At 65.0% G+C, this 55,339-nt stretch carries 58 protein-coding genes (1 of these 58 cut by a window edge); 32 read left to right on the forward strand and 26 right to left on the reverse strand.

Features of this window, described 5'->3' with window-relative positions:
• The coding region (locus BGP02_RS07970; RefSeq protein ID WP_502688470.1) for a Rossmann-fold NAD(P)-binding domain-containing protein at positions 1-494 on the reverse strand (494 nt) is incomplete at its 3' end.
• A gap of 454 nt (positions 495-948) precedes the next feature.
• Here BGP02_RS07970 and BGP02_RS07975 point away from each other — a divergent pair.
• The 11 genes from BGP02_RS07975 to BGP02_RS08025 all read left to right on the forward strand — a co-directional run bounded on the left by BGP02_RS07975 (position 949) and on the right by BGP02_RS08025 (position 9,506).
• The gene (locus tag BGP02_RS07975; RefSeq protein WP_017233978.1) at positions 949-1,425 is read left to right on the forward strand and encodes an NUDIX hydrolase; all 477 of its coding nucleotides are present in this window, start codon (positions 949-951) and stop codon (positions 1,423-1,425) included.
• A complete protein-coding gene (mnmA, locus tag BGP02_RS07980; protein ID WP_261939192.1) occupies positions 1,422-2,576 on the forward strand; it encodes a tRNA 2-thiouridine(34) synthase MnmA in 1,155 nt (384 codons plus the stop codon). Before BGP02_RS07975 ends, mnmA begins: the two co-directional genes overlap by 4 nt.
• 69 nt (positions 2,577-2,645) lie before the next feature.
• Positions 2,646-4,247, forward strand: a complete 1,602-nt coding sequence (locus tag BGP02_RS07985; protein WP_017233976.1) for an FMN-binding glutamate synthase family protein — start codon at positions 2,646-2,648, stop codon at positions 4,245-4,247.
• 224 nt (positions 4,248-4,471) lie between these two features.
• Entirely contained in the window at positions 4,472-5,272 is an 801-nt protein-coding gene (locus tag BGP02_RS07990; RefSeq protein ID WP_017233975.1) for a helix-turn-helix transcriptional regulator, read from the forward strand.
• Positions 5,269-5,487 (forward strand): type III secretion system needle filament subunit SctF, encoded by a 219-nt coding sequence (gene sctF, locus BGP02_RS07995; RefSeq protein ID WP_017233974.1) that lies wholly within the window; start codon positions 5,269-5,271, stop codon positions 5,485-5,487. Before BGP02_RS07990 ends, sctF begins: the two co-directional genes overlap by 4 nt.
• Positions 5,484-5,876 carry a DUF1039 domain-containing protein gene (locus tag BGP02_RS08000; protein ID WP_261939191.1) on the forward strand — a complete coding sequence of 131 codons (393 nt, stop codon included), beginning with the start codon at positions 5,484-5,486 and terminating at the stop codon, positions 5,874-5,876. Before sctF ends, BGP02_RS08000 begins: the two co-directional genes overlap by 4 nt.
• Positions 5,873-6,229, forward strand: a complete 357-nt coding sequence (sctI, locus tag BGP02_RS08005; protein ID WP_286798330.1) for a type III secretion system inner rod subunit SctI — start codon at positions 5,873-5,875, stop codon at positions 6,227-6,229. Before BGP02_RS08000 ends, sctI begins: the two co-directional genes overlap by 4 nt.
• A 56-nt stretch (positions 6,230-6,285) precedes the next feature.
• On the forward strand, positions 6,286-7,068 hold the full coding sequence (gene sctJ / locus BGP02_RS08010; RefSeq protein ID WP_232424618.1) for a type III secretion system inner membrane ring lipoprotein SctJ: 783 nt from the start codon (positions 6,286-6,288) through the stop codon (positions 7,066-7,068).
• Complete coding sequence (locus BGP02_RS08015; protein ID WP_017233970.1) at positions 7,026-7,712, forward strand: type III secretion system domain-containing protein; 687 nt, start codon at positions 7,026-7,028, stop codon at positions 7,710-7,712. The genes sctJ and BGP02_RS08015 overlap by 43 nt, the downstream gene beginning before the upstream one ends.
• Positions 7,688-8,377, forward strand: a complete 690-nt coding sequence (locus tag BGP02_RS08020; RefSeq protein WP_017233969.1) for a hypothetical protein — start codon at positions 7,688-7,690, stop codon at positions 8,375-8,377. Before BGP02_RS08015 ends, BGP02_RS08020 begins: the two co-directional genes overlap by 25 nt.
• Positions 8,370-9,506 carry a TyeA family type III secretion system gatekeeper subunit gene (locus tag BGP02_RS08025; RefSeq protein ID WP_286798331.1) on the forward strand — a complete coding sequence of 379 codons (1,137 nt, stop codon included), beginning with the start codon at positions 8,370-8,372 and terminating at the stop codon, positions 9,504-9,506. Before BGP02_RS08020 ends, BGP02_RS08025 begins: the two co-directional genes overlap by 8 nt.
• Positions 9,507-9,582: 76 nt before the next feature.
• Here BGP02_RS08025 and BGP02_RS08030 read toward each other — a convergent pair whose 3' ends face one another.
• From BGP02_RS08030 to BGP02_RS08050, 5 genes are all read right to left on the reverse strand, one after another.
• On the reverse strand, positions 9,583-9,996 hold the full coding sequence (locus BGP02_RS08030) for an InvB/SpaK family type III secretion system chaperone (RefSeq protein WP_286798332.1): 414 nt from the start codon (positions 9,994-9,996) through the stop codon (positions 9,583-9,585).
• Positions 9,997-10,197: 201 nt separating this feature from the next.
• On the reverse strand, positions 10,198-10,437 hold the full coding sequence (locus BGP02_RS08035) for an EscE/YscE/SsaE family type III secretion system needle protein co-chaperone (protein ID WP_261939188.1): 240 nt from the start codon (positions 10,435-10,437) through the stop codon (positions 10,198-10,200).
• Positions 10,412-11,743 (reverse strand): type III secretion system inner membrane ring subunit SctD, encoded by a 1,332-nt coding sequence (gene sctD, locus BGP02_RS08040; protein WP_261939187.1) that lies wholly within the window; start codon positions 11,741-11,743, stop codon positions 10,412-10,414. The genes BGP02_RS08035 and sctD overlap by 26 nt, the downstream gene beginning before the upstream one ends.
• Positions 11,740-13,356, reverse strand: coding sequence for an EscC/YscC/HrcC family type III secretion system outer membrane ring protein (locus tag BGP02_RS08045; RefSeq protein WP_286798333.1), 1,617 nt, complete (start codon positions 13,354-13,356; stop codon positions 11,740-11,742). The genes sctD and BGP02_RS08045 overlap by 4 nt, the downstream gene beginning before the upstream one ends.
• A gap of 2 nt (positions 13,357-13,358) precedes the next feature.
• Positions 13,359-13,886, reverse strand: a complete 528-nt coding sequence (locus tag BGP02_RS08050; protein WP_261939185.1) for a hypothetical protein — start codon at positions 13,884-13,886, stop codon at positions 13,359-13,361.
• Positions 13,887-14,200: 314 nt separating this feature from the next.
• Between BGP02_RS08050 and BGP02_RS08055 the strand changes: the two genes are divergently transcribed.
• The 12 genes from BGP02_RS08055 to BGP02_RS08110 all read left to right on the forward strand — a co-directional run bounded on the left by BGP02_RS08055 (position 14,201) and on the right by BGP02_RS08110 (position 25,018).
• Positions 14,201-14,860, forward strand: a complete 660-nt coding sequence (locus tag BGP02_RS08055) for a two component system response regulator (RefSeq protein ID WP_017233962.1) — start codon at positions 14,201-14,203, stop codon at positions 14,858-14,860.
• Between the two features lie 156 nt (positions 14,861-15,016).
• Entirely contained in the window at positions 15,017-15,406 is a 390-nt protein-coding gene (locus tag BGP02_RS08060; protein WP_017233961.1) for a hypothetical protein, read from the forward strand.
• Positions 15,403-17,478, forward strand: a complete 2,076-nt coding sequence (sctV, locus tag BGP02_RS08065; RefSeq protein WP_286798334.1) for a type III secretion system export apparatus subunit SctV — start codon at positions 15,403-15,405, stop codon at positions 17,476-17,478. The genes BGP02_RS08060 and sctV overlap by 4 nt, the downstream gene beginning before the upstream one ends.
• A gap of 88 nt (positions 17,479-17,566) precedes the next feature.
• Positions 17,567-18,844: a FliI/YscN family ATPase gene (locus BGP02_RS08070; RefSeq protein ID WP_286798335.1), complete on the forward strand. Its 1,278-nt coding sequence runs from the start codon at positions 17,567-17,569 to the stop codon at positions 18,842-18,844.
• On the forward strand, positions 18,820-19,230 hold the full coding sequence (locus BGP02_RS08075; RefSeq protein WP_150562474.1) for a hypothetical protein: 411 nt from the start codon (positions 18,820-18,822) through the stop codon (positions 19,228-19,230). Before BGP02_RS08070 ends, BGP02_RS08075 begins: the two co-directional genes overlap by 25 nt.
• 118 nt (positions 19,231-19,348) lie before the next feature.
• Entirely contained in the window at positions 19,349-19,795 is a 447-nt protein-coding gene (locus BGP02_RS08080) for a hypothetical protein (protein WP_017233088.1), read from the forward strand.
• Positions 19,785-20,954 (forward strand): type III secretion system protein SepQ, encoded by a 1,170-nt coding sequence (locus tag BGP02_RS08085; protein ID WP_286798336.1) that lies wholly within the window; start codon positions 19,785-19,787, stop codon positions 20,952-20,954. The genes BGP02_RS08080 and BGP02_RS08085 overlap by 11 nt, the downstream gene beginning before the upstream one ends.
• A gap of 47 nt (positions 20,955-21,001) precedes the next feature.
• Positions 21,002-21,652: a type III secretion system export apparatus subunit SctR gene (sctR, locus tag BGP02_RS08090; RefSeq protein ID WP_150562476.1), complete on the forward strand. Its 651-nt coding sequence runs from the start codon at positions 21,002-21,004 to the stop codon at positions 21,650-21,652.
• Positions 21,653-21,671: 19 nt separating this feature from the next.
• The gene (gene sctS, locus BGP02_RS08095) at positions 21,672-21,938 is read left to right on the forward strand and encodes a type III secretion system export apparatus subunit SctS (RefSeq protein WP_017233091.1); all 267 of its coding nucleotides are present in this window, start codon (positions 21,672-21,674) and stop codon (positions 21,936-21,938) included.
• Positions 21,939-21,943: 5 nt separating this feature from the next.
• On the forward strand, positions 21,944-22,786 hold the full coding sequence (sctT, locus tag BGP02_RS08100; protein ID WP_017233092.1) for a type III secretion system export apparatus subunit SctT: 843 nt from the start codon (positions 21,944-21,946) through the stop codon (positions 22,784-22,786).
• 7 nt (positions 22,787-22,793) lie between these two features.
• Entirely contained in the window at positions 22,794-23,945 is a 1,152-nt protein-coding gene (locus BGP02_RS08105; RefSeq protein ID WP_261939178.1) for an EscU/YscU/HrcU family type III secretion system export apparatus switch protein, read from the forward strand.
• Positions 23,946-23,998: 53 nt separating this feature from the next.
• A complete protein-coding gene (locus BGP02_RS08110) occupies positions 23,999-25,018 on the forward strand; it encodes a lytic transglycosylase domain-containing protein (RefSeq protein ID WP_286798337.1) in 1,020 nt (339 codons plus the stop codon).
• Between the two features lie 9 nt (positions 25,019-25,027).
• On the opposite strand, the gene BGP02_RS08115 is transcribed toward BGP02_RS08110, so the two are convergent.
• Entirely contained in the window at positions 25,028-25,639 is a 612-nt protein-coding gene (locus tag BGP02_RS08115; RefSeq protein ID WP_017233095.1) for a glutathione S-transferase family protein, read from the reverse strand.
• Positions 25,640-25,862: 223 nt separating this feature from the next.
• On the opposite strand from BGP02_RS08115, the gene purB reads away from it, so the two are divergent.
• Complete coding sequence (purB, locus tag BGP02_RS08120; protein WP_017233096.1) at positions 25,863-27,236, forward strand: adenylosuccinate lyase; 1,374 nt, start codon at positions 25,863-25,865, stop codon at positions 27,234-27,236.
• A gap of 192 nt (positions 27,237-27,428) precedes the next feature.
• Here purB and secF read toward each other — a convergent pair whose 3' ends face one another.
• The 5 genes from secF to queA form a co-directional block, all read right to left on the reverse strand.
• Entirely contained in the window at positions 27,429-28,406 is a 978-nt protein-coding gene (gene secF / locus BGP02_RS08125) for a protein translocase subunit SecF (RefSeq protein ID WP_286798338.1), read from the reverse strand.
• A gap of 24 nt (positions 28,407-28,430) precedes the next feature.
• Entirely contained in the window at positions 28,431-30,323 is a 1,893-nt protein-coding gene (gene secD, locus BGP02_RS08130; RefSeq protein WP_017233098.1) for a protein translocase subunit SecD, read from the reverse strand.
• A gap of 135 nt (positions 30,324-30,458) precedes the next feature.
• Positions 30,459-30,725 carry a preprotein translocase subunit YajC gene (yajC, locus tag BGP02_RS08135; RefSeq protein ID WP_232424572.1) on the reverse strand — a complete coding sequence of 89 codons (267 nt, stop codon included), beginning with the start codon at positions 30,723-30,725 and terminating at the stop codon, positions 30,459-30,461.
• A gap of 224 nt (positions 30,726-30,949) precedes the next feature.
• A complete protein-coding gene (gene tgt / locus BGP02_RS08140; protein WP_286798339.1) occupies positions 30,950-32,080 on the reverse strand; it encodes a tRNA guanosine(34) transglycosylase Tgt in 1,131 nt (376 codons plus the stop codon).
• Positions 32,081-32,217: 137 nt separating this feature from the next.
• Positions 32,218-33,300, reverse strand: coding sequence for a tRNA preQ1(34) S-adenosylmethionine ribosyltransferase-isomerase QueA (gene queA, locus BGP02_RS08145; RefSeq protein WP_017233101.1), 1,083 nt, complete (start codon positions 33,298-33,300; stop codon positions 32,218-32,220).
• Positions 33,301-33,402: 102 nt separating this feature from the next.
• Between queA and recG the strand changes: the two genes are divergently transcribed.
• Together recG and BGP02_RS08155 are read left to right on the forward strand one after the other, a co-directional pair.
• On the forward strand, positions 33,403-35,685 hold the full coding sequence (gene recG, locus BGP02_RS08150; RefSeq protein WP_017233102.1) for an ATP-dependent DNA helicase RecG: 2,283 nt from the start codon (positions 33,403-33,405) through the stop codon (positions 35,683-35,685).
• A 166-nt stretch (positions 35,686-35,851) separates the two neighbouring features.
• Complete coding sequence (locus tag BGP02_RS08155) at positions 35,852-36,796, forward strand: LysR substrate-binding domain-containing protein (protein WP_017233103.1); 945 nt, start codon at positions 35,852-35,854, stop codon at positions 36,794-36,796.
• Positions 36,797-36,972: 176 nt separating this feature from the next.
• Here the strand turns inward: BGP02_RS08155 and BGP02_RS08160 are convergent, their stop codons facing one another.
• Complete coding sequence (locus BGP02_RS08160; protein ID WP_268567299.1) at positions 36,973-37,674, reverse strand: thiamine phosphate synthase; 702 nt, start codon at positions 37,672-37,674, stop codon at positions 36,973-36,975.
• A gap of 241 nt (positions 37,675-37,915) precedes the next feature.
• Here BGP02_RS08160 and BGP02_RS08165 point away from each other — a divergent pair, with 241 nt between their 5' ends.
• The 3 genes from BGP02_RS08165 to BGP02_RS08175 all read left to right on the forward strand — a co-directional run bounded on the left by BGP02_RS08165 (position 37,916) and on the right by BGP02_RS08175 (position 39,804).
• Positions 37,916-38,404 carry a Dps family protein gene (locus BGP02_RS08165; RefSeq protein WP_017233106.1) on the forward strand — a complete coding sequence of 163 codons (489 nt, stop codon included), beginning with the start codon at positions 37,916-37,918 and terminating at the stop codon, positions 38,402-38,404.
• A gap of 85 nt (positions 38,405-38,489) precedes the next feature.
• Positions 38,490-39,278 (forward strand): YdcF family protein, encoded by a 789-nt coding sequence (locus BGP02_RS08170; RefSeq protein WP_286798340.1) that lies wholly within the window; start codon positions 38,490-38,492, stop codon positions 39,276-39,278.
• A gap of 118 nt (positions 39,279-39,396) precedes the next feature.
• Positions 39,397-39,804 carry a GlcG/HbpS family heme-binding protein gene (locus tag BGP02_RS08175; RefSeq protein ID WP_286798341.1) on the forward strand — a complete coding sequence of 136 codons (408 nt, stop codon included), beginning with the start codon at positions 39,397-39,399 and terminating at the stop codon, positions 39,802-39,804.
• Between the two features lie 400 nt (positions 39,805-40,204).
• Here the strand turns inward: BGP02_RS08175 and hemP are convergent, their stop codons facing one another.
• The 13 genes from hemP to BGP02_RS08240 form a co-directional block, all read right to left on the reverse strand.
• Positions 40,205-40,441, reverse strand: a complete 237-nt coding sequence (gene hemP / locus BGP02_RS08180; protein WP_502688471.1) for a hemin uptake protein HemP — start codon at positions 40,439-40,441, stop codon at positions 40,205-40,207.
• 155 nt (positions 40,442-40,596) lie between these two features.
• Positions 40,597-41,067: an SRPBCC family protein gene (locus BGP02_RS08185; protein WP_017233110.1), complete on the reverse strand. Its 471-nt coding sequence runs from the start codon at positions 41,065-41,067 to the stop codon at positions 40,597-40,599.
• A gap of 66 nt (positions 41,068-41,133) precedes the next feature.
• Positions 41,134-41,544, reverse strand: a complete 411-nt coding sequence (locus BGP02_RS08190; RefSeq protein WP_017233111.1) for an OsmC family protein — start codon at positions 41,542-41,544, stop codon at positions 41,134-41,136.
• A 171-nt stretch (positions 41,545-41,715) separates the two neighbouring features.
• Positions 41,716-42,612, reverse strand: a complete 897-nt coding sequence (locus tag BGP02_RS08195) for a pirin family protein (protein WP_286798342.1) — start codon at positions 42,610-42,612, stop codon at positions 41,716-41,718.
• Between the two features lie 233 nt (positions 42,613-42,845).
• Positions 42,846-43,271 carry an ExbD/TolR family protein gene (locus BGP02_RS08200; RefSeq protein ID WP_026131790.1) on the reverse strand — a complete coding sequence of 142 codons (426 nt, stop codon included), beginning with the start codon at positions 43,269-43,271 and terminating at the stop codon, positions 42,846-42,848.
• Between the two features lie 27 nt (positions 43,272-43,298).
• Entirely contained in the window at positions 43,299-44,036 is a 738-nt protein-coding gene (locus BGP02_RS08205; protein ID WP_017233114.1) for a MotA/TolQ/ExbB proton channel family protein, read from the reverse strand.
• 39 nt (positions 44,037-44,075) lie between these two features.
• The gene (locus BGP02_RS08210) at positions 44,076-44,780 is read right to left on the reverse strand and encodes an energy transducer TonB (RefSeq protein WP_017233115.1); all 705 of its coding nucleotides are present in this window, start codon (positions 44,778-44,780) and stop codon (positions 44,076-44,078) included.
• Between the two features lie 434 nt (positions 44,781-45,214).
• On the reverse strand, positions 45,215-45,472 hold the full coding sequence (locus BGP02_RS08215; RefSeq protein ID WP_017233116.1) for a (2Fe-2S)-binding protein: 258 nt from the start codon (positions 45,470-45,472) through the stop codon (positions 45,215-45,217).
• A 113-nt stretch (positions 45,473-45,585) separates the two neighbouring features.
• The gene (gene murI / locus BGP02_RS08220; RefSeq protein ID WP_286798343.1) at positions 45,586-46,464 is read right to left on the reverse strand and encodes a glutamate racemase; all 879 of its coding nucleotides are present in this window, start codon (positions 46,462-46,464) and stop codon (positions 45,586-45,588) included.
• Between the two features lie 112 nt (positions 46,465-46,576).
• Positions 46,577-47,056: a bacterioferritin gene (gene bfr, locus BGP02_RS08225; protein WP_017233118.1), complete on the reverse strand. Its 480-nt coding sequence runs from the start codon at positions 47,054-47,056 to the stop codon at positions 46,577-46,579.
• 288 nt (positions 47,057-47,344) lie between these two features.
• A complete protein-coding gene (locus tag BGP02_RS08230) occupies positions 47,345-48,868 on the reverse strand; it encodes a fumarate hydratase (RefSeq protein WP_017233119.1) in 1,524 nt (507 codons plus the stop codon).
• A gap of 15 nt (positions 48,869-48,883) precedes the next feature.
• Positions 48,884-49,456: a TIGR00645 family protein gene (locus BGP02_RS08235; protein ID WP_286798344.1), complete on the reverse strand. Its 573-nt coding sequence runs from the start codon at positions 49,454-49,456 to the stop codon at positions 48,884-48,886.
• Positions 49,457-49,642: 186 nt separating this feature from the next.
• Positions 49,643-50,569 carry a DMT family transporter gene (locus BGP02_RS08240; protein ID WP_286798359.1) on the reverse strand — a complete coding sequence of 309 codons (927 nt, stop codon included), beginning with the start codon at positions 50,567-50,569 and terminating at the stop codon, positions 49,643-49,645.
• Between the two features lie 302 nt (positions 50,570-50,871).
• Here BGP02_RS08240 and acs point away from each other — a divergent pair, with 302 nt between their 5' ends.
• The 3 genes in view from acs to BGP02_RS08255 are tightly spaced (at most 22 nt apart) and all read left to right on the forward strand, a layout consistent with a single transcriptional unit that may run on beyond the window.
• Complete coding sequence (gene acs, locus BGP02_RS08245; protein WP_017233121.1) at positions 50,872-52,854, forward strand: acetate--CoA ligase; 1,983 nt, start codon at positions 50,872-50,874, stop codon at positions 52,852-52,854.
• Positions 52,855-52,876: 22 nt separating this feature from the next.
• On the forward strand, positions 52,877-53,374 hold the full coding sequence (locus tag BGP02_RS08250) for a DUF4212 domain-containing protein (protein ID WP_286798345.1): 498 nt from the start codon (positions 52,877-52,879) through the stop codon (positions 53,372-53,374).
• Positions 53,371-55,339, forward strand: partial view of a sodium:solute symporter family protein gene (locus tag BGP02_RS08255; RefSeq protein ID WP_026131791.1) — the 5' portion only. The gene runs 50 nt beyond the window's last position; 1,969 of the gene's 2,019 nt are visible here — the first part of the coding sequence; it begins with the start codon at positions 53,371-53,373; the stop codon falls past the right edge of the window. Before BGP02_RS08250 ends, BGP02_RS08255 begins: the two co-directional genes overlap by 4 nt.

The following is a 55,339-nucleotide window of genomic DNA, read 5'->3' on the forward strand; positions in this document are numbered from 1 at the left end:
GCGGCCTTGACCGTGCCGGCGGCCGTCATGAGCATCGGCATGAAACGCTGATACAGATTGGCGGCAAGCATTACGGCCTTGTAGCCGGCGATGTTGGCCTGCGAAGACAACACGTCCATGCTTTGCGCGCGCGTGGTCCGCGGCGCGGCTTCCAGGGCGAAGGCCGTAATGCCGGCGGCCGCCATGCGCGCATTGTTCTCGGCATCGAACGGGTTGAGCATGCCGACGACGACGCTGCCGCGCGGGATGAGTGCGAGTTCTTCGGAGGAGGGGGCCCGTACCTTGAGTACGAGTTCTGCCCCCAGGGCGTCGGCGGCGGTGCCTAATGTGGCGCCGGCGGCTTCGAAGGCCGCGTCGGGCACGCTTGCGGCGTCTCCTGCACCGCGTCCAACCACGATCTGATGTCCTGACGCGACCAGCTTCTTCACCGTCTCGGGCGTGGCCGCGACACGGGATTCGCCGGTAAGCGTTTCGGCGGGGATGCCGATTCTCATTACGTCTCTCCTTGGGTTTGTGAACTGATCTCATCAGCGGCCAAGGAGCCGCAGCGCGTGCGCTGCCGGGGCAGGCGCATTACCTGTTTCGCCGCTGATGACATTAGTCCTGCACAAACCACTGCAATCGAACTACTGTACAAACCGGTGATGCGGTACTGCCACTGCATGCTGCACATTGCTGGTGCTGGAAGCTTACCCGAAGATGACAGGCACGCCTATTGCACGAAACCGCATATGGATATGCCGACGGGGCCGGGACGATGGTCGTTGCGGCCGACCGACCGGTCGGTCGGCCGCCACACTCACGACGCTCCCCCGTCCTCAGCGCCAAACCCCGTCAGACGGTAAAATGCTGCTTTTATCGGGGTAACGTCTCGGACCGACTGCGTGGGCCAACCGCCGGCCACGGTCCATGGGGCCCGTCAGGTCCCCCGTCCTGCAAGGATGTGTCATGAATGCACGCTGGAAGCCCAACGTGACGGTCGCCGCGGTCGTTGAGCGCGACGGCCGTTTTCTGTTTGTCGAAGAGCAAAAGCGTGAAGGCCTGTTGATCAACCAACCGGCCGGTCATCTGGAGCCGGGCGAGTCGATTCTCGACGCGGTGCGCCGTGAAGTGCTGGAAGAGACGGCCTATGCGTTCGCGCCCCAGCATCTGCTGGGCATCTATCTCGCCCCCGGCCCCGGCGACATCGCGTATCTGCGCTTCGCGTTCACCGGCACACTGGGCGAGTTCGATGCGTCGCGTACGCTCGACGACGGCATTGTCGGCACCGTCTGGCTGACACCGGACGAAGTGCGTGCCCAGCGCGCGCGCCATCGCTCGCCGATTCTCGAGCGCTGCATGGACGATTACCTGCGGGGGGTCCGTTACGACCTCGCCCTACTTCTGACCCATCCGGCGAGCGCCGGCGGGCAAGGCAACACATGAGTCAAAAACGCGTAGTGGTCGGCATGTCGGGCGGCGTGGATTCGTCGGTCACGGCATGGCTGCTCAAACAACAAGGCTATGACGTCGTCGGCCTGTTCATGAAGAACTGGGAAGACGATGACGACAGCGAATACTGTTCGACCCGGCAGGACTGGATCGACGTGGTCTCGGTCGCGGATCTGATCGGCATCGACGTCGAAGCCGTGAACTTTGCCGCCGAGTACAAGGACCGTGTGTTCGCGGAATTCCTGCGCGAGTATTCGGCGGGCCGCACACCCAATCCGGACGTGCTGTGCAACGCCGAGATCAAGTTCAAGGCGTTTCTCGATCACGCCGTGGCGCTGGGCGGCGAGACCATCGCCACCGGTCACTACGCCCGCGTGCGCGAGCGCGATGGGCGCTTCGAGTTGCTCAAGGCGTTCGATCACACCAAGGATCAGAGCTACTTCCTGCACCGGCTGAACCAGCAACAGCTTTCGCGCACGATGTTCCCGCTTGGCGACATGCCGAAAACGAAGGTTCGCGAGATTGCCGCGCAGATCGGATTGCCGAACGCGAAGAAGAAGGACTCGACCGGCATTTGCTTCATTGGCGAGCGCCCATTCCGCGACTTTCTCAATCGCTACCTACCGACCCAACCGGGCCCGATGAAAACGCCTGACGGAGCGGTCGTGGGCGAGCACGTGGGCCTGGCGTTCTACACCCTGGGCCAGCGCAAGGGCATCGGACTCGGGGGCAGCCGCGAAGGCTCCGGCGAGCCGTGGTTCGTGGCGCGCAAGGACATGGCGAGCAACACGCTGTATGTGGTGCAGGGCCACGATCATCCGTGGCTGCTCTCGAACACGCTCGATGCCGAAGACCTGTCGTGGGTCGCGGGCGAGCCGCCGGCCGAGGGCACGCGCTGCGGCGCCAAGACCCGCTACCGGCAAGCCGACGCCGCATGCGAAGTGGTGCGTGCCGACGCCGATGCGCTCACGTTGTCGTTCTCCGAGGCGCAGTGGGCGGTCACGCCGGGGCAATCGGCCGTGCTGTATGACGGCGAGGTCTGTCTGGGCGGCGGCATCATCGCGGCCACGACGCCGGCCGACGCCGGCAGCGCTAACCCCCAGGCCGCCGTGGCCGCCAAACACGCCATCCTCAATACGCATTGAATCCGCCGGCGCTCGCCGGGGGACCCCCGGCCGCGTGCCGGCGAGTGTCCCCTAAAGCAAGGAGATTTCATGTTCTCGCGCCGATTCCTGGCTCTGTGGCTCGTCGTGGCGTTGCTCCTGGCAACGTTGGCGGGCGTGCTGTTCGACGGTTGGCATCCGCTCTGGCCGTTGCCGTTTGCTGCGCTGGTGGCGCTCGGCGTGTGGGATATCGTGCAGCAGCGTCACGCCGTGCTGCGCAACTACCCGCTGTGGGGACACTTCCGGTTTCTGTTCGAATTCATCCGCCCCGAAATTCGCCAGTATTTCGTGGAAGACGATACGTCCGAAACCCCCTTCTCGCGTGCCCAGCGCAGCATTGTCTATCAGCGCGCCAAGGGCGATGTCGACAGCCGGCCGTTCGGCACCGAGATCGATGTCAAGGCGACGGGCTACGAATGGATTGCCCACTCGCTCGCGCCGACAGTCCTGAAGGATCACGACTTTCGCATCACCATTGGCGCGGATCGCGCACAGCCGTATTCGGCGTCGATCTTCAATATCTCCGCCATGAGTTTCGGTGCCCTGTCGGCCAACGCCATCCGCGCACTCAATCGCGGTGCGAAGCTCGGCAACTTCATTCATGACACCGGCGAGGGTTCCATCTCGCCGCATCATCGGGAGCAGGGCGGCGACCTGATCTGGGAGGTGGCCTCGGGCTACTTCGGATGCCGCAACGACGACGGTACCTTCAACGCCGAGAAATTTGCGGCGCAGGCGACGACGCCTCAGGTGAAGATGATCGAGGTGAAGCTCTCGCAAGGCGCAAAGCCGGGACACGGCGGCGTGTTGCCCGCGGCCAAGATCACGCCGGAGATTTCCGCCACGCGCGGCGTGCCGATGGGGCAGGACTGTATTTCGCCGTCGCGTCACAGTGAGTTCTCGACGCCGCTCGGGTTGCTGCAATTCGTCGAGCGTCTGCGCACGCTCTCGGGGGGCAAGCCGACCGGGTTCAAGCTGTGCATCGGCCATCCGTGGGAATTTTTCAGCATTGTGAAGGCGATGCTCGAGAGCGGCATCCTGCCCGACTTCATCGTCGTGGACGGCTCGGAAGGCGGCACGGGCGCCGCGCCGCTGGAGTTCACCGATCATGTGGGTGCGCCGCTGCAGGAAGGACTTCTGCTCGTGCACAACACGCTCGTGGGGGCCGGGTTGCGCGAGAAGATCCGCATCGGTGCATCGGGCAAGATCGTTACGGCATTCGACATCGCGCGTACGCTGGCCATCGGCGCCGACTGGTGCAACTCCGCGCGCGGCTTCATGTTCGCGATCGGCTGTATTCAATCGCAGAAATGTCACACCGATCGCTGCCCGACGGGCGTCGCAACGCAGGATACGTTGCGTCAGCGCGCCTTGGTGGTGCCGGACAAGGCGCAGCGCGTGCACCAGTTCCACGCGCATACGTTGCATGCGCTGCAGGAGTTGATTCAGGCGGCGGGGTTGTCGCATCCGTCGGACCTGCGAGCGCATCACATCGTCGAGCGTGTGTCGACCAACGAGATTCGCCTGATGTCGGAATCGCTCAAGTACCTTGCGCCGGGCGATCTGCTGCGCGGCCAGTTCCGTTATCAGCTCTACGAAAAATACTGGCCGATGGCGCGTGCCGACAGTTTCTCTCCGGCTGAGGTCACCTGACAGAACGGCGCAAGCCCAGGCAAGAGGCTTCCACCACAACCCGACGCGATGCTGCGCCGGGTTTTTTTACGTTTCCCGATAGTTTTCTTCCCAAATACGATAACGCCGAGGTCAGGCATCGCACATTAAGGTCTCCACCGGATGATGCTCGCGGGCGGACTCGCCTATGGTGTGGCCTTCGACTTTGTCATCCCGGCGACCGCCCGTCGTCAGAGGAGGAGCCTATGAGTACGGTGCGATTTCTGATCAGCCACCACGACGTCAAACTGAATGTGAACGGTCTCATACACACGCTGCCGGCCGGCGGCATGACCGCCACCCATTCGGATGCGACGATCGATGCCCCAGGGCCGGTGATGTCACACGATTTTCACGCCTGCGACCTGCAGGCGCTGTACCCCGATGTCGTCGATCTGCTCGACCGCCGTCCGCTCGGCGTTTTTCATCGACAGGCGGCACGCACGTTGATTCTCGAGCCCAGCATGGTCGACGTGGCCATGACGTTGCAAAACGTCGACCGCATGGCGATGTTGCGTTTCTTCTACGTCTATTGCCTGTGTCGCGATCAGCGGTACTTCTCGGCCATGTTGCGTCAGACGATTGCGGGCAGCCATTCGCTGTTCGATTTCGTCGAGGCAAATTTTCACCGACCGTGGCCGGTCGGCCGCCTGGCCGAGGAGTTCGGCATGCCGCTGCGCAAATTTCGCTACCTGTTTCAGCAAACGTATGGCATGCCCGCGAAGCAGTGGCTGTTGGAGCGGCGCCTTCGGCTGGCGCGCGATCTGCTGCTGTCCACGCGCCACAAGGTGCTCGACATCGCGCTCGAATGCGGCTTCACCAACCACGCGCACTTTACCGACACCTTCCGCAAGCGCTTCGACTGCGCGCCGACGGAAATCCGACTCGGCACGCCGCCGCAGCGCGGTAGCCGTCGTGTGGCCATGCCGCAAGCCGACGCCTACGCCGCCATGCGCGCCGATCTGGTGGCGGGACACGGCGCCGTCACCGAGGAGGGCGTGCAATGAACGTCGAAGAGATTCACCGCGGGATGTCCGAAGGGGTGCGACGCATGTCCGACGAGGCCACCCAGGCCGTGCGCGCACCCGAAACCAACGACCCTCGGCATATGCTCGATGTCCAATTCAAGTTGCAGCAGTTCTCGACAATGGTCGGGCTGCATAGCGCTGCGATCAAGCTCATCAAGGACACGCTGATGGGCATCATCGCCAAGATCGCATGACGCGCGCAGACCGCGTACCGAGCAATGCCGCCGATTCATGGTTGGACGCGTCGATCCGGCAAATCGTCGTCGAACTGGCGCTGGCGGGTGCGCATCACGGCATGCACTCGCAAGCCCACGTGATCCTGAATGCCTTGCCGTCGCTCGTGACGGATCGCGAGACGCGTCAATGGCTGCACTCGGCGCTTCTCATCGCGCTCGGCGATACCCGCGCGGCGCGCGCCCACCTCGCCAAGATCGTGGCGGCCGGGCATGACGCCAACCCGACAGGCGACGTGCTCGCCCGCTGGCTTGACGCGATGGACGCCAGCCAGTCCGCCAACGCGATGTCGCCGACGTCGCCCGCGTTGTCCTCGTCCTCCTCTCCTCCTCCCGTTCCCTCGTCATGACCACTTCTCAGATCCCCGCGGTACTTGCGCACGCGTCTGCCATTGCAACGCCGGCGAACGCCGCGCTCGTACCGGCCAACGCCAGCGAGCACGACGCCGTTCATTTCGGTCAGGCCCTCGCGAGCGCGCCGTCGCTGCCGGAGCATCATCTGCTCAGCGCAGCGGGCAAGCTTGCGGGTAACACCGAACGCCTGGCCGATCGGGTGGTGATCGACGAGCGCACGCTGGACGATCCGACCCGCATGCTCGCGATGCAGCGAGCCCTGACCGAGCGCGTGCTGGCACTGGAGTTCGTGGCGAAGGTGGCAGGCGCCGCCACGCAAGGGGTGAACAAGCTGGTGCATATGCAATGACGTGCGGCCGTCGCATCGCCGACGTCGTGACGAGATCGGCGAGACGCACCCCGTCCGTGGCACAAAGCCGTTGGCGCGGTCGATGGCTGCTGGGCAGCCTGCTCGTGATCTCGCTCGCCGGGTGCAAGGTCGAACTGCATCGCTCGCTGAGCGAGACCGAGGCCAACCAGATGTTGGCGCTATTGCTGGTGTCCGGGCTGCAGGCCGACAAGCGCGCCGACACCGCGGGCATGACGGTTCGCATCGAGCGTAGCGATTTCGTGCGCGGTGTCGAGGTGCTGCGCCAACACGGCTTGCCGCGCCAGAAGCGCGCGTCCGTCGAGGACGTCTTTCCACCGGGACAACTCGTCAGTTCGCCTGTGCAGGAGCAGGCGAAGCTGATCTATCTCAAGGAGCAGCGACTCGAGCGCATGCTCGCGTCGCTCGACGGCGTGATGGTGGCCGAAGTCTCGATCGCGCAGGTGCCGACGGATTCCGCAGGGCGCACGACCTTGCCGCCCGGCGTGGCTGTCTTTGTGAAGTACAGCCCCGAGATCAATATGACGCAGCGTATGACGGACATACGCAGTCTGGTTCACGACAGCGTGCCGGGGGTGACGCCCGAGCGCATCAGCATCGTGTTGCAGCCCGCCGATTATCGTTTGCCCCGCGCGTCCATCGACGCGTCGACAGGTGCGCCCACGGGCCCATTGACGGATCGCGGACGCGGGCTGCCGACGATGACGTGGGGCATGGTCGTGGCGGCGTGTATCGGGCTGGCCGCTGCCGCGGCGGTGGCGTGGCGTCGGCGCGCATCATGGGTGCCGCGTTTGCGCGCCCGCGTATCGAAGGCATCGTGACGCCTGCGCACTGCGGCGGCGCTACCCAACTTGCACGCCTGATCTGGCAGCCCGGCATGCAAATGGACGTCGGCTGGTGGCGCGCGTTCGATATGTTGCCTTGGCGAGAGGCCTACCGGCGACACGCCGCGTGCCGTGCGTCCATCGACTGTCTGGTCATCGCCCGGCGCGGCTGGCCGGGTGCGGCGGCGGGCGATTGCGCACCCCCGCAAGGCAACACGGCGCAAGCGATGCTGAGGCGGTTGCCGAACCTGCGACGTCTGTCGTTGGCCCACGGCTTGCGCGCGATGGGATGTCCAGACTATCTCCTGCTCGGCACGTACCGCCGTGCGTTGGCTTCGTGGCTCGACGCCTGGCAATGCGACCGTTTGCTGCTCACGCGTCGGGATTGGCCTGCCAGTCCCACCCTGTCGCCAGAGCAGGTCGTTCCTGCGGCGCTGGCGGCCACCGGCGCGTGCCTGGATGGCGCGCCTGAGCTGCCGTGCGTCGAGGTGGCGACGGTGAGCAAGGCCGCCAGACTGTTGCTTCCCCCGCCGGCCGACATTGAACCGTTTGCGTCGGGTGCGCGTTTGACGAACGAGGACATCTGGCTGCGGTTTGCAGCGCTGGAGAAGATGCTATGTATGTCGTCGACTTCGCCTTGACGGCCATCGAAGCGATGGACGGCCCCGCGCCCGCGGGGCCGGTGATTCCCCGCCAGGCACTCGAGGAGCTTCGCGAACAGGCAAGTCTACGGGCTCGCTGGATGGCGCAGGCAAAGACCGAGCGTGACGCCGCGCTGGCCGACCGCGAACAGGCACGTATCGATGCGCAGGCGCTGCGCGACGCGTGGCGGGACGCGGCGCGCGAGCAGGCCAGAGAGGAGGCGGCGGCGCTTGCGGAAACAGCCCGCCGTGACGCCGTGGCGCAGGCCGTTGCATGGCTGGTCGACGAGGCGTCGCTCGAGCGCGACATCGTTCGCTCGTTGGAGCGTCGCGTGACAGACGCCCTGGGCGCCGCGCTGTCGAATTTCATCGCCCCGCTCGATGTCGGTGAGCGCTTCGCACAACGCGTCGCACGCGCTTTACCCGCGCTGGTGCGCGAAGGAGCCCTCGTGCTGCGAGTGCCGCCCGCCCATCGCGACGACGTGGCCGATGCCTTGCGAGCGGCCGATATTGTGCTGGCCTGCACGGCGGATGCCACGCTGGTTGGCCGGCAGGCCCGCATCGAAAGCGAATGGGTGACGGTGTGCCTGGATCTCGACGCGGATCTCGCGGCCGTCCTCGAGCGCCTGAACGCGAGTCCAGATCTGGAGATCGCTGATGGTTGAGCGCTTGCCATCGTCCGGTCCATCGACGGGTCGGGCAATCCAGGAAAACAAGGCCGTTGAGCGCCGGGTGGCGGACGAATGGCTGCCGCTGGATGGTGAGGCAAGCGCGGCGCGAGGGTTGCCTGCCGACATGCCGGGACATATCGCGCTTATCGAAGCGACCATCTCGCAGAACGAAGAGGCGGCGGTCGCCGAATCTCAAGAGAATCTCAGCTTCGCCCTCGGGGTGCGATTCCACAGGACGAGCGATCGCGATGTGCGCGACGACAAGCAGCGTGCACGCGCCCTGTTCGAGCAGCAGATGCATCGGTTTGCGCGCGTGAACGCGGCGCAATTCGAGCGACTGCGAGGGCAGTTGCGCGATCTTCCGTTCGTTCCCGACCCACATCAACTGATTCGCCATGCCCACCTGTCGGCCGGGCATGCGGCGTTGGTCGTTGCGGCCTGGTTGGCCGATGGCGGGCTGGACAGCAGAACGCGCAGCCGCTTGCGCCGGACGTTGGACGAACTGACGTCGTCCGAGACGTGGGCGATCGAGGCCTTCGCGGCGCTGGAGTGCGGTAGCGGGCAAAACCCAGGCATGGCGCTGTTGCAACAACTCAAGTCGCTGTTCCGCCAGTCACAAGGATCGCAGCGCTCGTTGACGCAATGGTTCGACGAATGCCGGCGCTTTGCGCAGCGTCGTGCGCGGTTGCGCGCGCTGATGCAGGCACTGGGGTTGGAGTTGGGCGCGCGCGAGGCCGGTGCGGAGCTCCCGCGTCTGGCGGCCGTCATCGACGATCTTCGTCGAGTGGTGCTGTTTCTCACGCTGGAGTCGGCATGCGAGCAAGCGGCGCAGACATTGCGCGCGGCAGGCGCTCCCGCGTTTGAGACGGACACGATGATCTCGGAGATGCTCACGTTACTGGATCAGCCGTGGGTGGGCGTGGAATGGCTTGCGCAACGCGCGGCCCATCTAGGCATGGTGACGGTCGACGCGCGCTACGCGTTTGCGCGCGAACTGACTCGGCTGGTGCAGTCGGCCCATGACGGTTGCTTTCGCGACGAGACACAGCGCGAGACGCTCGGCGAAGCACTGGATGGCTGGCGCGCGGAGATCGCCCACGAGGGAGAGGTGACCGGGGGGTAGTGGGGAAGTGGGGACGCGAGGATCGGGGGGATGGGCTGGCGCACAACGGATGCGCCAACGGGTACCGCGGCGGCGCTCAGGCGCGCAGGTGCTCCCGGCAGAGCTTGATACGGTCATAGAAATCGGTGAGCGCTTGCGCGAACGGCTCGGGCTCGGCGGCGGCTTCGTCCGTCACCTGCGCGTGAAGAATCAGACGACGGTCGCGCTCGCGCAACTGCACGTGCCCGGTGACGGCCCATTCGGCCGGCTCAATGAGCAATTGCAGAAGCCGCTCACTGTTGGCACGATGCAGACGTGCGGCTTCGTCGGTGGCCACAACGGCATGAATACTGCACGCCTGGTTTTTCAAGGTTTCCACGATGATGCTGGGCGAGGCGGTAAACGTCAGCTCGATGGGCGAGTGATTGTCGACGGTATTAATCTTGCTCGGGTCGCAGCCGATCAACTTCAGCGCTTCGACGAGAGTTTTCGCTAGGTCGTAACTTGGCATGATATGCGTGGAGAGTGGAAGAAATCGTCGACGCGCCCCGTGCCAGCGTCCTGCGACAACGCGGGGACGAAAACCGCTCGCACGGGGCGCGCGATGCCGAAGGTTCCCACGATTGGACCGAGCAGACTTTGGTCGCGCGAGCTGGGTTGTCGCTTCTGCGCACACGCGAGCATCGATCGACGCCCACCGTCGCTCCCGTCGTCACGACGACGATCCGTAAGACGTGGCGTACCGCCGCGCGACGCCCTCGAGAATCACCTCGGCGGCGCGGACCGCTTGCATCTGTGTTTGCGCAAGCGCGTGCTGCGCGGGCGCAAGCGGCGTGTGCAGCGCCTGTTGTAGCGTCTGGCGCGCGACATCGAGCTGTGTGCCGACGTCGCGCGCGACAGCCTCGGGCGCGGCGGCGAGGCGGTCTTCAAGCTGGGTCAGGCGAATCGTCATACAGCGTCTCCGGAGACAGGGGTAAGTAGAAAAGCCGGTCGTGCGAGCCGATCGACACGCCGCCCGTATGAATCGCGATCACGCGTGTGCCGCCGGGCAGACGCGCCCCCTGCGCCAGGCGCGTGCCGTCGGCGAGGGTGATCTGCGGCGCGTTGGGCGAGCCACCTATGCTCACGAGCGGCGCGGAAAAGCCTGTTTCGACCAGCGTCGGGATCTGTGGCGGAAGCGGCTCGATGCGCACCGGCATCGCGTTGTCACCGGTGTTCCATGTGTCGACGATCCCCTTCAACGACGCTTGGCGTCCCACGGTCAGTGCCCCGGTAAGCCGCCATCCGTTGCGATCGCGTGCGATATCGATGCCGCGCAACTGGCCGGCGTCGCGTAGCGTCTTCAACAGCCGCTCGAAGCTGTTGGCCGTGCCTTCTGCCACGCGCCAGCCATGCGGCAGCGCCAATGCATCGAGCGCGTTGGCGGCTGAGCGCCAGCGGGCGTCGGCGACCGTCGGCGCACCGATGAGCACTTCGCCGTCCGGCGTGACGCTCACCTGTGCGGTACCGAAGCCGTGCAAGCGTAGCAACGTGCGCACTGTCTGTATGGAATTCGCGGGGCACCAGGTCTCGTCGCTCAACGCTTTGCCCAGCCAACGCGCCTCGGCGCGCAGTCGTGCAAGCGCGTCGTCGTCGATGCAGCCACCGGACAGGCGTACCGCATTGCCGCTGTGATCCAGCACGACGCGGGGCGCGACGCGTGCCGCGAGCGCTTTGAGCGCATCGGGCGGTGGCGGCGCGGCGATGACGTTGGCGGTTCCCGTGCGCCAGATCGCGACGCCCGCCGCCGCGATCAGTAGCGATAGTCCCGTGACTGCGATCCAGGCGGTCTGGGCGCGAGCGCGCCGCGCAGGGGCTTCGGCCGCTTGGGGGGATTCGGGCGCGAGGGTCATGCGAGGCGATGCCGTGTGCTCGGGACGCCGCTCTGGACGTTTTGGCATGGGCGCGGGAGCGCTTTCGCTGCCGTCGCCGAGCCAGATGCCGAGGCCGGCAAGATCGATCGCCGTATGCAGCGGGAGCCTGAGCGTGTCGGCCGCGCGATCATCCGATGCGGCGACGGGCACGCCGTCGACCCAGACTGGCGCCGGCGTGAGCAGGCGAACGCCATCGTCGTCGACGCCCAGCGCGATCTGGGCGCCATGATCGAGCGTCATCGCGATATCGGAATCACTGTCGCCGATCGTGAGTGTGCCCGGTGGTAGCGGCATGGGGCGTCCGGCGAGGGGGCCGTCGAGCAGCGTGAGCGTGAGCATGCTCATGCGCTCGGCAGGTCGGCCGCCGGCTCGGCCTTGATCAGAAACAGACGCATGACACTGTCGCTCCGGTTGCTCGTCGAACTGAACAGGCGGCCGATGAGCGGCAGATCGCCCAGCAGGGGAATCTTGCGCTCCTGCTCGTGCTGCGCGTCCTGCACGAAGCCGCCGAGCAGCAGGCTTTGTCCCGCCTGGAGCGTGGCATGCGTCGAAATCGAGGAGTTGCGGATCGTCGGGACCTCGTTGCGGCTGTTGCGTTCGCTGCGCACTTCGCCGCCGTCTTCAATATTGAGGGTGAGCATCACCTGCTCGCGACCATCACCTTCCTGCGGAACGAGTCGCGGCGTGACACGCAATAGCGATCCCGACGTCACGCTCTCCAGTTTGGCGACCTTCTCGCCTGAGACCTTGGTATAGAACGTCACGCTGCGATCGAGTACGGCCTGCATATTGTCGAGCGTGACGATGGATGGGCGGGATAGAACGCGCGCCTTGGAGTTTCGCTCCAGCGCGCTCAAATTGACCATGAACTTGTTGGTGTCGCCGACCAATGTCGTGAACGTGCCGGAGTCGCCACTCTGTGTCTGCGAGTTCAGCGACACGGCGCCGAAGCCACCCAGCCGGGCGCTGCCGGAGAAGTCGACGCCAAGTTCGGCGATATCGCTGGCGTTGACGTCGATGATCGCCACCGAGATGTCGACCAGGCGGGGCCGGATGTCGAGCTGCGCGATCAGGTCGCCATAGATCGGCAGATTGCGTCGCCGCTCACGCACGATGACCGCATTGCGACGCGGATCGGCGGAAAAGCGCGGCGTGCCGGAGCGCGAGCCGGTGGCGGGGGGAAGGCGGGCGTCAAGGCCGGCGCCGGCCGACGCGCCCGGCGAGGCAGACGCCGCCGCAGTGACACCGAGCGGGCCGGCGCCGAGAATCAAATCCTTCAGTACGCTGACAACGCCCGGCACGACGACTTCCTGCCCGCGATAAAAGTACCTCGTGTCGTCGGCCGTCGCGAATTTCAGGGGAAATATCTTGATGGTCTCTTCGCTTTCCTGCTGATCGCGGGCGTCGCGTTCGAGGTGGTCTGCGAGCATGGCAACCGTCTCGATGCAGGCGGGAACGCCGGCGATTTCGAGCGCGTGAGTGGCCGGAATCGCCCGTGCCACGCAGTGCCGCGGGTGCAGCACACCGGCATTGCGCAGGTGCCCGAGCAAGTCGCTGGGCGAGGCGTAACGCACGGACATGACGCGCCGCGTTGCCTCGCTGGATTTATAGACGTTCAGCGTCTGGCCGTTGAAGTACCACGAAAGCCGATAACGTTCCGATAGGGCGTCGAGGGTCGCCTGAGCGGCACCCGCAGGTAGCGTGCCGATAAAGCGATCGGCGACGTGAGGACTCACAACGGTCGGAATGCCGTGGTGCGCCCCGAAGTCGCGCAACAACTCCGCGAGAGGCGTGCCTGCGCTCTGGAAGACGAACGGGCCGCCGCGCCAAACCGGCGTGCCCGGTGAGACCCGGGGCGCATGCGCCGTGAGGGGCGCGGCAAACGACGCGGTGGCCAGCGTGACGCACAGGCTCCCGGCAAGCAGGGCGACGGTGCGCGAAGTGAAGGAAGGCGGCATGGTCAGCAGCGGCGCAGCGTGTGAAGACGGCGGCTGGCGTCTGCCGCCCCGGCCGGGCGACCGGACGCGTGCGGCGTGAATGATGCAGGTGGCACCGCGTCGGCGCGCGTGCCCTGCGACGTCACCATCATGCAGGCCAGCAGTTGGCGACGAAGCTGCGCTTCCACGCGTGCGGCCGGTTCGCCGGCGTCGAAGCGGTGGACCCACCAGAGGACGTCGTTCGCAAGGCACAGGCTGTCGTCGCGCAACGCCGGCTGACCGGCCAGCACGAGGGAGAGCCGCAAGAGCCAGCGTGCGAGCGCCGGGTCGTCGTCGAGTGCGGCGGCGAGCGGTTGTGCATGGGGATGAGCATGGGGATGGACTTGCATAGGGTCGTGCGGCGGCAGTGTCAGCGCCGTCGCGACGCAATAGCCGCCGTCGACTCGACACGTCCAGCCGCGTTGGCCGTCGAGATCGAGCGCAAGGCGCGCGCCCTGTACGTCGCGCGAGGCAATCCAGTCGAGCGCGGCAAGCGCAAATGGCAAACGCATAGGTATCTGAAGGAGGCAGTGCACGGGCACGGGGAACAAAGCGCATGCGACATCGGCGGCATACGCCATCACGGGTCGCCGTCGATCGACACGGCGGCGCACAAGATTCCTCATTATCAAGCGCTGAGGCGCCGGCACAATCCGGCGCAGACCTGAAGTGACGCTCGGGCGCCGTGGTTTGGGGGGCTTTCCCACGTCCGACGTCAGGCGAAGGCACAAGATTCGCGCAAGTGGCCCGAAGTCGATAGAAAGTGAACAAAAATCCGTATGAGTGCTTGCGTGAGTGCTTATGACCAACTGTCGAGGAGCTGCGAATGACGGGGTGTATCGGTGTCGTCGTTGTCGAAGACCACGAGTTACTGGCCGACGGACTCTGCTGCCTGATCGAGCACGATCTCGGTTGGCGTGTGCTTGCCCGGGTCGTCAACGGGCTCGATGTCTACCGGGCCTGCGTGGTGCATCGACCGACCCTGATGATGCTGGATCTGGGCCTGCCCGGCATGGACGGCGTGGACGTGATCCGCCAATGCGCCCAGCGTTGGCCCGACCTGCGTATCGTTGTCAACTCGGCCAGCAACGACAGCGAGCGGGCACGCCAGGCGCTGGAAGCCGGCGCGGCGGCTTACGTGCTCAAGAGCAGCCCTCGCACGACCTTGATCCACGCGTCGTACCAGGTCATTCGTGGCGAGCGCTTCGTCGATCCGGCCGTGTTCGGTGGCATGCACGATCCGGCGGGCGCGCGCCACGTGCCCCGCCCATGTGCGGTCGAGATGCCCGAGCGGCTGCTGACGCTGCGTGAGCGGCAGGTGCTCAAGCTGGTCGCGGAAGGGCAACGCAATCGCGACATCGCGCAACTGTTGTCGATCAGTGTGAAGACGGTCGAGACCCACCGGCTGAACATGATGCGCAAGCTCGATGCACACAACGTGGCCGATATCGTGAATTGGGCACATCGCCTGCGCATGATGCTGTGACGATGGTGGCCCCTCGTCGGAACGCCCGCCGCGAAATTCAGGTATGCGCCGGATAGCCCTCGCGGCCGTGAATGCGCGACCATGCCCGCTGCCGCTACCTGAGCGCCCTCCGAGCCGCGCGTGCGCCGCCAGCACGTTCCCAACGCAAGATCGCCGATGGACACCCAGACTCAACGCAAGCTCGAGCAGCTCTTCGAATTGCTGGCGCTACCGCCGCAACGTGTGGCCCCTCGCATGCGCGTGGTGCTCGCACCCTGCGTGCTGATGATCGAGGTCGATGCGCAGGGCGTGACGTTGGTGTTGACGCTGATCGATCGCGCCGCCCGCGCGCAGCGGTGGTTGCCCATGTTGCTGCAAACCTGCGCGCCGGAGTGGAGTCTCGGCATTCCCGTGCGGGCATGCGTGGCGCAGGGGCGCCCGATGCTGATCGCGACACCGCCGGCGAGCGGCAACTCACAGGCCGTTGATTGGTTCGCTTGCCTCGGCCGCATGCGGCGCCTGTTGGAGCGAATCGATGCCCGGCAGCAGCAGGAGGTTTACCCGTGACGCGCCTGCTGCCCTGGCTTCGCGTCGCTGCCGGCCGGCAGGACATCGTGCTGGCCGCGCTGCTGCTCGTCACGGTGCTGATGATCATCATCCCGATGCCGCCGTCGGTGATGGATCTGCTCATCGCGCTCAATCTGGGCCTGTCGCTGCTGCTGCTGATGGTGGCGCTCTATATCAACGAGCCGCTCGATTTCTCGGCGTTCCCGTCCGTACTGCTGATGACCACGCTGTTTCGGCTGGGGCTCACGATCAGCACCAGCCGCCTGATTCTGCTGCGCGCCGACGCGGGCGACATCGTCTACACGTTCGGCGATTTCGCTGCAGGCGGGAACATCGTCGTCGGCATGATCGTGTTTCTGATCATCACTGTCGTCAACTTCATCGTCATCACGAAGGGCTCCGAGCGCGTGGCCGAAGTCGGCGCCCGGTTTTCGCTCGACGGCATGCCCGGCAAGCAGATGAGCATCGACGGCGATCTGCGCGCGGGCACCATCGACGCAGCCGAAGCCAAGCGCGTGCGCCGCATCGTGCAGAAGGAGAGCCAGTTCTACGGCGCGATGGACGGGGCGATGAAATTCGTCAAGGGCGATGCCATCGCCGGCCTCGTCATCATCGTGGTGAACTTGCTGGGCGGCATCGGAGTCGGCGTCTTCATGCGCGGCATGAGCGCGGGCGATGCGGCGGCGATCTACGCGATTCTCTCCATCGGCGATGGGCTGGTGTCGCAGATCCCGGCGCTGCTCATTTCCGTGACGGCAGGCATTATCGTCACGCGGGTGCCTGGCGAGCAACGTCGCAACCTGGCGCGCGAGCTCACCGATCAGCTTGCCGCACAGCCGCGCTCGCTGACGTTGGCGGCCGTGGTGCTTGTGCTCTTCGGTCTGATCCCTGGCTTCCCGATGCACTATTTCCTCCTGCTCGCGGCGCTGGCGGGGACCGCCGCGTGGTGGGCAGGGCGCAGAGGGGGCGAGGGCCAAGGGGACAAGGACGGCGCGCAGGGAGACGCCGGCGGAGTGCAAGCGAAACCGGGACGCCCTGGCGCGCAGCCGCTGCAGGCACGGGTGGGGGCCGCGCTGGCCGAGGCAGCGGGCGGCACCGCGGTGCTCGCCGCGCGCATCAATGCCCTGCGCGATCAGAAGTTCGAGCAGTTCGGCGTGCCAATGCCCGAGGTACAGGTGGTCGTCGACGCCGGCCTGCCGGGCGAGACGCTGGATATTCAGCTCTATCACGAGAGCGTGATGACGATCGATGTGGCCCCTGACGCCGCATTGGCGCAGCACGACGCGGCGCATCCGATGCCCGCGCTGCGCAGCCTTGACGCCGGTGCGCCGCGCGAGATGCCGTTGCCGTTCGGCGGGCAGATCCTTTTCTGGCTGGACGACGCGCAACGCCAGGCGTGGCAGACGCGAGGCGGCACCGTGATCGTGGGCGCGGACCGCGTGGCGCACTGCGTGTCGCTGGTCATCGACGCGCATGCCGCCGATTTCCTGGGTGTGCAGGAAGCGCGTTTCCTGATGGATGCGATGGAGGATCGCTACGGCGAACTCGTCAAGGAGCTGCAACGCCAACTGCCGATCAGCCGGACGGCGGAAGTCCTGCAGCGACTGGTCGCCGAGGGCGTGTCGATTCGCGACCTGCGGCGCGTGTTCGAGGCCCTGATCGAATGGGCCCCGCGTGAGCGCGATCAGATCATGTTGACCGAGTACGTGCGGCTCAGCCTGCGACGTCACATCACCCGGCGCTTTCGACGGGGCACCGAACACATCACCGGGTGGAACGTGGGACGCGGCATCGAAGACACCGTGCGCGCCGCCGTGCGGCAGACGGCGTCGGGGTCCTATGCCGATCTGAATCCCACGCAGACCGACGCGATTCTGAACGCCATCGATGGCGCACTGACCGCGCATGACGGCACGCCAGCCGTGCTGTTCACCGCCATGGATGTTCGGCGTTTTCTGCGCAAGCTCGTCGAGCGCGAGCGCGCCGATCTGGCGGTGTTGTCGTTCCAGGAAGTGGCCGACGAGCCGCATGTGCGGGTGCTGGGCACGATCGACGTGCAGGGAACCTACTGAGATGCGTCGCCCGGACGCCACACGCATCGCCAATGGGCTTCGTCGAACGCTCGACGCGCGGCGCAAGGCGTGTGACGAGTGGCGGCGGATGTCCGGCGGTGATGCGCGCTACGGTCGTATCGACAAGATCACCCCGAATGCGATGCGGGCCCGATTGCCGGGCGCGGCGCTCGGTGAGCAATGCCGCGTGGTCTCGCCGTCGCTCGACGCCGAGGTGATTGCGGTCGAGGGGCGGCATGTCTGGCTTGCGCCGTATGCCGAGCCGAACGGCGTGGCCAATGGCGCGCTGGTGCAGGCGCTGGGAAGGTCGTCGCGCGTGGCCGTCGGCGATCACCTGATTGGCGAGGTGCTCGATGGCCTCGGGCGGCCGTTGGTCCCCGCGACGGCGGCCGACGAGGCGCCGACGTCCGGCGTGGCATGGCGTTCACTGGACACGGAGCCGCCGCCCGCGATGACGCGTGCGCTGGTGTCCACGTGCCTGCCCATCGGCATTCGCGCGATCGACGGCATGCTCACCTGCGGTCGTGGCCAGCGATTGGGCATCTTTGCGGCGGCGGGGGGGGGCAAGAGCACGCTGCTGGCGATGATGTGCCAGGGTGCGCAGGCCGATGTGATCGTCGTGGCGCTGATCGGCGAGCGCGGGCGCGAGGTGCGCGAGTTTCTCGAGACGGCCCTCACCCCTGAGGCGCGTGCACGGACTGTCTGCGTCGTCGCGACATCCGATCGTCCCGCGCTCGAACGGATGAAGGCCGCCTACACCGCGACGGCCATTGCGGAGGCGTTTCGCGACGACGGCAAAGACGTGCTGTTGCTCATGGATTCCCTGACGCGCTTCGGGCGCGCCGTGCGCGATATCGGGATGGCGGCGGGAGAGCCGCTTGGCGCGACGAGCGGGTTGCCACCGAGCTTTTATGCGCGTCTGCCCCGGTTGCTGGAGCGCGCGGGGACCGGCGTGCGCGGCAGCATCACCGCGTTCTATACGGTGCTCGTCGAAGGCGACAACCTGGATGAGCCGCTCGCCGACGAGGTGCGTTCGATCGTCGACGGTCACATTGTGCTGTCGCGGCGTCTCGCGCAGGAAAATCACTATCCCGCCATCGACGTCGCGAGGAGCCTCTCGCGGGTGATGGCGGCGGTGACCGACGCGCCGCATGTCGATGCGGCGGCGCGTGTCAGGCGCGCGATGGCGCTGGCGGCGCAGGTTGAGTTGCTGGTACGCGTTGGCGAATATCAGCCGGGCAACGATCCGGAGACCGACGACGCGCTCGCGCGGGCCCCGGACATCCGTGCCTTTCTTTGTCAGGCGCAGCACGACGTGGCGCCATTCGACGACACGCGCGCATGGCTCGAACATCTCGCGAACTGACGGACGACGAGGGCCTCGCGGCATTGGCGGCCCTCGCCCAGCGCCGCGAAGCCAGCCTGCGTGCCGCACTGGCCCGCATGACGGTCGCGGCGCGCGATGCCAACGAGGCGGTCGTTGCGTGCGAGCGCGCGTGCGACGCGCAACGTCGCGCGTGGCAGGACGCATTGTCGCGCGGCGGTGTCTACGGGCCACGCGAGGCCGCGGGCGCGCCGGGTGCGGTGGAAGTGCAGCGTGCCGCCCTTGGCGAGGCGCGGAACCGGCACAGCGCTGCACTCGCGCACGCGAAGCTTGTCGACGCCGAAGTGCTTCACCAACGCGAGCGCCTGCAGGCGAATGCACGCAAACAGGAAAAACTGCGGGAGTTGATGACGTTTTACCGCCGGTGAATGGGCAATGGGCCGCTGAAGACGGAACCGTCTCACGCCATTACCCGGCGCCGAAGGGATTGCGCACCTATGCCGAACGAAACGCGCTCACCACCATTGCCATCAAGAGGACTTCACGATGCGTACCATTCACCGAAGCGGCCCGTCAGCCGATGCGTTCGTCAGCTTGTCCGACCGTTCGTCGTCGCAGCGGCGCGGCACGGCAACGCCCGATGGAAGGCCAAGCGGCGACCGTCACGAACGGACCTTCACCCTGGCATGCGAGCCGGCCGCGTGCGTGTCCGGACCCGCGGATGTGCTGCGTTGGTTGCGTGTCTGGCACATGCGCCAGGAGGCCAACTGGGACGGCGGCAGTTCGTTGCGCGTGTTGGTGCATGGTGGCGCGCTCGATGCGTTGGTCGTCGAAGCGCGGCGCGGACGGCAGGGCGTGACGGTGAGTCTGCTCTGCGTGCGGCTCACGATGTACCGGCGATTGCTGGCGCATCGAGGGCGGCTCGAGCGCGCCCTGACGTCGCGCCTGAAGGTGTCCGTCACGATCGAAGTCGAGGCGCGATATGCCCCTTGAGCCGGACGTCGGGTTCATCGCGGCGTCGACGCCGGGGCCGTTGGATGAGGCGCTCATGGGCGTGGCCTGCGTGGCTTTTGTCGAAGGCGATACCGGAGTCCGAGTTGGTTGGCTACGTGCGGGAGGGGACGGTCTTGTCGTGACGGCACGCGTCGACGACGGTCTTGTCGGCCAGACGCGCTTCTGGTGCGACGCGCAGCAGTGGCGCGACTGGCTCGCGCCGAACCTGCCGGTTCCGTCGTGGGACGCGCTGCCGCCCTCGTGGCGGGCCAGCGCGGCGTCGCTCACGCTGGCGACGGGCGATGTGAGCGCGGATATGTCGCTCGACGCCGCGGTCAGTGCGGCCGACGCGGCCCGCGATACCAGTTCGTGGCCGCGCGCGACTGACGTCGCGGCCGCGGAAGTGGAGACAGCGTGGCGTGTGGGCATGGTGTTGCAGCGAGAGGGACGTCGGTTGGCGTTGATGTATCTCGACGGCGCGACGTCGTGGCTGTGTGAGCGCTGCCGGAGGGCGACGCCAGGCGACACCGCGCTCGATCCGTCGGGATTGCCGACGCGTCGATGTGCGCTGGTGGCGGGGTGGGCGACCTTGCCCAGCGCGCAATGCGAGCATCTGCAGGTGGGAGACGCCGTACTCCTCGACGTGGCGGCTCACATCGCAGGCGGTGAGTATTGGCTTGTGGACGGCGACCGCGCCATGGCCATGCGTGACGGCCGGCCGTTGGATCGGCGCGTCCTGCAACTCGACGACACGAACGCCAGTCCCCCCGACGACACCCTGTCGACGGCGGCCGGAGCGCGCCAGGGAGCAGCCACCGTGCGTTTGTCTGCCCTCGTCGCAGAAAGGCAATTTCCCATTCCGTTCCTGACCGCCTGGCGTTCAGGCAACGATGCCGTTTCCCAAAGCGAGGCAATCGCCTGCGCGTTGTCGGCCGATCGAATCACGCTTCTGCGTGACGACACACCGTGGGCCGTCGGGCGTTTGCTGCGTTTCGACGACGGACGACTCGCGGTGTGCATCGACAGCGTGATCGGCGCATTCGCCGCGAACGCTTCGCTTGAGGTCGCCCTCACCGAAGGTGACGCGCCCGGTGAGCGCGATTCTCCCCGCGCCATTTCGGGTCGTGACCGGATGGGCGTGCATCCGGAGACGACCTAACCTCTCGGTACCCCACCCGGTCGTCAACGCCGCTCATTGGAGTTTGCATGTCCCTGCTCGACCACCCGGTGCAGCTCGTCGTCGTACTGTCGCTGCTCTCGATCATGCCGTTGCTGGTGGTGCTGGGAACCGCGTTTCTGAAGCTGGCGGTCGTGTTCGCCCTGTTGCGCAATGCGCTCGGCACGCAGCAGATTCCGCCCAACATCGCGATTTACGGCTTATCGCTCGTGCTCACCTGCTTCATCATGGCCCCGGTGGCCTTCGACATCGAGGCCAATCTCGAGACGCGTCCGGTATCGCTGTCGTCGAAGGATTTCGTGGCCGATGTCGATGCGAGCGTCCTTTCGCCCTACCGTGCATTTCTCACCCGTCACACCGACGCGAGACAACGCGACTTCTTCGCCAGCGTCGGCCGAGATACCTGGCCGGAGGCGCATCGCGACCGCCTGGGCAGCGACTCGCTGCTCGTCCTGATGCCGGCGTTCGCGCTGAGCCAACTCGCCGAAGCGTTCAAGATCGGGCTGCTGCTGTACCTGCCGTTTGTTGTGATCGACCTGGTGATCTCGAACATCCTGCTCGCGATGGGCATGATGATGGTCTCGCCCATGACCATTGCTCTCCCGTTCAAGTTACTGATCTTCGTCATGATGAACGGTTGGGAGCAGTTGGTGCGCCAGTTGATGCTCTCCTACGCATGACGCGGCCCGGAGCGCACCCATGAGTGAAGCCATCGTCGTCAATCTCACGAGCGAGATGCTTTGGCTTACGCTCCTCCTGTCGCTGCCCACCGTGGTGGTGGCGGCGGCGGTCGGCGTGCTGGTCTCGCTGGTCCAGGCGCTTACGCAGGTGCAGGATCAGACCGTGCAGTTCCTCATCAAGCTCATTGCGGTATCGGTCACGTTGGCCGCCACCTATGCGTGGATGGGCCATGTGCTGCTGCATTACGCGGGTAACGCGTTCGAGCAGATCAGCCGGATGCGGTGAGCGGCATGACGTCCTCCTTCGTGCCGGGCATGGCGCCCGGCGTCGACACCTTGCTCTCGCCGCTGTGGGCCGACCTGTATGGCTGGTTGGTGGCGTGGGGCGTGGCGATGCTGCGCCCGCTGGGCATTGCGATGCTGCTGCCAGTGTTCTCCGTCGGCATGCTCGGCGCCGGCATGTTGCGCAATGCGCTGGTGCTGGCGCTCGCTTTGCCGGTGGTGTCGCTCGTGCATGCAAGTCCGGAAATGCCGTCGCACTGGGGCGCATGGGGCATGCTGGTGCTGCGCGAGTTGTGCATCGGCGGCCTGCTCGGCTTTGCCGCCGCGCTGCCGTTCTGGGCCGTCGACATGACGGGGTACGTGATCGACACGATGCGCGGCGCGTCCATGGCGAGCGTGCTCAATCCGTTGATGGGGGCGCAGTCGTCGGTCTTCGGCATCGCGCTCACTCAGATGCTTTGCGTGCTGTTCTTTGTCACCCCGGCGGCGCAGGCCTTACTCACCGCGTTATATGACTCCTACGCCGCGCTGCCGGTGGGGCAGCCGTGGCAATGGCATGACGACAGCGTGGCCTGGCTGCTCGCGCTCTGGCAGGCGATGCAGGTGATGTGCGTGGCGGTGGCGCTGCCGGCGATGGTCGTGATGGTGCTGGTCGATATGTCGATGGGCTTCATCAACCGGGCCGCGCAACAGCTCAACGTTTTTTTTCTCGCCATGCCGGTGAAAAGCGCGATGGCGCTGCTGGTGACGGTGGCCAGTCTGCCGTTTGCCGTCGCCGTGCCGCTGCAGGGCTGGTATCGGCTGCCCGACGTGTTTCGCGCCTGGGCCGCGCTGGCGCTGCCTGCATCCTGAGGCCGACATGAGCGAAAAGAGCCAGCCGCCCACCCCCAAGAAGATCGAAGACGAGCGCAAGAAGGGGCGCGTCGCGAAGAGCGCCGATCTTGCCGTGTGCATGCAACTCGGCGTGGTGCTGGCGTGGCTGACGTTCGAAGGCCCGGCGCTTTACGACGCGCTGCAAGCGCTCGTCGCGCGCATGTTAGGGCTGCTCAACGATCCGGTGGACGACGCCGTGCGCGGCATGCTCGGACCGTCGCTGCTGCTCTTCGTGCGTTTTGTGGGCGGTCTTGCCGTGCTGGTGATCGTGACGACTTGGCTGGCGATGGTGTTGCAGGTCGGCATGCTCGTGGCGCCCGAGAGCGTTCGTCCCAAGTATGAACGGATCGATCCCATCGCCAAGGCCAAACAACTGTTCTCGATGCAGTCGCTCTTCGAATTCGGCAAGTCGTTCGTCAAGGTCGCGGTGCTGGCCGTGGTCTTTTTCTATCTGATCCGACAGTACACGCCGTCGCTCGCCGCGCTGCCGCAGTGCGGGCCGTCGTGCGGTCTTGCCCTCACGGTGCGGTTGATGTTCTGGTTGATGGCGGTGTTGGTTATCGCGTACGTGGTGTTCGGCGGGCTCGACTTCGCGTATCAGAAGTATCAGCTTCGCAAGCAATTGATGATGTCCCACGACGAGATCAAGCGGGAATCCAAAGAGGTCGAGGGAAACCGGGAGATCAAGAACAAGCGGCGCGACATTCATCGGGAAACGATCGAAAGCGGCAGTCTGTCGGACAACGTGAAGCGGTCGACGGCCGTGGTGCGCAACCCGACCCGCATCGCGATTTGCCTGCGCTACGTGCCCGGCGAGACGGCCGTGCCGATGGTGATCGAGAAGGGCCGCAACGAACGCGCGCGGACCATCGTCCGGCTCGCCGAGCGCGAAGGCGTGCCGATAGTCGAGCACGTGCCTGTGGCGCGCCGCCTGATGGACGACGTCGAGGTCGACGCACCGATTCCCCCCGATCTGTTCGACGCAGTGGCCGCGATTCTGCGGCTCGCGCTCGACCTGCCTTATGAGGTGCAAGCGGCGAACGCCACGCCGCACGCTGATGCAATGCCGCAGGACGGCTGCGTCGGAGGCGGCATGAAGGACGCGCCCACGCGCTCGGCTTCGGGAGACGGCGTATGAGTGGGCGCCGGATTCGGGACTTGTGCCGGTGGCGCGCACGGCTCGCGGGAGGCGTGCTCAGCGTGTTAAGCATGATGGGGCCGTCGATGTCCGTATGGGCGATGGACGGGGGATTGCTGCCGCGTCATCCGCGAGTGGCTGACGCGCAGCTCGTGGTACCCGTGCCGCGGGCCACGCCAGACGCGTTGGTGCGGCCCGTGCCCGCGCCTGTCGACGCCAGCCCCGGCGACGCGAACGCACCGACGTCGATCATCGCCACCTCCCGCGACACGGCGGCACCGATGTCTGTCGTCGCCAGCCCCCGCGACACGGCGGCACCGATATCTGTCGTCGCCAGCGCCCGCGACACGGACGCACCGACGTCTGCCGACCCCGCGCTGCCCTTCGACGCGGTGGTGCAACGCGCGGCGCAAGTGGCGTCGGTTGATGCGGCGCTGCTGCACGCCATTATCGACACAGAATCGGGATATGATCCGCAGGCGGTGTCCGTGCGGGGGGCGATCGGGTTGATGCAGGTGCTGCCGCGCACTGGCGCGCGCTTCGGCGTGCGACGTCTCGAAGACCCGGCGGAGAATGTACGCGCTGGGGCGTCCTACGTCCGCTGGCTGCTGGCGCGCTTCGACGGCGACCTGACGCTGGCATTGGCGGCCTACAACGCGGGGGAGGGTGCGGTGCTGCGTTATGGTCGTCAGATCCCGCCGTTCCCGGAGACGCAGAATTACGTGCGCAAGGTGATGGCCGGATACGCTCGGCTACGCGACGCGAGTCCGGTGCCAGCGGTGCCCTCGCGACCTTTGCCACCCATGCAGCCCATGCAGCCTGCCGCCGTCCTTGTCGATACGACGCCCGATACCAAGGCGCCCGCCACGACAACGCCGGCTCGGGAGCGCGGCGATATGTCCTCGAACGAGGCCGCGAGGGAACGCGCCTGGCGTTTGCTGCGAGGGGTCGGGGCACTGCTGACACGCAGCCCGTCGGCGGAAGCCACCGACAGCCGCGGACGCGACCGGCCAGCGGTCGTCATGCCCGCGCGCGGCCAAGCGCGAGGCGCTGGCCCTGCGGTTGGCGGATAGGAGATAGGACTAGCGCGTGGGGGCGGTGTCGACGACCGACGGGCGCGCGGACATGCGTTCGAAGTGATCGGCCAAATTGGGGTGGGCGTCGCGCCAGGCAATCTCCGGAAACCGGAAATCGAGGTAGCCGAGCGCACAGACGACGGCCACGTCGGCCAGCGTGAGGCGGTTGCTCGCGCACCACTGGCGTTCGTCGAGTCCAAGCGCCATCGCTCGCAGCGCTTCGTCGATCTTGCCGCGCTGACGGTCGATGAGCGCCTGCGAGCGCGAGGCTTCGTCGTGGAACATCGCCTCGACGCGAATCTGCACGGCGGCGTCCGTCACGCCATCGGCGAGGGCCTCCCAGCAGCGCACTTCGGCGCGTTCGCGGCCCGAAGGGGGGATGAGCTTGCCCACCGGGGAGAGCGTATCGAGGTACTCGCAGATCACGCGCGAGTCGAACACGGCTTCGCCGTCCTCCATGACCAGACACGGCACTTTGCCCAGCGGGTTGGACTGCTGGATGCGCGTGTCGTCGGCCCACACGTTCTCCAGCTCGAGCTTGTAGTCGAGCTTCTTCTCAGCCAGCACAATGCGGACTTTGCGAACGTAGGGACTGGCGAGGGCACCGATCAACTTCATGTGAATCCTTGATAAATCGCGGTAGGGCGGGGGAGAGTATAACGTGGGCTCCGGGCGCTCGCGCATGCGTGTTGCGTATGCCGCAGCCCGGGGCGAGTCCTGCCCGAATTCCGGTGAAATCGATTCGTCCCGGGATGGGCGAGGCCGAGAATGGTAAAATACTGGCCTTTCCGAGTTGGCGGCTCGCCGGCTCCCCCGATTTTCTTTTTCGGTGCCCAGTGCCATGTCCGACGAATTCTCCCCATTGACCGCGCTTTCTCCGCTCGACGGCCGTTATGCCAGCAAGACCGACGCCCTGCGTCCGTGGCTGTCCGAAGCGGCGTTCATGCGCCACCGCGTGACCGTCGAGATCCATTGGCTGATCGCCCTGTCCAAGGCCGGTTTCGCCGAAATCGCCCCGTTCTCGGCCGAAGCGGAGACGTTCCTGCTCAGCCTGGCCACCCAGTTCTCGAACGCCGATGCGCAGCGCATCAAGGACATCGAGAAGGTCACGAACCACGACGTGAAGGCTGTCGAGTATTGGCTCAAGGAGAAGGTGCAGGGCCAGGCGGAACTCGAAAAGGCGAGCGAATTCATCCACTTCGCCTGCACGTCGGAAGATATCAACAACACCTCGCACGGCCTGATGATCAAGGGCGCGCGCGACAAGGTCGTCGTGCCCGCGCTCGAATCGCTGGTCGCCAAGCTCGGCGAACTGGCCCGCGAACACGCCGCCCAGCCGATGCTCTCGCGCACGCACGGTCAGCCGGCGTCGCCGACCACGCTGGGCAAGGAACTCGCGAACGTGGCCGTACGACTTGCACGCGCGCTCGAGCGCGTTCGCCGCGTCGAGCTGCTCGCCAAAATGAACGGTGCGGTCGGTAACTACAACGCCCACCTCTCGGCCTACCCGGAATACGATTGGGAAGCCTTCTCGAAGGCCGTGATCGAGCAGCGCCTGGGCCTGACGTTCAACCCGTACACGATCCAGATCGAGCCGCACGATTACATGGCCGAGCTGTTCGACGCCGTTGCGCGTGCGAACACCATCCTGCTCGACCTGAACCGCGATATCTGGGGTTATATCTCGGTCGGCTACTTCAAGCAGAAGACGAAGGCCGGCGAGATCGGTTCGTCGACCATGCCGCACAAGGTCAACCCGATCGATTTCGAGAATTCGGAAGGCAACCTCGGTCTGGCGAACGCCGTGCTGCGCCATCTGGCCGACAAGCTGCCGGTTTCGCGCTGGCAGCGAGACCTGACCGACTCGACCGTGCTGCGTAACATCGGCGTGGCGTTTGGCTATAGCCTGCTGGCGTACGACTCGTGCAAGCGGGGCCTGGACAAGCTCGAAGTCAATCCGCAGCGTCTGAACGACGATCTCGACAATACGTGGGAAGTGCTGGCCGAGCCGGTACAGACCGTGATGCGCCGCTTCGGCATTCCCAACCCGTACGAGCAGCTCAAGGAGCTGACGCGCGGCAAGGGCATCACGCGCGAAGCGTTGCAGGACTTCATCAAGCAACTGGCTATTCCGGAAGACGCAAAGGCGCGTCTGCTGCAAATGACGCCGGCGAACTACATCGGTATCGCCGAATCGCTCGCCAAGCGGGTCTGAGCGCGTCCGTCCAGCACGCTTTCTGCTTGAACGAAACGGGCCGCTTTTGCGGCCCGTTTTGCATGGTGACGGCAGCCTGCGCAGGGCAACGTGGGAAGCCGCTGTCGCAACGCGGAGCGCACAATGCACCGGCGAAAAAAAACCGCCGGACATGCCGGCGGTCTTCCTGACGGAGCGCAGTGAGCCGGTCGGTCAGACTCGGGCGCCGAAGTTCGGGTCGTTGCGATCGACGCCTTCTTCACCATCCCTGTTGCTGTGCTTGATGAGGTCTTCACGCTTCACGCCGAGCCACATCGCAATGGCCGCGGCCACGAACACCGACGAGTAGATACCGAACAGAATACCCACGGTCAGGGCGAGCGCGAAGTAGTGCAGCGTCTGTCCACCGAAGAAGAACATCGACAGCACCATCATTTCCGTGCTCGCGTGCGTGATGATCGTACGCGACATGGTTGTCGTGATGGCGTGGTCGATCACCTCGCGCACCGTCGCCTTGCGCATCTTGCGGAACGTCTCGCGAATCCGGTCGAAGATCACGACCGATTCGTTCACCGAGTAGCCGAGCACGGCCAACACCCCCGCCAGCACCGCCAGCGAGAACTCCCACTGGAAGTAGGCGAAGAAGCCCAGAATGATCACCACGTCGTGCAGGTTGGCGATCACGCCGGCCACCGCGAATTTCCATTCGAAGCGGAACGACAGGTAGATGATGATGCCGATGACCACGAAGGTCAGCGCCAGCAGGCCATCCGTGAACAACTCGTGGCCGATTTGCGGACCGACGAATTCCACGCGACGCAACTGCACATCGGGGGCGTCGGCCTTCAGGGCGGACATCACGGCGTCGCTTTGCTGCGCACTGGTGACCTGCTTTCCGTCAGAACCGTTCTGGATCGGCAGGCGGATCATCACGTCGCGCGAGGTGCCGAAGCTCTGCACCTGCACGTCGCGATAGCCCAGCTTGCCGACTTCGCCACGGATCTTCTCGAGATCGGCCGCCTGCGTGTAGGCCACTTCCATGACCGTACCGCCGGTGAACTCGATCGACATGTGCAGGCCCCGCGTGAGCAGGAAGAACACCGCCGCCACGAACGTGAGCGCCGAGATGATGTTGAAGATCAGGGCGTGCCGCATGAACGGCACGTCTTTCTTGATGCGGAAAAATTCCATGACTGTTTCCTCTCGCGCCTGCGGTTATTGCTCGCCTGCGTCGGGTGCGTTTTTCGCACCGTCCGGGCGCCAGACCTGACCGATCGCCAGCGTCTTGAGCTTGCGACGGCCGCCGTACCACAGGTTGACCAGACCGCGCGAGAAGAACACGGCCGAGAACATCGAGGTCAGAATACCCAGGCAGTGCACCACGGCGAACGCGCGCACCGGGCCCGAACCGAACGCCAGCAGCGCCAGACCGGCGATGAGCGTGGTCACGTTCGAGTCCAGAATCGTCGCCCAGGCATGCTCGAAGCCCAGCGAAATCGCCTTCTGTGCCGACGCACCCGCGCGCAACTCTTCGCGAATGCGTTCGTTGATCAGCACGTTCGCATCGATGGCCATACCGAGTGTGAGCGCGATAGCGGCAATCCCCGGCAGCGTCAGCGTGGCTTGCATCATCGAGAGCACGGCCACCAGCAGCAACAGGTTGAACAGCAGCGCGATCACCGAGAACACGCCGAACAGCATGTAGTACGCCATCATGAACACGGCGATGGCGATCAGGCCGTACAGCACCGAGTCGACACCCTTGTGCACGTTATCGGCACCCAGGCTCGGACCGATCGTGCGTTCTTCGATGATCTCCATCGGGGCGGCCAGCGAACCGGCGCGCAGCAGCAGTGCCAGGTCGTTGGCGCCCTGCGCCGAGCCCATGCCGGTGATCTGGAAGCTCTGGCCCAGTTCGCTGCGGATGTTCGCCACCGTCAGCACTTCGCCCTTGCCCTTCTCGAACAGCACGATGGCCATCGGCTTGCCGATGTTGTCGCGCGAGACGTCGCGCAGCACACGGCCGCCGGCGGCGTCGAGCTTGATGTTCACCGACGGTTGCTGGTGATCGTCAAAGCCCGCGGACGCGCTGGTGATGCGATCGCCGCTGAAGATCACCTGACGCTTGAGCATCACCGGCGCGCCGTTGCCGTGCAGGAACAATTCGTCCTGCGGCGGCACCGGTGTGTCGGCCGTGATGAGGCGCGGGGCGTCCGGATCGACCAGACGCGCTTCGAGCGTTGCCGTACGGCCGATGATGTCCTTCGCCTTGGCGGTGTCCTGCACGCCGGGCAACTGCACGACGATGCGGTCCGGGCCTTCCTGCTGAATCACCGGCTCGGCCACACCGAGTTCGTTCACCCGGTTATGCAGCGTGACGATGTTCTGCTTGACGGCGTTGTCCTGTACCGCACGACGGGCAGCTTCCGTGAAGGCGCCCACGACCTTGAACGTCCCGTTCGGGCCGGCTTGCGTGGTGTAGGACAGATCGGGCAGGCCGTCGGTCAGGGCACCGCGGGCGCGCTCGGCGTCGTTCTGGTCGCTGAAGACGGCTTCGATGCCAGTGTCCGTACGCGTCACGCCGTTGTGGCGGATGTTCTTGTCGCGCAGCAGCGTGCGGGCATCGGCGGCGCTCGCGTCCAGGCGCTTGGTGATGGCGCCGGCCATGTCGACTTGCAGCAGGAAGTGCACCCCGCCACGCAGGTCGAGACCGAGATACATCGGCAGCGCGTGGATTCGGGTGAGCCATTCCGGCGAGGCCGAGAGCAGGTTAAGCGCGACGACGTAGGTCGGGTCCGTCGGGTCGCTGTTCAGCGCCGTCTGGAGCATGTCCTTGGCCCGCAATTGCGTGTCGGTGTCGGCGAAGCGAATGCGCACGCTCGGGTTGTTGCCCGTGCTGTCGAACACGGCGCCTTGATAGGCGATGTTCTGCGCCTTGAGCGCGTCTTCGGCGCGCGCGAGCGTCGAGGCATCGACCTTGACGGTCGCCTTGACGCTGGAAATCTGTACTGCCGGTGTTTCACCGAACAGGTTGGGCAGCGTATAGAACACCCCGATGGCAAGCGCCACCAGAATGAGGATGTACTTCCAGAGAGGATAGCGATTCATAGCAGCGGGCTAGGGTGATGCCATGTGGCAAACCGTGCTTCAGACCGGCTGGCATGGCAACGAGGGTCGCCAAGGCCGGCGTCGCCATGCACGGCGGCCGCCGTTGAAGGCAGCCGCGTGCAGTGGCGCGAAGGCTCAGAGCGCCTTGATGGTGCCCTTCGGCAGCAGGGTGGTGATCGCACCCTTCTGCACGTTGATTTCGACGTTTTCAGCGATCTCCACGGTCACGAAGGTCTCGCCGACCTTCGAGATACGACCGGCCAGACCGCCCGAGGTCACGACTTCGTCGCCCTTGGCGAGGGCCGACAGCATGTTGCGCGTTTCTTTCTGGCGCTTCATTTGCGGACGGATCATGATGAAGTACAGCACCACGAACATCAGCACCAGCGGCAGGAAGCTCATCAGGTTGCTGGTCGGGCTCGCGGCGCCTGCCGTCTGAGCGAAGGCATTGGAAATCAGCACGTTCGGTTCTCCTTATGTAAGACGTGTAAAAGCCGCGTGTGGCCGGAGCTCCGGACACGCGCGGCGTGTGTTTCGGTGCGTGGATGCAGGATCCAAGCCCGACATTTTACCACTGCCCAACCCCGGTCTCCGGGGTTTCGGCGCCCGCTGGCGCGCGACGGCCGTCAATGCACGCTGCGCGCGCGATCGGCCCGGAACTGGGCGACGAAAGCGTCGAAACGGTGCGCTTCGATGGCATCCCGGATTTCCTGCATCAGCGTGAGATAGTAATGCAGGTTGTGGATGGTGTTGAGCCGCGCGCCCAGAATTTCCCCGGCTCGCTGCAAATGGTGCAGGTAGGCGCGCGAGAAGTTTCGACAGGCGTAACAGCCGCAAGTTTCGTCCAGAGGGCGCGTATCGGTCTTGTGCGACGCATTGCGGATCTTCAGATCGCCGAATCGCGTGAAGAGCCAGCCATTGCGCGCGTTACGCGTGGGCATCACGCAGTCGAACATGTCGACGCCCGCCGCCACGCCAGCCACGAGGTCTTCCGGTGTGCCGACCCCCATCAGGTAGTGGGGTTTGTTCGCCGGCAGCCGCGGCGCCACGTGCTGGAGCACGCGCATCATGTCTTCCTTCGGCTCGCCGACCGACAACCCGCCGATCGCATAGCCGTGAAAGTCCAGTTCCGACAACCCGGCGAGCGACTCGTCGCGCAAATGTTCGTACATGCCGCCTTGCACGATCCCGAACAGGGCATTCGGGTTCTCTAGACGGTTGAATTCGTCGATGGAGCGCTTGGCCCAGCGCATCGACATGCGCATCGACTGGCCGGCCTCGACTTCCGTGGCTGGGCGGCCGTCGATCTCGTACGGCGTGCATTCGTCGAACTGCATGACGATGTCCGAGTTGAGCACGTGCTGGATCTGCATCGAGATTTCGGGCGAGAGGAAGAGACGGTCGCCATTCACAGGCGACGCGAACTTCACGCCTTCCTCGCTGATCTTGCGCAGCTCACCGAGGCTGAATACCTGAAAACCGCCGGAATCCGTGAGAATCGGACGATCCCAGCCCATGAAGCGATGCAGCCCGCCGTGGGCGGCGATCGTCTCCAGCCCGGGGCGCAGCCAAAGGTGGAAGGTATTGCCGAGGATGATCTGGGCGTTGTTCTCGACCAATTCGGCCGGCGACATCGCCTTGACCGAGCCGTAGGTGCCGACCGGCATGAAGATGGGTGTCTCGACCACGCCGTGGTTGAGCGTGACGCGCCCCCGGCGGGCTTGTCCGTCGGTGGTGATGAGTTCGAACTTGAGCATGTGTCGTGCGCCCCGGCACCACCGGCAACACAAGCCGGCGCCCGCACAGGACGTCAAATAAGCGGCCGGCGCCCCATGCGCGGCCAAGCCGCTATTGTACCGGGTCGCACGGCCGTCGATCCAACGGCCGTGCCGCGTCAGGCGGCGGCTTTCGGCGCGTCGTGAGGCGCCACGCGCGAGAGGATCATCGCGTCGCCGTAGCTGAAGAAGCGGTAGCGCTGCTCGATCGCATGCCGGTAGGCCGCGCGGATCGTCTCCATCCCCGAGAACGCCGACACCAGCATGAGCAAGGTCGATTTGGGCAGGTGGAAGTTGGTAATGAGCCGGTCGACCAATTGGAAATGGTAGCCCGGCGTGATGAAAATGTCCGTCTCGGCACTGCCGGCGCGCAAGGTGCCCGGCGCCCCGCCCGCAGCCAGCGTGGCTTGCGCGGCCGACTCCAGGGCACGCATCGACGTCGTGCCGACCGCGACGACGCGGCCGCCGCGCGCGCGGGTGGCGGCGATGGCGTCGACCAGCGACGGCGTGATTTCGTACCACTCCGAGTGCATCTTGTGTTCGCCGATGTTCTCCACGCGCACCGGCTGGAACGTGCCGGCGCCCACGTGCAGCGTCAGTGTGGCGCGGTGCACGCCCAGTGCGTCGAGGTGGGCGAAGAGGCTGTCGTCGAAATGCAGCCCAGCGGTCGGCGCGGCCACCGCGCCCGGGTTGCGGGCATACACGGTCTGGTAGCGCGTTTCGTCGGCGGCGTCGGCGTCGTGTGCGATATACGGCGGCAAGGGCAGGCGGCCGTAGGTCTCCAGCAGCGTATAGCAGTCGTCCGGGAAGTGCAGCGTGTAGAACGGTTCGACGCGCTCGCCAACGGTCACGTCGAACGCATCGGCCAGATGCAGCACGGTGCCGGGCGTCGGGCTCTTGCTCGCCCGGATCTGCGCGAGCACGGTGCGGTTGTCGATCACTCGCTCGACGAGCACCTCAATCTTGCCGCCGCTCGCCTTCTGGCCGAACAGGCGCGCCTTGATGACACGGGTGTCGTTGAACACCAGCAAGTCGCCGGGGGCGAGCAGGCTAGGCAGATCGGCGAAGCGCCGGTCGTACAGATGGGGCGGCGTGACGCTGCCGTCGACCTCCAGCAGGCGGCTGGCGGTGCGCTCGGTGAGCGCGGTCTGCGCGATCAGTTCGGGCGGCAGGTCGAAATCGAAATCGGAAAGGGTATACATCAGCGTTTACAATGCGTAGCAACCGACATTTTACTTGGTTCGTCCGAAGGCCTGCCGGCACGGTGTGCGCCTCACGGCCGAACGTCCCCGACTCGCGACTGCATGACCGAACGCAGAATGCCCGCCACCGCGCCTGACGACGCCCCTGCCGACCTCGTGGACCTTGCCGATGCCGCCGGTGCACAGACCGATGTCGCACCACGTCCCGCCGCGAAGCGCGGTCGGCGCCCGGCTGCGCCGGCGCAGGCGCCGACAGGGGGGGACGAAGCGGTCCCCGCTAGATCCACCCAGTCACCGAAAAACGCGAAGGCCGCCGCGCGCAAGACGACCGGTTCAGGCACGGCCGACAAGCTCGCCAAGCTCGGTCTGAAGCGCGACATCGATCTGATTCTGCATCTGCCGATGCGCTACGAGGACGAAACCACCCTGCGCAAGATCGGCGAAGTGCTGCCGAGCGAACTGGCGCAGGTGGAGGGCGTCGTCACGTCAAGCGAAGTGGCCTACCGGCCGCGCCGTCAATGGGTCGTACGCATTGCGGACGAAGGCCACGAACTTGTGCTGCGTTTTCTGAATTTCTACGGCAGCCAGCAGAAGCAACTCGCCGTTGGCACGCGCGTGCGAGTGCGTGGCGAAGTGCGTGGCGGCTTCTTCGGATTGGAGATGGTCCACCCCGCGTATCGCGTGGTGCAGGACGCCGCCGCGCCGCTGCCGGAGTCCCTCACGCCGGTGTACCCGAGCGCGGCGGGCCTGTCGCAAGCGTATCTGCGCAAAGCGATCCACAACGCGATGGAGCGCACGCCGTTGCCGGAGTTGCTGCCGCCAGGACTGCTTCAGCGTGTCATGGGGCCCGAGCATCCGCTCCCGGCGTTGTCCGACGCCGTCCACCTGCTGCACGCGCCTCCGCCCAATGTGTCCGAGACAGCGCTTGTCGAGCGCTCGCATCCGGCATGGCTGCGCATCAAGTGCGAGGAGTTGCTCGCGCAGCAACTGTCGCTCAAACGGGCACAGGCGGCGCGTCGACGGCTCGCGGCCCCTGCGCTCGGCGCCCGCGTGCCGGGGGGCTTGCTCGAACGCTTCGAGGCGGCGCTGCCGTTTCGCCTGACCGGCGCTCAGCAACGCGTGTGGGCCGAGATCCGCGCCGATCTTGCCGAACCGCATCCGATGCAGCGCCTGCTTCAGGGCGACGTGGGCAGCGGCAAGACGATCATTGCGGCGCTGGCCGCGGCACAGGCCATCGACGCAGGGTATCAGGCGGCGATCATGGCGCCGACCGAAATCCTTGCGGAGCAGCATCTGCGCAAACTCTCGGGCTGGCTTGCGCCGTTGGGCGTCGAGGTCGCGTGGCTGGCGGGCAGCATGAAGGCGAAGGAAAAGCGCGAGGCCCTCGCGCGCGTGGCGAGCGGCGACGCGCAACTGGTCATCGGCACGCACGCCATCATTCAGGATACCGTCACGTTTGCGCGACTGGGCATGGCCGTAGTCGACGAGCAACACCGGTTTGGCGTGGCACAGCGTCTGGCGCTGCGCAGCAAGATGCAAACCGCCGGCATGGGCGGCAACGCCATGCCGCATCAGTTGATGATGAGCGCGACGCCCATTCCGCGAACGCTCGCGATGACGTACTACGCCGATCTGGACGTTTCCGTGATCGACGAGTTGCCGCCGGGCCGCAGTCCCGTCGTCACCAAGCTGATCAGTGACACGCGGCGCCCGGAAGTGATCGAACGCGTGCGGGCGGCGGCGCTGGCCGGCCGCCAGGTGTACTGGGTTTGTCCGCTGATCGAGGAGAGCGAGGCGCTGCAATTGCAGACGGCCGTCGACACGCATGCCCAACTGGTCGCGGCGCTGCCCGAGTTGCGTGTGGGACTCGTGCACGGGCGGCTCGCGCCGGCGGAGAAGGCGGCCGTGATGGACGACTTCACGCGTGGCGACACGCATCTGCTGGTGGCGACCACGGTCATCGAAGTGGGGGTGGACGTGCCGAATGCATCGCTGATGGTCATCGAACATGCGGAGCGCTTCGGGCTTGCGCAACTGCACCAGTTGCGCGGACGCGTGGGGCGCGGCTCGGCGGAATCGGTGTGCCTGTTGATGTATGCGTCACCGTTGTCGATGGGCGCGAAGGCGCGTTTGCAAACGATGCGCGAGACCACCGACGGTTTTGTCATTGCGCGACGCGATCTGGAGATTCGCGGCCCGGGCGAATTTCTCGGTGCGCGGCAGTCGGGCGCGGCGATGTTGCGCTTCGTCGATCTGAATGAGGACGCCTGGCTGATCCCGGGCGCCCAGGAAGCGGCCGATGTGCTGCTCGCGTCGCACCCCGGTGCCGTGGCGGCGCACCTGGAGCGCTGGCTCGGGGCGCGGGAAGACTATCTGAAGGCATAACGCCGGTGTCTGCGCGACGGTCGGGCGGCGAGGCGTCAACGGACGCATCTGCGCTGGCATCAACGCGGACGTCGACCGAAAACGGGCAATCGCCGCTCGATTGTGCTATAAAAAACAAAATCTATCGATTGCGGTAATTCGATTAATTTACACAGGTTAGGACGACATGACCCTCACGGAACTCAAGTACATCGTGGCGGTGGCGCGCGAACGCCATTTCGGTCGCGCAGCGGAAGCCTGTTTCGTCAGCCAGCCGACGCTTTCGGTGGCCATCAAGAAGCTCGAAGACGAGCTGAACGTACAGATTTTCGAGCGTGGCGCCGCCGAAGTGAGCGTGACGCCGCTCGGCGAGCAGATCGTTGCTCAGGCGCAGCGAGTGCTCGAGCAGACGATCGCCATCAAGGAAATTGCCAAGCAGGGGCGCGATCCGCTTGCCGGGCCGCTGCGTCTGGGCGTGATCTACACGATCGGGCCGTATCTGCTGCCGTCCCTCGTCAAACAGATGATCGAGACGACGCCGCAGATGCCGCTCATGCTGCAGGAGAACTACACGCTGAAGCTTATCGAGCTGCTCAAGCAGGGCGAAATCGATGCGGCGGTCATGGCGCTGCCGTTCCCGGAGAGCGGCCTGATGGTGCGCCCGCTTTACGACGAACCGTTCGTCGTGGCGCTGCCGCGTTCGCATCCGTGGTCCGAACGTGAGCACATCGACGCGGGCGATCTCAAGCAGGAGACGATGCTGCTGCTGGGCAGTGGGCATTGTTTCCGCGATCACGTCCTGGGCGTGTGTCCGGAACTGATGCGCTTCTCGCAGAATGCCGACGGTATCCAGAAGACGTTCGAAGGCTCTTCGCTGGAGACCATTCGTCATATGGTCGCGAGCGGCGTAGGCATCACCGTGCTGCCGAAGACGTCGGTGCCCGAGACGCAGGCGCCCGACAGCCTGCTGCGCTATGTGCCGTTCTCGGCACCAGTGCCTGACCGTCGCGTCGTGCTGGCGTGGCGCAAGAGCTTCACGCGGCTGCCCGCCATCGACGCCGTGGCGCAAGCCATCGCCCGATGCCATCTGCCGGGCGTGATTCCCCTCGATCTGCCGGCAACGTCGAACTGATACGCCGGGACCCACCCGTTCCGTTACCGCTTGAAGGTGCAATACGCCGTCGCTTGGTGCTGCGGCGTATTGTTTTTAGCTATTGAACGCATAAAAACGATTAACTCGACCGTTTTCATAAGGCGAATTAGTCTTAAGCATCGAGAAGCCCGGCAAGCCATGACTGAGCGCGTCGACTACGGCCAGAAAGCGCGTATGGCGGCGATGCCGTAGGCCCCGGCGTGGCGCGCGCTCGACAAGGCGTCGTCCCGCATGCCGCCGAGGGCGAACACCGGCAGCGACGTTTGCGCGGCGAGCGCGGTGAATGCGGGCCAGCCAAGCGGCTTGGCGTCCGGATGCGTCGCGGTGACGAGCACGGGCGATAGCGTAATGAAGTCGAGGCCCAGAAGCGTGGCGCGTTCGACCTGTGCGGCGTTGTGACAGGCGGCGCTGACAAGCTTCCAGCCCGCGGGACGAGCATCGCAGACCATGAGTCGCGCACTCGTCAGATGCCAGCCGTCTGCCTGCGGGACAGTACTGGCGTGCACGCCGTTCGGTGCGTCGAGCCAGAGATCCGTAACGCTTTGCGGCGGGTTGAGGATAAGTTGCGCACCTGCCGCATGGGTCAATGCCAGGGCGCTCTCTGCCAAGGCCCGGTAGCTGTCGGCATCGAGCGAACGATTGCGAAGCTGTACCAGCCGGATGCCGCGGGCGAGTGCTTGCGCGAGTTGTGACGCGAACCCGGCAATCTGTGAGCGCGTCGCGATATCGGGCGTCACCAGGAGTTGGCGCGGCAGAGGCGTTTGCGCGGGAGGCGTGGCACGGTCCGCTTTGTCGTGCGCGGCCGGGCGGTCGGGCATCGACAGGCGGTAGGCGGAATCTGCGGGGTCTGCGGACATGCGCGCAGTGTAACCGGAATGCCAGCGCGCACGTCTCGAGGAAAGTACGGAGAGCGCTCGCGCGAAACATCGGCGGGTGAGAGGCATCACATCCAGACGTGCCGGGTATCGTCACACGATCCCGATAGACTGGACCGATGCCCGCCGAAGTCGGGATTCGTCGGCCTGCGCCGGCATTTTCATTTCAGTCCAGCGTGCCCCCACAGTACGACGGGGGCACCATCACCAACGGAGTCGGATCATGGCAAAGAAGAACAATGTGGCTAGTGTGAACATCGGCATCAGCGAGAAGGATCGCAAGCGTATCGTCGAAGGATTGAGCCATCTGCTGGCCGACACCTACACGCTTTATCTGAAGACGCACAACTTCCATTGGAATGTGACCGGTCCGATGTTCAACACCCTGCATCTGATGTTCGAAGGGCAGTACAACGAACTCGCCCTGGCCGTCGACCTGATTGCCGAGCGTATTCGCGCGTTGGGTTACCCGGCGCCGGGGACCTACAAAGAGTTTGCGAAGCTGTCGTCGATTCCCGAAGCCGACGGTGTGCCGGCTGCCGAAGAGATGATTCGCCAATTGGTCGAAGGGCAGGAAGCGGTGACCCGCACCGCGCGCGGCATTTTCCCGACGGTCGACGCCGCCTCCGACGAGCCGACCGCCGACCTGCTTACGCAACGCATGCAACTGCACGAAAAGAACGCATGGATGCTGCGCAGCCTGCTGGCCTGACAGCCTGACGCCAGGCCCGGCTATCGTACGGAAGATGTCATAGAGAAAGGGTGCGCTGCGCAGTGCAGTCCAGTACACTGGCCGGATGCCCTTCGATTGGCTTGCCCGCACCCTTCTCGTCAGCCTGTTCCTGCCGCCGGTCAATGTACTGCTGCTAGCGGGTTTCGCCGTCGCCATCGGGCGGCGCTGTCCGCGTGTCGGCAAAACGCTGGCGATCGTCGCGATACTTGCGCTATGGGTGCAGGCGATGCCTTGGTTCGGCCGGCAGTTGGCTCGACCGCTGGAAACCCGCTCCCCGATCGATCTCAAGTCGCTCGACGCCGCGCGTGGGGCGACCGCCGCAACGGCGACGCTGCCGCAGGCAGTCGTGATTCTCGGTGGCGGTGCGACCCGGCACGCGCCCGAATTCGGGCGTGACAGCGGCGCCGATGTGAATGACGCAACGTTGGCCCGCGTGCGGTATGGCGCGCTGCTCGCGCGTCGCACGCAATTGCCGGTGCTTGTCTCGGGCGGCAGTCCGACTGGCGATGTGGTCGAGGCGCGCATGATGGCCCAAGTCGCGACCGAAGAATTCGGCGTCCCGGTGCGCTGGATCGAAGGACAATCGTTGAATACGGCGCAAAACGCCACCTTCAGCGCGCGTATGCTGGCGAACGTCGGCGTGTCGCGCGTCTATCTGGTCACGAGCGCCTGGCATATGCGTCGGGCTCGCGACCAGTTCGAACGTGCTGGACTGACGGTGGTACCCGCACCGTGCTGCAATGCGAGCGCGTTCGAACCGGATGTTATCCCCGGCTGGTGGCCCACCGTCGGTGGCTTGCGCACCACGCATCAGGCGCTGCGCGAATGGATGGCCCTGGCCGTGGGGCATTGAGCTTTTCATTCCCTTTTCGATGCCACGAAGTACCGGCCTCTCAAAGGGACGACGAACGAATCGGGGTCACGCATGGATGCGGGCTCCTTGAATTGCCAACCTCAAACGAGAGAGACGTATGAAGACGAAAGCTGTCCTGAGCGTTGAAGACGTGCAGAAGATCAACGCCGCCGCCGTGGCCGAAGCCACCGCGAACGGTTGGAACGTGTGCATCACGATCGTCGACGACGGCGGTCACGCGCTGTCGCTGTATCGTATGGACGGTGCGGCGCCCAGCACGGCCATGATGTCGCTGGGCAAGGCGCAGACCTCCGCGGTCGGCCGTCGTGAAAGCGGCGCGTTCGAGGAGATGATCAATGGCGGCCGCTTTGCGTTCCTGAGCGCGCCGAACACCGCGATGCTCGAAGGCGGCGTGCCCATCGTGATCGACGGCAACGTGATTGGCGCGGTCGGTGTGTCCGGTGTGAAGTCGACGCAGGATGCCCAGATCGCGCGGGCTGGGATCGCGGCGGTCATGCGCGCCTGAGCGCCTCGGGGCACTCGCCCGCCTCCGTAGGTCCGTAGGCCCGTAGGGACAAAAAGCATCGTCGATGAGTTCGACGATGTTTTTTTTTCGACGGCACCAAAGAAAAACCCGTCCTCGCGGACGGGTCAAAGGCTTGTCAGGCCGGATGGCCACCCCCTGAGGCTTGGCAGGCTGGGCCACGAGGAGAACATCAATGAAACTCGCGTGGACGGACAAAAAAAGCGGCTTGGCTGGCGTGCAACGCAGGTAGAGAGGGGCTTGCCGTAACTACATGGGATTGCGTTGCATTCGCTGGCTACTGCCAAACACCTCTTAGGCGAGGTGGTCCCCACAAAACTCGGTAACGGGGCGGCACGGTCGTGGTCGTGCCGCCGCCAAAATTCGTGACGGATTGCGCGTCTTATTTCGTCAGGATCAACTTGCCGTACCGCGTGGCGCGCAACTGATACGTCTGTCCGTTGTGCAGGATGTTCACGCATTGCGTGCCTTGCAGCAGGTGTTCGCTCGTGAGCGCGCGCCCCGTGGTGTGGCTGGCCGATCTATCCGTTTGCGCACGTGACGCCGACAACGTGCGGCGCGGTGCCATGGCGGGCGGGGTCTGGCGGGCAGGGGTGTGGCTTGCGGTCATCTCGCTCATCCGTGTGGCTGACTATGAGACAGATATTAAATGAGAATCATTACTATTTGCATTGAAATATGGCTATTGCTGTGAATTCCGAATAGTGAGTGTCTAATCGCGGATTCGCCGGACGGTGGCACGCCACGCCCGGCGAATCGCTTGCCGATGACCGCTTAGCCCAGCGCGCCTTGTTCGGCGAGCGCCCGGATCTGCCCGACGGTGTCGATGTCGGCCTCACGATAGGCGGACTTCACGAACTCGCTATAGCGCGTGTCTGCCGTGGCGGCGTCTTCCTGCAGTGTGGTGCTGTAGGTGAAGCGCACGAAGTAATGCGTCGGCGTCGGCTCTTCGATACGCATGGTGAGGGTGCCACCCGCGTGCTGATCCGTCGCCGCCGTCTCGTAGCGCACCCACTGCTGGGCCTCGAAGACGACCCGGTCGTGCACTACCGCTTCACCGAAGCGCAGCTCGCGGGTCAGCGAGTCGTCGGTGCGTTCGTGCACGATGCACTTGTCGAGTCCGAGCACGAAAGTCTCCGGTTGCTCGGCGCGCAGCACGAGACCGCGCCACAGTTGATCGCGCGTCAACGCGAAGGCCAGCGGGTTCAGGAGGTCGTTGACCTCGATCAGGTGTTCGTACTGCAAGAAAGTCTCCCCGTCCATCGGTGCGGGCCTGCATGCGGTGACAGCATGCAGGCGTCGCGCCGAATATTACTCGACCAACAGACTGTCGATGGCAATGGTGCCCGATAACACCTTGTGAATTGGGCACGCATTCGCGATTTCCAAGAGGCGCTGACGCTGCTCCTCCGACAAATCTCCGGCCAGTTCGATTTTGCGCGTGATTTGCGTGGTCCCGACGGGCGGTTTGCCGTCCGGATTCATCGCGAGCGTCACGGTCACTTCCTTGAGCGGCCATTCCTTGCGTCGCGCATACATCTGCAACGTGATCGATGTGCAGGCGCCGAGACTGGAAAGCAGCAACGCCGCAGGGGCGGGACCGAGGTCGCCGCCGCCGAGCGCCGCGGGCTCGTCGGCCAGCCATTCATGCTTGCCGTCCGAGAGAGGCGTGGTAAAACCTGCAGCGCCCAGATGGGCGGTGACTATCGCTTCTGCAGCCATGGCAGCTCCTGTGGGGGCCAAATCAACGTTAGGGTGAACGTCACGGAACGTATCGGGAGAGGATGAGAACGGCCCGGCGAAGATGTCGAGCCACAATGCACTCTGCGTGCCATTGTGACCCAAATTCACCGGGCCTGTACGAACGGCAGGGATCTCCCCGACGCCACCGCCTCAGTCAGTGTTGCTCGAGGCCGGAATCCGTCCCATACGGCCTGCCTGGAAGTCGAGAATCGCCTGACGAATCTCGCCCTCCGTGTTCATCACGAACGGGCCGTAGCGGGCCACCGGCTCACCCAGCGGCTTGCCGCCGATCAGCAGGAACGACATCGGTTTGTCGCTAACGTTGCGCACGGCAATGCGCTCGCCGGCGTCACCGAATACGACCATCTGATGCGTCTTGGCCACAGTGGCGTCGTCGCCGAATTGCCCTTCGCCGTCGATCACATAGGCGAACACGTTGAAGTCCGTGGGCACGGAATGATCGAGCACTCCCTGCGATTGCAGCGTGAAGTGCTGGTACAGGATCGGCGTCCGCGTTTCGATGGCGGCGCGCGTGCCAAGCGCCTCGCCCGCAATCACGCGCACCGACACTTTGCCGTCTTCGCTTGTCGCGCTCGGGATGCCGGCCGCCGGCAGTTCCTGGTAGCGCGGCGTCATCATCTTGTCCGTGCGCGGCAGGTTCACCCAGAGCTGGAAGCCGTGCATCTCGCCGCCGCGCTGCTGAAAGGCCTGCGAGGGCATTTCGGAGTGGATGACGCCCGCACCAGCCGTCATCCACTGCACGTCGCCTGGCGTGAGCTTGCCCGCGTGGCCTTGTGAGTCGCGATGCTCCATTTCGCCGGCGAGCAAGTACGTCACGGTCTCGAAGCCGCGGTGCGGGTGATCGGGGGCGCCCTTGGCGTCCCCGGGGGCGACTTGCATTGGCCCCATTTCGTCGAGCAGGAGGAACGGATCGAAGTCCGTCATCATACGTGTCGGGAACGGGCGATTGACGTGAAAACCGGCGCCTTCCTGCGTTTGCGCTGCCGTGAAGACGCGGGCGATCTGGCGGGCGGACGGGGTGCTCATGGGGAAACCTCCTGTGGGGGGCGCATGCCGAGATGGCATTGTGCGTCCAATGTCGTGCCCAAACTATATCGGGGCGCATGGCCCCGGGAGTAGCCCGTAACGCAGGAAGGATTGTTACCCGATTGGAACAATGCCGGCCAAATGTGGCCGCACGACGTCGTTTGCGAATTCGATGGGCGAAAAAAAGCGCGGTGACGAGCACCGCGCTTGCGCGATTCGTGAACGCGTCAAACCTATTTCGTGTCGGGGGCGGTCACGAAGCCGAGTTTGGTGATGCCGGCCGTCTGCGCTTGCGCCAGCACTTTGGCGACGCTCTCGTAGCGCACGTTCTTGTCGGCGAACAGGTGCAGTTCCGGCTGCGGCTGCGCTTCGGCGGCCTGCGCCAGACGCGCCTTGAGTGCGGTCTCGTCGACGACCTGCTTGTCCCAGAAGACGGTGCCGTCGGCCTGGATCGACAGATCGATCTTGGCCGGCTTGGTGTCTTCCGGCTGGCTACTTGCCTGCGGCAGGTCGAGCTTGACCGATTGATTGAGCACCGGCAGCGTCACGATGAAGATGATCAGCAGTACCAGCATGACGTCGACGAGCGGCGTCATGTTGATCTCGCTCATCATGGCGTCGTCGGCACCGTCGTCGCTGCTGTATGAACCCATAGCCATGGCGAACTCCTTGTCTGGCGCGGCGGCTTAGCTGGCGCTGGCCGGGGTGGACTTGCGCACCGGCGAGACGTTGGTCGCGAACTGCGTCGGGTGCAGGCTGGCGCCGGTCAGGAAGTAGGCGTGCAGGCTGTGGGCAAAACGGTTGAGCTTCGACACGATGCCCTTGTTGGCGCGCGTCAGGGCGTTGAAGCCGAGCACGGCCGGAATGGCGACGAACAGACCGAAGGCGGTCATGATGAGCGCCTCGCCCACGGGGCCGGCCACTTTGTCGATCGTCGTCTGGCCCGATGCGCCGATCGCCAGCAGGGCGTGATAGATGCCCCATACCGTGCCGAACAGACCGACAAACGGTGCGGTCGAGCCGATCGACGCCAGCATGGCCAGGCCGCTTTGCAGGCGCGACACCGTGTCGTCCACCGAGTTCTTCAGGGCGCGCGTGATCCAGTCGCTCACATCCATCTTGTCGTGCAGGTGCGGCTGGCTCTGGCGGTGATGCTCGGCGGCGTCCTGGCCGGCGAGGGCCAGTGCGAGGAACGGGTTGTTCTGCCCGGATTCCCCCAGCTTCTGCAGACCGGCGGAGAAATTCTCCGAGTGCCAGAAATCCGGCTCGGCGGTGCGCGTCAGGCGGCTCAGGCGGAAGACCTGGGTGCCCTTGATGAGGATGACCGTCCACGACAGCACCGACATCACCAACAACACGATCGCGATGGCTCGGGTAACGAAATCGCCCTGCGCCCAGACGTGGCTCAAACCATACTCTTGCATTTTGCTTTCCTCGGGAGATCCCGTTCGTGAAGGGTTGCGTTAATTGTCGATGTTGAATCTGAAAGGCTTCGTCGCCGTGGTTTCTACCGCGCGTCCGTCTTTCATCGGCGCAGCGCAGCGCATCTTGTAGGCCGATTCGATGGCGGCTTTATCGAGTCTCGGATAACCACTCGACTTGACGATGTTTGCCTCCGCCACTCGGCCTTGCACATTGATGACCATCCTTACCGTCGCGACGCCCTCCTCACCGAGTCGGCGTGACTGCGTCGGATAGATCAGCGGCGGATCCGGGCATTCGAGTTTCAGCCCTTCGACGCGGCCCGGCGGCGCGACGGCCTGTGCCGGTGCTGGCGGTGCCGCTGGCGCGACAGGTGCCGTGTCTTTCACCGGCTCGGCACTTGGCTGCGGCGGCGCTACCGGCTCGGCCTTTTGTGCGATGGCATTGGGCGCCGATACGCGAGGCTTGGGCGGCGGCGGAGCGACCTTTGGCTTCGGAGGTTCGGGCGCGGGCTTGGGGGGGGATGCCTGCGGCGGCGCGGGTCTCGGTTGGGGCGGAACGATGGTGGCGGTGAAGACCGTCGGCACAATCGTGGCCGGCGCCGGGGCATTTCGCAGGTGCGACAGGCCCACCAGCGCGGCAATGTGGGCGACGACGATCACTGCCGCAATTGCGACGGCGCGCGGCGACATCAGCGGATCGCGGCTCGGCATGAGCGTGAGGCCAGAAGGGGGCACGGTCGACATGGTAACGGCTAGGGTACGCTAAATTGCGGCGACGAACGGCGAGCGCTGCGCGGTGCGCGATGACTCGACGTTCGGGATAGGCCGGGACGTACGATGAAAGGAAAACCGCGCCAAGCGGCGCGGTCGGCGAACACAGTGACGGCATGAATCGAGCGCCGTGCGCGAACTCACTTTCGAAACAGGAAAAACGACAAACATAGCGTCGACACAAAGCCAATCAGGAGTTCCATTTGACACCTCCGGTGGGTGAGAAGTCGCTGGCTGGCGCTGGGCGGCACATGCGAATCGTCGCATAGGCCGCAGTTGGCTGGCGCTGTTGCCGATGCGACACTTGGCCGCAGAGGCGATTCGGAAACATGCCAGGCAGAACACTCGGCAGAATTGCTGCCGATGCCGCAGGGCAATCGGGGGAGGGCGTGACGGTGCGAGCCGTCTCAGGCGGCCAGCGCCAGCTCCCGCACGACCACGACTTCCGAGGAGGGCGTCGCATGGGCTGACTGGCAGCCACCATCGCACGAGCGGCCGCAGCACGGCGACGCACCGGACACCATTTCCTGAACATAAGGGCCGCACTTGCCGCAGCACAGCGCAACGCCGAGGTCGATCTGAAGATCTTCCATCGAGGTGGCACCGGCATCGATGCAGGCCTTGATCTGGCGTTCGGAGACGGATTTGCAGACGCAGACGATCATGATGAAAACGTCAAAATGTAACACTAATGAGAATAATTATTATTCAAGTGATGATGTTTTGCAAGTGCCGTCGACCTATTCCATGGTGCGAGCAGGGGTTTGCGGTCGCGGGTTCAGGCGGAGATGATGGGAAGGTTTGGGAGCGGATCGAGACTGGCCGGGCCATCCGACGTGATCTCGGCAATGTCGGCGATCTCGATCGTCTGAACGCGTGGCGCGTTGGGCAGTAGCCGATCGGCCATCGTCTGCAGCGCGCTCGCGTTCGCGGTGGCGAACAATTTGAGGTCGCCACAGGTGTCGGGCAGACGAGGGGCGATCAGGGCATCGGATTCAAGACGCCGCTCAAGCTGCCGGGCGATGGCCGCACCGGTGTCGATAAGGGAGAGCGTCGTGCCGAAGCGTCGCTGGATGGCCGGTATCAGGAAGGGATAGTGGGTGCAGCCGAGCACGAGCGTGTCGGCGCCTTGCGACACCATCGGTTCCACGTATCGTTCGAGCAGTGCCATGACGTCGGGTGAGTCGACATCGCCGGCTTCGATGCGCTCGACGAGCCCGTGACCCGGCTGGCAAAGGAAGCGTTGGCCTTGTGCGGTGTGGCGCGCGAGCAGATCGGCGAACCGGGTGCTGCGCAGCGTGGCCGCCGTAGCCAGAACCCCGATTACACCGCGCTTCGACACTGCCGCTGCGGGTTTGATGCCGGGCTCGACGCCGACGACCGGCCACGAGGCATCGGCGCGAAGCGCTGCCACGCCGTGCGCCGTCGCGGTGTTGCAGGCGACGACGAGTGCCTTGGCACCGCGCTCGCGCAGCCACCGGCCGATCGCCAGTGTGCGTTGTTCGATGAACGCGTCGCGGCGCTCGCCGTACGGAGCGAAGCGGGAGTCGGCCACATAGAGCAGGGACTCGTGCGGGAGGAGGGCGCGTACGGCCTGAAGCACCGACAGGCCGCCGAGACCGGAATCGAAAACGCCAATCGGCGCGTTGGAGGGCATGGCAAACGAAAAAGGGCCGGCAAATGGCCGACCCTGGAATTCTAGCGCAAAGCCCGCGAACCGATATCGGTGCGGCGATGCGTGGTGCGTCCGCGTGCTGCGGCGTGCGACCTTATTCGTCGAACGACGCCATGCCGGACTGCTGATAGTTCTGCAGACCGACCTTGTCGATCAGTTCGATTTGCGTTTCCAACCAATCGATGTGCTCTTCGGTGTCGTGCAGGATCTCGTTGAAGATTTCGCGCGAGACGAAGTCCTTCACGCTTTCGCAGTGGGCGATCCCTTCCTTGCAAGTCTTTTGCGAGAGGTATTCGAGCTTCAGATCGCACTTCAGGATTTCTTCCGTGTTCTCGCCGATGAGCAGCTTGTGCAGATCTTGCAGGTTGGGCAGGCCGTCGAGCATGAAGATGCGTTCGATCAGCTTGTCGGCGTGCTTCATCTCGCCGATGGACTCGTCGTACTCGTGCTTGCCGAGCTTTGCGAGGCCCCAGTGGTTGTACATCCGGGCGTGCAGAAAGTACTGGTTGATCGCCGTCAACTCGTTCGTGAGCTGCGCGTTGAGGAGTTCGAGAACTTTCTTGTCGCCTTTCATTTGGAATCCCTGCCTTGTTCGGTTTGCGAGCGGTTGAAGCGTAGCCTGAAAAGGCCGGGAAGCCAAGCCTTGCCGGGCCTTTCGTGAACCAAGGTGCAAATGGAAATGCGATCCATTCGTGCTCCTTCATGTGAGATCGGCATGGCGCGGATCGGCGCCGAGCGGACAAAAAAAGCCCGGCGAAGGCCGGGCTCGGTCCAGCAGGCGCTGACCCGGCTTTCTGCGGCCGGGGGCAACCGGGTGTCGCGTTGTAGCGCGCTACAACGCGCTACGTCGCTTTACGGCGCATTACTCGGCAGCGACCGGGATCTTGCCGATCTTGGCTTGCCATTCCTTCGGACCGGTCTGGTGCACCGAGACGCCGGTCGAATCGACGGCCACCGTCACGGGCATGTCCTTGACGTCGAACTCGTAGATCGCTTCCATGCCGAGGTCTTCGAACGCGAGCACGCGCGCCGCACGAATGGCCTTGGACACGAGATAAGCGGCACCGCCAACGGCCATCAGGTACGCAGCCTTGTGCTTCTTGATCGCCTCGATGGCGGCCGGGCCGCGCTCCGATTTGCCGATCATGACGGCGAGCCCCGTCTTCGACAGCATCATGTCGGTGAACTTGTCCATGCGAGTGGACGTGGTCGGGCCCGCCGGGCCGACGACTTCGTCGCGCACCGGATCGACCGGGCCGACATAGTAAATCGCGCGGCCGTTGAAGTCCACCGGCAGCGGCTCGCCGCGGCCGATCATGTCGGCGATGCGCTTGTGTGCCGCGTCGCGACCGGTGAGCATCTTGCCCGAGAGTAGCAGGGTCTGGCCCGGCGTCCAGCTGGCGACTTCTTCCGGCGTGAGCGTGTCCAGGTCGACGCGCTTGCTCGTCTCGGTATTCGGTGCCCAGTGTACGTTCGGCCATGCGTCGAGCGACGGTGCGGCGAGGAACGACGGGCCCGAGCCGTCCAGCGTGAAGTGCGCATGACGCGTGGCCGCGCAGTTCGGGATCATGGCGACCGGCTTGGACGCCGCGTGCGTCGGGTAGTCGAGGATCTTCACGTCGAGCACGGTCGCCAGGCCGCCCAGGCCTTGCGCGCCGATGCCGAGGGCGTTGACCTTCTCGAACAGCTCGATACGCAGCTCTTCGTTCCAGTTCTGCGGACCGCGCTTGATGACGTCATGGATGTCAATCGGGTCCATGAGCGATTCCTTGGCGAGCACCATGGCTTTTTCCGCCGTGCCGCCGATCCCGATGCCGAGCATGCCCGGCGGGCACCAGCCGGCGCCCATCGTCGGCACCGTCTTCACGACCCAGTCGACGATCGAATCGGACGGGTTGAGCATCACGAACTTCGACTTGTTCTCCGAGCCGCCGCCCTTGGCTGCGACCGTGATGTCGACCTTGTCGCCTTCCACGATTTCGTAGTGGATGACGGCGGGCGTGTTGTCCTTCGTGTTCTTGCGGCCGGCTTCGGGCGGCGCCACGATCGAGGCACGCAGCACGTTGTCCGGGTGCATGTACGCCAGACGCACGCCTTCGTTGATCATGTCGGTGAGATTGCGCTTGGCGTCCCAGCGCACATTCATGCCGACCTTCACGAACACGGTCACGATGCCGGTGTCCTGGCACAGCGGGCGGCGGCCTTCGGCGCACATGCGGCTGTTGGTCAGGATCTGCGCGATGGCGTCGCGCGCGGCGGGGCTTTGCTCGGCCTCGTACGCCCGGCCCAGTGCCTGGATGTAATCGGCCGGATGGTAGTAGCTGATGTACTGCAGGGCACCGGCGACGCTCTGAATGACGTCGTCTTCTTTAATGACGGTAGACATGAAACGGCTCTCGACTTAGTGGGGACGGATGGGGGTAATGACTTGCGGGGTCGCGTACGCCGGGGCGTGGCTCTCGTTCGTCAACTTGTTGACGACGGCCATAACGACGGCGGAAAGCAGGAAGACACAATGAATGATCACCTGCCACATGATCGTGTGGGGCGTTTGCTGGGCGGCATCGATAAAGGTCTTGAGCAGGTGGATCGACGAAATACTGATGAGCGCCATCGACAGCTTCACCTTGAGCACGCCGGCGTTCACATGATCGAGCCACTCCGGCTCGTCAGGATGGCCTTCGACACCGAGGCGCGAGACGAACGTCTCGTAGCCGCCGATGATGACCATGATGAGCAGGTTCGAGATCATCACCACGTCGATCAGGCCGAGCACGACGAGCATGATCTGCGTTTCGTCGAACGTCGTGGCGTGCGAGATCAGGTGCCAGAGTTCGGCCAGGAACTTGTAGACGTAGACGCCTTGCGCGGCAATCAGCCCCAGATACAACGGCAGTTGGAGCCAACGGCTGAAGAAGATGATGCGGGGCAGGGGGCGCATCGGCGCGTCGGACGGGCGGCCGGAAGTCGACATGGCGGTTTTGACGAAATGGTGACAGTGGTCGGCGCTTGCCGCGGCAGACCGGAATTATTGGATACGCAAATCAAATAGAAGGACATCGGGCGATACGGCGACTGGCTTGCCCGTGACGGATATCGCGTCGCGACATTCGGCTTGGCGGGCATTTTACAACGTCTGGCCGCAGGCGCTGTGTCCGATTCAATCTCGGGCGGGCAATAGCGTCTTGCGTGAACCGGCGCGCGGCAACGCGGCGAGCACGATCCCGGCGACGGTCAGGGCCAGCGCGGCGCCTTGGGCGGGGGCCAGCCGCTCGCCGAGGAAGATCACGCCGTACGCGGTCGCCGCCACGGGCACCATGGCGGTGAAAACCCCCGCGAGTTGAGCGCTGACGTGCCGAATGCCGCGCATCCACAGGAAAAACGAGAAGACACTGGCGGCGAGTCCGTACCAGACGATGAGCGCCCAATGCCAGGGCGTCAGCGCTGCGTAGTTCACGGCCATCAGGCCCGCCACGCCGAAGGGGAGCATCAGCGCGCCGCCGATCAGGTGGGTGTAGGCGCAGATATCGATGGCGGCGAGTTCGGCGGCGAGCCGTTTCGAGACGATCACGTAAATGGCTTCGCAGACCACGGCGCCGAGCACGAGCAGGTTGCCCAGCCAGGCGTTGCCGGCGGCGCCCGGGGCGCTGGCGCTGTGCGTGTCGCCGCGCGACAGGTTGAGCAGGGCGACCCCGGCAATCGCCAGTCCGATGCTCACCAGCGTGCGTCGTGACGGGCGTTCGCGCAGCACGCCCCACGACAGCAGGGCGACACAGGCCGGCAGCGTCGCGGTGATGACCCCGGCGGCGGTGGCCGTCGTCATCCGTACGCCCGAGAGCATGAGCAAGGTGAAGAGAAACGTGCCGAAGAACGTTTGCACGAAAAGGTTGCGCCATTGGGGGCGCGTGACGCGTCGCATGGCCGAGGGACGGTAGCGGGGCGCGAGGGCGACGATGGCGATCACGAAGCGCCACAGCGCGAAGGCGGCCACCGGCATGACGGCGACCATGGTCTTGCCGATGCCGACGTTGGTGCCCACGAAGGTCATCGCCAGTGCCAGCGCGAAACTCGGAAAACGCGCAAACAGGCGGTCGGCGGGTGACCCCGTCGGGGGCGACGGCGTGGGTGGTTGGAACGGAGATGTCGAATTCACGGGCGCTCCGTGCGAGTCCGGGGTGGCGAGTCGGGGGGGATGCGGGTAGGATTGTAGCGAATTCGCCACAGTCTGACGCCCTACGGGTGCGCGTTCGCGCGAGTCCCGCGCGCGGCGCGACGATGTCGCGTGCGCCAGTGTAAGGCGTTAGTAAGTCGCTCGTCTTAATGTGACGTTAGCGATCTGTTTGGGCTTGATTGCAATGGTTTTTGCATATCTATAAGAGGGGACAACTCATGGCAGCAATCGAATCGGTATTGCAGGAGCAGCGCGTCTTCGCGCCGCCGCAGGCGCTCGTCGCCCAAGCGAAGATCTCCGGCATGCCCGCCTATGAGGCGCTGTGCGCCGAGGCCGACAAGGATTACGAGGGATTCTGGGCGCGCCAGGCGCGCGAAAATCTGGCCTGGCACAAGCCGTTCACGCAAGTCCTCGACGAGACCAACGCGCCGTTCTACACGTGGTTCGCCGACGGTCAGATCAACGCTTCCTATAACTGTCTGGATCGCCAGATTGAAGCGGGCCTGGGCGAGAAGACGGCCATTCTGTTCGAGGCAGACGATGGCACGGTGACCCCGGTCACCTATCGCGACCTGCTCGCGCGTGTGAGCCGCTTCGCCAATGCGCTCAAGGCCAAGGGGGTGAAGAAGGGCGACCGTGTGGTCATCTATATGCCGATGTCGATCGAAGGCGTGGTCGCCATGCAGGCGTGCGCGCGTATCGGCGCGACGCATTCGGTCGTCTTCGGCGGCTTCTCGGCCAAGTCGCTCAACGAGCGCGTGATCGACGCCGGGGCGGTGGCGATCGTCACTGCCGACGAGCAGATGCGGGGCGGCAAGGCGCTGCCCTTGAAGGCCATCGTCGACGAAGCGCTCGCGATGGGCGGCTGCGACCATGTGAAGTCCGTGATTGTCTACCGTCGCACGGGCGGCAATGTGACGATGCACCCAGGTCGTGACGAAGTGCTGCAAGATCTCGTCGCCGGTCAATCGGATCAGTGCGAACCGGAGTGGGTCAGCGCGGAGCATCCGCTTTTCATCCTCTATACGTCGGGCTCGACGGGCAAGCCGAAGGGTGTGCAGCACAGCACCGGTGGCTATCTGCTGTGGGCGTCGCTCACCATGCAGTGGACCTTCGACATCAAGCCCGACGACGTTTTCTGGTGCACGGCCGACATTGGCTGGATCACTGGTCACACGTACATCGCTTATGGTCCGTTGGCGGTGGGCGCGACGCAGATCGTGTTCGAAGGCGTGCCCACGTACCCGAATGCGGGGCGGTTCTGGGAGATGATCGGGCGTCACAAGGTGACCGTGTTCTATACAGCGCCGACGGCGATCCGTTCGTTGATCAAGGCGGCCGAGCAGACACCCGCGGTGCATCCGAAACAGTACGACCTGTCGTCGCTGCGCATTCTCGGGTCGGTCGGCGAGCCGATCAATCCGGAGGCGTGGATGTGGTACTACGAAAACGTTGGCGGCGGGCGTTGCCCGATCGTCGACACGTGGTGGCAGACGGAGACGGGCGGACACGTGATTACGCCGCTGCCGGGTGCCACGCCGCTGGTGCCGGGGTCGTGCACGCTGGGTCTGCCGGGCGTTGCGGTGGCCATCGTCGACGAAACCGGGCAGGACGTGCCCAACGGTCAGGGCGGCATGCTGGTGATCAAGCGTCCGTGGCCGGCGATGATTCGTACGATCTGGGGCGATCCGGAGCGTTACAAGTCGAGCTACTTCCCGTCGGAGTTGGGCGGCAAGATCTATCTGGCGGGGGATGGCTCGATTCGCGACGCCAAGACGGGCTACTTCACGATCATGGGCCGTATCGACGACGTGCTGAACGTCTCGGGTCACCGCATGGGCACGATGGAAATCGAGTCGGCGCTTGTCGCCAATCCTCTCGTGGCCGAAGCGGCGGTCGTGGGGCGCCCCGACGACACCACGGGCGAGGCGATCGTGGCGTTCGTGGTGCTCAAGCGTTCGCGCCCGACGGGCGACGAAGCCAAGCAACTGGCCGTTGAACTGCGTAATTGGGTGGGCAAGGAGATCGGGCCGATCGCCAAGCCGAAGGACATTCGCTTTGGCGACAACCTGCCGAAGACTCGTTCGGGCAAGATCATGCGCCGTTTGCTTCGCGTGATTGCCAAGGGTGAGGAGATTACGCAGGACACGTCTACGCTAGAGAATCCGGCCATTCTGGAGCAGCTCAAGCAGGCGCAGTAAGCGCGGGTTCCGCGGCGGGGCTATGGCAAATCGCTCGCAGACCGGCTCGGCCGGCAAGGCTGACCCGGTGGGCGTCAGCCGGCCGCCGGGGCTTGCTGCCGGTGGCTCGCTGCCCGATGTCGACTGGCATGGGGCAGCCGCCGGCATTGCGGCGCGCCACTGGCGCAGGACATTGCGTTGGGTGGCCGTGCTCATGGCGATCGGCTTCGTGGTGACATTCGTGCCGCAGTTCTGGGCGCGCGAGTGGGCCGAGACGCGATTTGCCGGGTGGCCGCTGCCGTTCTATATGGGCGCCCAGGGTTCGATTCTGGTCGACATCGGCCTGATCGTAGCCTACGCGTGGCTGCAACGGCGCAATGACGCGCGCTACCATCGTGAGCTAAACGCGTTGCGCGATGCGCATCGCGAAAGTCTCGGCCTGGATAGCGACGGGATGAACAACGCTGCGGCGTCTGCGGCATCGCGAAGCGCTTCCACTCTCGCTCCCTCTCGCGTCGCGTCGGCGCCGACGTCCCGATGAGTTTCACGCGCAGAATGCTGCGCTACTACCTCTATTACACGGCGGGCTTCCTGGCGTTCGTGTTGATGATGGGGCTGCTCGAGCGGGTCAACGGCCCGGGCGTGTGGATCGGCTACGCGTTCCTGTTCGTGACGATTGCCGTTTACGCCGTAATTGGCCTGATCTCTAGGACGTCGGACGCTGCCGAGTACTACGTTGCGGGGCGTCGTGTGCCGCCGGTGTTCAATGGCATGGCATGCGCGGCGGACTGGATGAGCGCGGCGTCGTTCATGGGGTTGGCGGGGTCGCTTTACGTGTCGGGCTACGATGGCCTTGCGTACGTCATGGGATGGACCGGCGGGTACTGTCTGGTGGCGTTCCTGCTTGCGCCGTATTTGCGCAAGATGGGGCGCTACACGGTGCCGGACTTTCTTGGCACGCGCTACGACAGCAACGTGGTTCGGGCGTTGGGAGTGTTCTCAACGATTCTGTGTTCATTCGTCTATCTGGTGGCCCAGATTCAAGGCGTGGGACTGATCGCGTCGAGATTCATCGGTGTGGAATTCACCATTGGCATTTTCTTTGGGTTGGCGGGCATTCTCGTGTGCTCGTTCCTGGGGGGCATGCGCGCCGTGACGTGGACGCAGGTGGCGCAGTACATCATCATGATCACGGCATTTCTGGTGCCGACGGCCATGATCGGCCATCAGACGGGTAACGGTTGGTTTCCGCAATTCAGCTATGGCACGGCGTTGGCGAAAGTCGAGGCGCTGGAGCGCCAGATACAGCAGTCGGTGCCTGAGCGTGAGGTGCGTGATTACTACCGTGAGCAGGCGGAGCAGATGCAGCGTCGGTTGGACGGCTTACCGGACAGCTTTTATGGTGAGCGTGCGGAGCTGGAGCGGCAGTTGCTGGATACGAAGCGTCGCAACGGGCCGTTGCGCGACGTGAAGGTGCTGGAAGCGAAGCTGGAGGCGTTCCCGCGCGACGTCGGCGAGGCGCAGAACCGTTGGCTGGAGATGCGCAATCAGTATGTGGAGCGCAGTGAGCCGCAGCACGCGATGACGGAGCCGTTCCCGGCGCACGACGACGCTACGCGCAACGCGCAGCGCTTGAACTTTCTGTTGCTGATGGTGTGCCTGATGATCGGCACGGCGAGCTTGCCGCACATCTTGACGCGGTATGGGACGACGGCGACGGTGCAGGGCGCGCGTAGTTCCGTGGGGTGGACGCTGTTCTTCGTGGCACTGCTGTATGTGAGTGCGCCGGCGCTGGCGGTGATGCTCAAGTACGACGTGCTGTTGCATCTGGTGGGGGCGCGTTATGAGAATCTGCCGGGGTGGGTGATGCAGTGGCGGCATGCGACGCCGGTGCAGCTCGATATCTCGGATGTCTATCGCGACGGCGTGGTGCAGTGGGGCGAGATATGGATGCAGCCGGACATGCTGGTGTTGGCGGGGCCGGAGATTGCGGGACTACCGTACGTCATTTCGGGGTTGGTGGCGGCGGGGGCGTTGGCGGCGGTGTTGTCGACGGCGGACGGGTTGCTGTTGACGATTGCGAACGCGTTGTCGCACGACGTCTACTTTCACATGGTGGATCGCAATGCGTCGAGCCAGAAGCGGGTGACGACGTCGAAGATCTTGTTGTTGTGCGTGGCGATGTTTGCGTCGTATGTGACGTCGCTGAACCTGGGGAACATTTTGTTCCTGGTGGGGGCGGCGTTTTCGTTGGCGGCGTCGTGCTTATTCCCGGCGTTGGTGCTGGGGGTGTTTTGGAAGCGTACGACACGGCTGGGGGCGACGGCGGGAATGGTGAGTGGGTTGCTGGTGTGTGTGTATTACATTGTGACGACGTATCCGTTCTTCACGCGTTTGACGGGGTTTGTCGGGGCGCGCTGGTGGGGGGTGGATCCGATTTCGGCGGGGGCGTTCGGGGTGCCGGCGGGGTTTGCGGTGGCGATCCTATTCAGCTTGCTGGGTGGGC

It is taken from the genome of Pandoraea sp. 64-18 (genome assembly GCF_001899225.1).
In the GTDB taxonomy this organism is placed as follows: Bacteria; Pseudomonadota; Gammaproteobacteria; order Burkholderiales; family Burkholderiaceae; genus Pandoraea; species Pandoraea cepalis.

Excerpts from the sequence above, each read along its gene's own strand:
- queA (WP_017233101.1), bottom strand. The coding sequence starts at position 33,300 with ATGTATACCCTTTCCGATTTCGATTTCGACCTGCCGCCCGAACTGATC.
- BGP02_RS07990 (WP_017233975.1), top strand. The coding sequence starts at position 4,472 with ATGAGTACGGTGCGATTTCTGATCAGCCACCACGACGTCAAACTGAAT.
- BGP02_RS08195 (WP_286798342.1), bottom strand. The coding sequence starts at position 42,612 with ATGAGCACCCCGTCCGCCCGCCAGATCGCCCGCGTCTTCACGGCAGCG.
- secD (WP_017233098.1), bottom strand. The coding sequence starts at position 30,323 with ATGAATCGCTATCCTCTCTGGAAGTACATCCTCATTCTGGTGGCGCTT.
- bfr (WP_017233118.1), bottom strand. The coding sequence starts at position 47,056 with ATGAAAGGCGACAAGAAAGTTCTCGAACTCCTCAACGCGCAGCTCACG.
- BGP02_RS08075 (WP_150562474.1), top strand. The coding sequence starts at position 18,820 with ATGGCTCGAACATCTCGCGAACTGACGGACGACGAGGGCCTCGCGGCA.
- BGP02_RS08015 (WP_017233970.1), top strand. The coding sequence starts at position 7,026 with ATGGGTGCCGCGTTTGCGCGCCCGCGTATCGAAGGCATCGTGACGCCT.
- sctT (WP_017233092.1), top strand. The coding sequence starts at position 21,944 with ATGACGTCCTCCTTCGTGCCGGGCATGGCGCCCGGCGTCGACACCTTG.
- BGP02_RS08190 (WP_017233111.1), bottom strand. The coding sequence starts at position 41,544 with ATGGCTGCAGAAGCGATAGTCACCGCCCATCTGGGCGCTGCAGGTTTT.
- mnmA (WP_261939192.1), top strand. The coding sequence starts at position 1,422 with ATGAGTCAAAAACGCGTAGTGGTCGGCATGTCGGGCGGCGTGGATTCG.
- BGP02_RS08085 (WP_286798336.1), top strand. The coding sequence starts at position 19,785 with ATGCCCCTTGAGCCGGACGTCGGGTTCATCGCGGCGTCGACGCCGGGG.
- purB (WP_017233096.1), top strand. The coding sequence starts at position 25,863 with ATGTCCGACGAATTCTCCCCATTGACCGCGCTTTCTCCGCTCGACGGC.
- BGP02_RS08035 (WP_261939188.1), bottom strand. The coding sequence starts at position 10,437 with ATGACGATTCGCCTGACCCAGCTTGAAGACCGCCTCGCCGCCGCGCCC.
- yajC (WP_232424572.1), bottom strand. The coding sequence starts at position 30,725 with ATGAGCTTCCTGCCGCTGGTGCTGATGTTCGTGGTGCTGTACTTCATC.
- BGP02_RS08055 (WP_017233962.1), top strand. The coding sequence starts at position 14,201 with ATGACGGGGTGTATCGGTGTCGTCGTTGTCGAAGACCACGAGTTACTG.
- BGP02_RS08025 (WP_286798331.1), top strand. The coding sequence starts at position 8,370 with ATGGTTGAGCGCTTGCCATCGTCCGGTCCATCGACGGGTCGGGCAATC.
- recG (WP_017233102.1), top strand. The coding sequence starts at position 33,403 with ATGACCGAACGCAGAATGCCCGCCACCGCGCCTGACGACGCCCCTGCC.
- sctS (WP_017233091.1), top strand. The coding sequence starts at position 21,672 with ATGAGTGAAGCCATCGTCGTCAATCTCACGAGCGAGATGCTTTGGCTT.
- BGP02_RS08170 (WP_286798340.1), top strand. The coding sequence starts at position 38,490 with ATGCCCTTCGATTGGCTTGCCCGCACCCTTCTCGTCAGCCTGTTCCTG.
- acs (WP_017233121.1), top strand. The coding sequence starts at position 50,872 with ATGGCAGCAATCGAATCGGTATTGCAGGAGCAGCGCGTCTTCGCGCCG.
- BGP02_RS08165 (WP_017233106.1), top strand. The coding sequence starts at position 37,916 with ATGGCAAAGAAGAACAATGTGGCTAGTGTGAACATCGGCATCAGCGAG.
- BGP02_RS08250 (WP_286798345.1), top strand. The coding sequence starts at position 52,877 with ATGGCAAATCGCTCGCAGACCGGCTCGGCCGGCAAGGCTGACCCGGTG.
- sctD (WP_261939187.1), bottom strand. The coding sequence starts at position 11,743 with ATGAGCATGCTCACGCTCACGCTGCTCGACGGCCCCCTCGCCGGACGC.
- BGP02_RS08020 (WP_017233969.1), top strand. The coding sequence starts at position 7,688 with ATGTATGTCGTCGACTTCGCCTTGACGGCCATCGAAGCGATGGACGGC.
- BGP02_RS08115 (WP_017233095.1), bottom strand. The coding sequence starts at position 25,639 with ATGAAGTTGATCGGTGCCCTCGCCAGTCCCTACGTTCGCAAAGTCCGC.
- BGP02_RS08155 (WP_017233103.1), top strand. The coding sequence starts at position 35,852 with ATGACCCTCACGGAACTCAAGTACATCGTGGCGGTGGCGCGCGAACGC.
- tgt (WP_286798339.1), bottom strand. The coding sequence starts at position 32,080 with ATGCTCAAGTTCGAACTCATCACCACCGACGGACAAGCCCGCCGGGGG.
- BGP02_RS08215 (WP_017233116.1), bottom strand. The coding sequence starts at position 45,472 with ATGATCGTCTGCGTCTGCAAATCCGTCTCCGAACGCCAGATCAAGGCC.
- murI (WP_286798343.1), bottom strand. The coding sequence starts at position 46,464 with ATGCCCTCCAACGCGCCGATTGGCGTTTTCGATTCCGGTCTCGGCGGC.
- secF (WP_286798338.1), bottom strand. The coding sequence starts at position 28,406 with ATGGAATTTTTCCGCATCAAGAAAGACGTGCCGTTCATGCGGCACGCC.
- BGP02_RS08050 (WP_261939185.1), bottom strand. The coding sequence starts at position 13,886 with ATGCGTTTGCCATTTGCGCTTGCCGCGCTCGACTGGATTGCCTCGCGC.
- sctI (WP_286798330.1), top strand. The coding sequence starts at position 5,873 with ATGACCACTTCTCAGATCCCCGCGGTACTTGCGCACGCGTCTGCCATT.
- BGP02_RS08200 (WP_026131790.1), bottom strand. The coding sequence starts at position 43,271 with ATGGCTATGGGTTCATACAGCAGCGACGACGGTGCCGACGACGCCATG.
- BGP02_RS08230 (WP_017233119.1), bottom strand. The coding sequence starts at position 48,868 with ATGTCTACCGTCATTAAAGAAGACGACGTCATTCAGAGCGTCGCCGGT.
- BGP02_RS08205 (WP_017233114.1), bottom strand. The coding sequence starts at position 44,036 with ATGCAAGAGTATGGTTTGAGCCACGTCTGGGCGCAGGGCGATTTCGTT.
- sctR (WP_150562476.1), top strand. The coding sequence starts at position 21,002 with ATGTCCCTGCTCGACCACCCGGTGCAGCTCGTCGTCGTACTGTCGCTG.
- BGP02_RS08060 (WP_017233961.1), top strand. The coding sequence starts at position 15,017 with ATGGACACCCAGACTCAACGCAAGCTCGAGCAGCTCTTCGAATTGCTG.
- BGP02_RS08175 (WP_286798341.1), top strand. The coding sequence starts at position 39,397 with ATGAAGACGAAAGCTGTCCTGAGCGTTGAAGACGTGCAGAAGATCAAC.
- BGP02_RS08210 (WP_017233115.1), bottom strand. The coding sequence starts at position 44,780 with ATGTCGACCGTGCCCCCTTCTGGCCTCACGCTCATGCCGAGCCGCGAT.
- BGP02_RS08080 (WP_017233088.1), top strand. The coding sequence starts at position 19,349 with ATGCGTACCATTCACCGAAGCGGCCCGTCAGCCGATGCGTTCGTCAGC.
- BGP02_RS08000 (WP_261939191.1), top strand. The coding sequence starts at position 5,484 with ATGACGCGCGCAGACCGCGTACCGAGCAATGCCGCCGATTCATGGTTG.
- hemP (WP_502688471.1), bottom strand. The coding sequence starts at position 40,441 with ATGAGCGAGATGACCGCAAGCCACACCCCTGCCCGCCAGACCCCGCCC.
- BGP02_RS08070 (WP_286798335.1), top strand. The coding sequence starts at position 17,567 with ATGTCCGGCGGTGATGCGCGCTACGGTCGTATCGACAAGATCACCCCG.
- BGP02_RS07975 (WP_017233978.1), top strand. The coding sequence starts at position 949 with ATGAATGCACGCTGGAAGCCCAACGTGACGGTCGCCGCGGTCGTTGAG.
- BGP02_RS08235 (WP_286798344.1), bottom strand. The coding sequence starts at position 49,456 with ATGTCGACTTCCGGCCGCCCGTCCGACGCGCCGATGCGCCCCCTGCCC.
- BGP02_RS07985 (WP_017233976.1), top strand. The coding sequence starts at position 2,646 with ATGTTCTCGCGCCGATTCCTGGCTCTGTGGCTCGTCGTGGCGTTGCTC.
- BGP02_RS08045 (WP_286798333.1), bottom strand. The coding sequence starts at position 13,356 with ATGCCGCCTTCCTTCACTTCGCGCACCGTCGCCCTGCTTGCCGGGAGC.
- BGP02_RS08160 (WP_268567299.1), bottom strand. The coding sequence starts at position 37,674 with ATGTCCGCAGACCCCGCAGATTCCGCCTACCGCCTGTCGATGCCCGAC.
- sctF (WP_017233974.1), top strand. The coding sequence starts at position 5,269 with ATGAACGTCGAAGAGATTCACCGCGGGATGTCCGAAGGGGTGCGACGC.
- BGP02_RS08030 (WP_286798332.1), bottom strand. The coding sequence starts at position 9,996 with ATGCCAAGTTACGACCTAGCGAAAACTCTCGTCGAAGCGCTGAAGTTG.
- BGP02_RS08105 (WP_261939178.1), top strand. The coding sequence starts at position 22,794 with ATGAGCGAAAAGAGCCAGCCGCCCACCCCCAAGAAGATCGAAGACGAG.